Origin of the sequence: Kribbella lupini, from assembly GCF_039529595.1 — a bacterium.
Lineage (GTDB): Bacteria > Actinomycetota > Actinomycetes > Propionibacteriales > Kribbellaceae > Kribbella > Kribbella lupini.
The window spans coordinates 1,336,016-1,391,610 of record NZ_BAAANC010000003.1 but is presented as its reverse complement, the minus strand read 5'-3'; the positions used below and the strand labels follow the sequence as shown (position 1 = coordinate 1,391,610).

Below are 55,595 nucleotides of genomic sequence, written 5' to 3'. Positions count from 1 at the left end.
TGCGGGAGAACCTGCAGGCCCGGATCGACGCCGAGAGCCTGCCGGTCCGGCTGCTCGGGCACCGCAACGACGTGGCCGACCTGCTCGGCGCGGCCGACGTCTTCCTGCTGACCTCGCACTGGGAGGCGCGGGCGCTGGTGCTGCAGGAGGCGCTGCAGGCCGGTGTACCGGCGGTGGCGACCGCGGTCGGCGGCGTACCGGAGTTGGTCGGGGACAGCGCGATCCTGGCTTTTCCCGGCGACACGCGCGGGCTCGCGGACGGCGTACGGAAACTTCTTTCCGAGCCGGAGGAGGCCGCTTCACGGCGGGCGGAGGGCCTCCAGTTGGCCGCCGGATGGCCGGACGAGGACGCCGTGGCGAAGAATCTGCTGGACATCTACGCGGGGCTCGTCGCGACCACTGCTTGACAGCAGGTAGGCTGAAGGCCCGTGGACAGGGCTTCGAATTCCCAGCAGACCAAGCACGTATTCGTCACCGGCGGCGTGGCCTCCAGTCTCGGCAAGGGGCTGACAGCGTCCAGCCTCGGCAGTCTGCTGACGGCTCGGGGCATCCGGGTGACCATGCAGAAGCTGGATCCGTACCTCAACGTGGATCCCGGCACGATGAACCCGTTCCAGCACGGCGAGGTGTTCGTCACCAACGACGGCGCCGAGACCGACCTGGACATCGGGCACTACGAACGCTTCCTCGACCGCGACCTGTCGCAGGTCGCGAACGTGACCACCGGGCAGATCTACAGCTCGGTGATCGCCAAGGAGCGCCGCGGCGAGTACCTGGGCGACACCGTCCAGGTGATCCCGCACATCACCAACGAGATCAAGGACCGGATGCTGGCGATGGCCGGCCCGGACGTCGACGTGGTGCTGCACGAGATCGGCGGCACCGTCGGCGACATCGAGTCGCTGCCGTTCCTCGAGGCGGCCCGCCAGGTCCGGCACGACGTCGGCCGCGACAACGTCTTCTTCCTGCACATCTCGCTGGTGCCGTACATGGCGCCCAGCGGTGAGCTGAAGACCAAGCCGACCCAGCACTCGGTCGCCGCGCTGCGCTCGATCGGTATTCAGCCCGACGCGATCGTCTGCCGCGCCGACCGGCCGATCCCGGAGAACGTCAAGCGCAAGATCTCGCTGATGTGCGACGTGGACGTCGAGGCGGTCGTTGCCGCGGTGGACGCGCCGAGCATCTACGACATCCCGAAGGTCGTGCACGCCGAGGGGCTGGACGCGTACGTCGTACGGCGGCTGAACCTGCCGTTCCGCGACGTCGACTGGACCCGCTGGGACGAGCTGCTGCGGGTCGTGCACCACCCGAAGGACCAGGTCACCGTCGCGCTGGTCGGCAAGTACATCGACCTGCCGGACGCGTACCTGTCGGTCGCCGAGGCACTGCGTGCGGGCGGGTTCGACAACGACGCCAAGGTGAACCTGCGCTGGGTCGCCTCCGACGAGGCCGCCACGCCCGAGGCGGCGGCGAAGCTGCTCGGCGACGTGGACGCGGTCTGCATCCCCGGTGGGTTCGGCGTCCGGGGCATCGAGGGCAAGATCGGCGCGATCCGGTACGCCCGCGAGGCCGGCATCCCGATCCTCGGGCTGTGCCTGGGCCTGCAGTGCATGGTGATCGAGGTCGCCCGCGACCTGGCCGGCCTGGTCGACGCGAACTCCAGCGAGTTCGACCCCGACGCCACGCAGCCGGTGGTGGCGACGATGGAGGAGCAGAAGCACATCGTCTCCGGCTCCGGCGACCTCGGCGGCACGATGCGGCTCGGCCTCTACCCGGCGAACCTGGCCGACGGGTCGATCGTCCGCGACCTGTACGGCGCTCCGTCGGTGCAGGAACGGCACCGGCACCGCTACGAGGTCAACAACGCGTACCGGGACAAGCTGGAGACCGCCGGGCTGGTGTTCTCCGGGCTGTCGCCGGACAACGAGCTGGTCGAGTTCATCGAGCTGGACAAGGCGGTGCACCCGTTCTTCGTCGCCACCCAGGCGCACCCGGAGCTCCGGTCGCGGCCGACCAAGCCGCACCCGCTGTTCTCCGGGCTGATCGCCGCTGCGCTGGTGCGCCAGCGCGAGTCGCGGCTGCCGGTCGAGGAGGTCCCCGCGGCCAAGGCCGCCGAGGCCAAGGAGCCGGTCAAGGCCGGCGCCGCCAAGGCCAAGGCCCGATGACCGAGTCCGGTACGCCGGGCCCGCAGGGGCCCAGCGACGCGAGCCCTGCCTCGGCGGGTGCTCCGGCCGAGAACACCCGCTCCGGGGAGTCGGGCGACGCAGGGTCGGCAACCAGCGGCTCCGCAAGCACCCCGGCCTCGGGGGCCGGCGACGCGGGCTCTGCGAGCGTCCCCTCCACCGGGTCGGGCGCCGGGGCTGATGCTGCTGAGCTGCGGTTCGGGGCGGGGCTGGCTGATGTGCCGACCTCCTGGGAGGTGAGCTCGTCGGAGACCGTGCACGCGACCGGGCGGGTGATCTCCGTACGGCGGGACCAGGTGGTCCCGCCCGCCGGCGGCGAGCCGTTCACGCGGGACGTCGTCGTCCACCCGGGTGCGGTCGGAGTGGTCGCGCTCGACGAGAACCACCGGATGCTGCTGGTCCGCCAGTACCGTCACCCGGTCGGCTACCGCCTGCTCGAGCCCCCGGCCGGCCTGCTCGACGTACAGGGTGAGGCCTACCGGCTCGGCGCCGAGCGGGAACTGTGGGAGGAGGCCGCGACCAAGGCCGCCGACTGGCGGATCCTCGTGGACGCGTTCACCTCACCGGGGCTGACCACCGAGGCGGTGCGGATCTTCCTGGCACGCGACCTGTCGCCGGCCGAGGATGTCTACGACCGGCTGCACGAGGAAGCCGACATGGAGACGGTCTGGGCGCCGCTCGAGGACGTCGTCAAGGCGGCGCTGGCCGGCGACCTGCACAACCCGATCCTGGTGATGGGCTCGCTGGCCGCCTGGGCAGCACTCAACGGCGAAGGCTTCGACGCCCTCCGCCCAGCCGACTCACCTTGGCCCGCCAAGGACCGCTGACCGTGACGAAGAGCAGCAGGCCAGTCCACGACCTGGCCTGCTGACGCGTTCTGAAGTTAGTGGCGGACCCCCGGGAGTCGTCGGCAACGAGCGCAGCACCTCGCCCGTCGGCAGGCTTCCCGGGGGCCCGCTCTCGTGTTCGAGTATATGTTCGAATACTGCGCGAGCGCAAGTCAGCTCGACCGACGGCACGAGTACGCGACCGCGTCCCGCCCGATCCGCGTGATGATCAGCGTCGCCGCCCGCGAGCCCTTCGGTGAGAGCTTCTTCCGCAGTACCGCCGGATCCACGTCGACGCCCCGTTTCTTGATCTCCAGCGTGCCGATGTCGTTGGTCCGCACCCACGATTTCAGCGCTTTCTCCTTGTACGGCAGCGTCTCGACCACCTCGTACGCCGACGCCAGCGCCGTCTCCACCAGGAACGGCCCGGTCACGTAAGCGATCCGCGGGTCCAGCAGCCAGCCGTTCACCTCCGCGACGACCGCCGTGACCAGACCGGCGCGCACCACAGCGCCGTCCGGCTCGTAGATGTACTGGCCGACCGGCCCGACCTCAGCCTCCGGTGCGACAGCAACCGAGGCGCCACTCGGCAGCAGCGTCGCCCGCCGCGCAGCGCCGCCGTACAGCTTGCCGGACCAGAGTGCGGCCTCTTTGACCTCGCCGGCGTCGCTCACCCACTCCGCCTCGACCCCCTCCGGTACGGCGTCGTGCGGGATCCCCGGTGCGACCTTCACGCACGCCGTCCCCTCCAGCAGCGAGCTGATGAACGACCAGGGCGGCGAGTACGCGTTGTGGTCGAACACCCGCCTCCCATCTGCCCGCCGCGCAGGATCCGCGAAGACCACCTCGTACGGCGTCAGGTCCTGCTCCTCCGCATCGCCCAGCAGCACCTCACCGGGTAAGCCCAGCGCGGACAGGTTCGCCGCAGCTGCTGCGGCCGTCGCCGGGTCGCGTTCGACGCCGGTGATGCGCAGACCGGCCCGCGCCGCGCTGATCAGGTCGCCGCCGATTCCGCAGCCCAGGTCGATCACCGAAGCGCCGGGCAGCGCCGCAGCGATCCGGGCGGAGCGGTGTGCGGCGACAGCGGTCCGTGTCGACTGCTCGAGCCCGTCCGGCGTGAAGTACATCCGGGCCGCGTCGTCCGCGCCGAACTTGGCGACCGCCCGGTGCCGCAACGACGCCTGGGTGACAGCCGCGGTGACCACCGCCGCGTCGTACCGGCGGCGGAGCTTCTCGACCAACTGCAGCTCGCCGCCGGGGGTGAAGGACGCACAGGCCTCCGCCAGTACGTCGGACCCCGGTGGGGTGAGCAGTGTGGTGATCGAGTGGGGTGTCACGCGCTCATTCTGCGCTGAGCACTCAGAGAGAGCTGTAGCAGCCGGTGCTCCAGATGCCCTTCGTCGAGTGGTAGAGCCGCCAGTTCATCGCCGAGCGGGTCTGCGGGCCGTAGATGCCGTCCGCGGCGAGCTTGTGGCGCTTCTGGACCTGCTTGACGATCGCACGGGTGTTGCTGCCGTACACGCCGTCGATCGTGAGCTTCGACCCGTAGCAGTAGTTCAGGTTGCGCTGCAGCGTGCGGATGGCGGTGTCCGGGTCGCCGAACCGCTCGTTGCCGCGCTGCGGGTCGTCGCCGTACATCAGGTTGCAGCGGGTGCTGCTGCTCTCCCAGACCGACGGCGCCGGCACGCCCCACCCGTTCCCGACCGGCACGAGTCGGGCGCTCCGGCACTGCTCCAGCGCGGCCGCCGCAGCTGCGGCCCGTACGCCGCGGTCGCCGGCCCGCCCGGCTACCTCACCCGGCGCCGGCTCGGGAGCTGTCGCGGCTGCCGGTGCGCCCGCCGCCTGCGGAGTGTCCGTGTCGGAGTGGCCGCCGGCGACGGCCACTCCCACGACGATCGGACTGACCACCAGTGCGGCGATCGCGACCAACGCCTTGCCCGACGGCTTCTTCAACGCGAGGGAGAGTTTCATCCGGGCTCCTCGAACTGGTGGTCGCTCCAGACAGCACGGTCCCACGTCGGACCGCCCAGGCCCAGTCCTCGGTCGCGGAAAGTGCGGGAGGGACTACAGCGGGCTGTAGCAGAGCTCGCTCGACAGCCGCAGCTTCGGGTTCCAGAGCCGCCAATTCATCGCCGAGCGGGTCGCCGGGCCGTAGACCCCGTCCGCGGTGAGGCCGTGCCGGCGCTGCACCGCGGCAACGGCGGCCTGGGTCTTGCTGCCGTAGCGGCCGTCGACGGTCAGCTTGGAGCCGTAGCAGTAGTTCAGGTTGCGCTGCAGCGTCTTGATCGCCGTCTCCGGGTCGCCGAACGGGTTGCGCGGGTCGCGGTGCGGCAGGTCGCCGTACTTGAGGTTGCAGGTGCTGCTGCTGTCCTCCCAGATCGAGAGCACCGGGACCGTCCAGCCGGCGGTGTTGACCTGCCGGTTGTAGACCTGCTGGCACTGCGACAGCGCCTGCGTTCCGGCCGACGCGCTCGAGGCCGCGACGGTCAGCGGTACGACGGCGACCGCGGCCGTGGTGGCGACGACGGCGATCCTGCGGACCGTGGCCGTGCGCCGGAGGCTGGTGAGAACGGACATGGTGGTCTCCCTCCCGATGGACCCCGGTCGATCGGCGTCCTGTACCGCTGAGACGACCTGGACCCGCTCGCGAGTTGAGTCCCGGACCGGTTCGTGATGTTCGCCGGTGGCGGACTTTCTGGCACTCGAGTTGACCGAGTGCTAATCGCGGCCTAGATTCGGTGTTGGCACTCTCCCTGTGAGGGTGCCAGCGGCCCCGGCCCCTGACCCCCGCGACGGCAGGCGGCGGGACGGCCGTCCTGACGCACTGTGAATCATCAAGAACTCGACCGTGGAGGTCAGCAAGTGTCGGTCACGATCAAGCCGCTCGAGGACCGCGTCCTCGTTGCGCCGCTCGAAGCCGAGCAGACCACGAAGTCCGGCCTGGTGATCCCGGACACCGCCAAGGAGAAGCCGCAGGAGGGCGAGGTCCTCGCCACCGGCCCCGGCCGCATCGACGACAACGGCAACCGCGTCCCGCTGGACGTCGCCGTCGGCGACAAGGTCATCTACTCCAAGTACGGCGGCACCGAGGTCAAGTACGACGGCCAGGACTACCTGATCCTGGGCGCCCGCGACATCCTCGCCGTCGTCAGCAAGTGACGACTGCTCAGAGTTTCTGACTGACACCGCCCCGGTGCCGATCACCGGCGCCGGGGCGGAGTCGGTCCAGAACCGGCTGGGCCATTGAACGCAAGAATTCAGAGAGGGACTGGTTTTTCCATGCCGAAGATCCTCGAGTTCGACGAGAACGCGCGGCGCGCCCTGGAGCGTGGCGTCGACAAGCTCGCGAACACGGTGAAGGTGACGCTGGGGCCCAAGGGCCGCTACGTCGTGCTGGACAAGAAGTGGGGCGCCCCGACCATCACCAACGACGGTGTCACCGTCGCCCGTGAGGTCGAGCTGGACGACCCGTTCGAGAACCTCGGCGCGCAGCTGGCCAAGGAGGTCGCCACCAAGACCAACGACGTCGCCGGCGACGGGACCACCACCGCCACGGTGCTGGCCCAGGCGCTCGTGCACGAGGGCCTGCGGGCCGTCGCGGCCGGGGTCAACCCGATGGGCCTGAAGAAGGGCATCGAGGCCGCCGTCGAGGCCGTCTCCGCCCGGCTGATCGAGACCGCGCGCCCGGTCGACGACAAGGGCGACATGGCCCACGTCGCGACCATCTCCGCCCGGGACGCCGAGATCGGCGGCCTGATCGCGGACGCCTTCGACAAGGTCGGCAAGGACGGTGTGATCACCGTCGAGGAGTCGAACACCTTCGGCACCGAGCTCGAGTTCACCGAGGGCATGCAGTTCGACAAGGGCTTCATCTCGCCGTACTTCATCACCGACGCCGAGGCCGGCGAAGCGGTGCTGGACGACCCGTACATCCTGATCAGCCAGAACAAGATCTCCGCCGTCGCGGACCTCCTGCCGCTGCTGGAGAAGGTCGTGCAGTCGGGCAAGACGCTGCTGATCATCGCCGAGGACGTCGAGGCCGAGGCCCTGTCGACCCTGGTGGTCAACAAGATCCGCGGCAACTTCACCTCCGTGGCCGTCAAGGCCCCGGGCTTCGGTGACCGCCGCAAGGCGATGCTGGAGGACCTGGCCGCGCTGACCGGCGCGCAGGTGATCGCTCCCGAGGTTGGGCTCAAGCTCGACCAGGTCGGCCTCGAGGTGCTCGGCACCGCGCGGCGGATCGTCGTGAGCAAGGACAACACCACCGTCGTCGAGGGCGCCGGCAAGGCCGACGAGATCGAGGCCCGGGTCAACCAGATCAAGGCCGAGATCGAGCGCACCGACTCCGACTGGGACCGCGAGAAGCTGCAGGAGCGGCTGGCCAAGCTGGCCGGTGGCGTCTGCGTGATCAAGGTCGGCGCGGCCACCGAGGTCGAGCTGAAGGAGAAGAAGCACCGCATCGAGGACGCCGTGTCGGCGACCCGTGCGGCGATCGAGGAGGGCATCGTCGCCGGTGGCGGCTCCGCCCTCGTCCACGCCGCCTCGGTGCTCGACGACAACCTGGGCCTGGAGGGCGACGAGCTCGCCGGTGTCCGGATCGTCCGCAAGTCGGTGGTCGAGCCGCTGCGCTGGATCGCCGAGAACGGTGGTTACGAGGGTTACGTCGTGACCGCCAAGGTGGCCGAGCTCGAGGTCGGCAGCGGCTTCAACGCCGCCACCGGTGAGTACGGCGACCTGCTCGCGCAGGGTGTCCTCGACCCGGTCAAGGTGACCCGTTCCGCGCTGGCCAACGCCGGCTCGATCGCGGCCCTGCTCCTCACCACGGAGACCCTGGTCGTCGACAAGCCCGAGGACGAAGAGCCCGCCGCCGCCGGTCACGGCCACGGTCACGGTCACTGATTCCTCCGCACCACACGTAGTACCCGCACTGCCCGGCAGGTCCTCGGACCTGCCGGGCAGTGGGCTTTTCCGGCCCTTCAGGCCGTCCGTCCTGTGGATACCCGGGGGTAGTGACAGGTTGTAATGAAAAATGCTCAGTGATCACGAATTGCCACTAGGCAGCGGCGCATCCGGCCCGTAGCATCTTGCAGGCTGACCGGTCTGATACGAGGGGGCGAGGGGTGACCGAGGTTCGAATGCCGCACACCCACGACCGGGTCGAGCTCAGGGATCTGGCCGCACTGGCGGCGGGTGGGGATCCGGGAGCTCTGAACGATCTGCTCACCAGGGTGCGCGCGGTCGCGCACCGGTACGTGCGCTCCCGCCTGTGGACCTATCCGGGCGGGGCCGACATGGTCGACGACGTCGCGCAGGAGGTCTGCGTGGCGGTGTTCGGCGCGCTCGGCCGGTACCGCGACGAGGGCCGGCCGTTCGAGGCGTTCGTGTACGGGATCGCGGCCCGCAAGGTCGCCGACGCCCAGCGCGCGTTCGCCGTCGCCGACGTGTCGACGCCGGACCTGCCGGACGGGGCCGACGAGTCCCCGACGCCGGAGGAGCACGCGGTCAGGCACTCCGAGGTCCAGCACATCGTGGGCCTGCTGGAGAGATTGCCGGAGAAACTGCGGGAGATCCTGCGGCTCCGGGTGGTAGCGGGGATGTCAGCCGAGGAGACCGGCCGGGCACTGGGGATGACACCGGGGGCGGTGAGGGTCGCACAGCATCGGGCGTTGAACACGCTCAGGGGGTTTGTGGGACATGAGGCACAGCTGGAGCGAGGAGCAGGGGAGGAGCGGAATGGCTGAGCGCTTTGACTTAGACGCGATCGAAGCCGACGACGCGCTGCTCGACCTGCTCGCAGCCGGTGGGGAGTCCGCGTGGGAGGCGGGCGAGCACGACCCGACGCTGAAACTGCTGGCCGATCTACGGCTGGCGGTCGAGGTCGAGGGCGAGCTCCCGGTGGAGACGATCGACGACCCGGAGAGCTTCCTGGCCCGCTGCGCGGCGCTGAACCCGGTCACCGATCCGTTCACCCGCAAGGTCGCCGCCCGCGGCCTGGCCGTCGGGGTCGCCGCGGTGGCGGCGCTGTCGGTGTCGGGAGTCGCGGCCGCCGTCAACGGCGACCCGCTGGCGCCGTACGAGAAGATCGTCGAGAAGGTCGTCGAGCAGCTCCGGCCGCAGACCAGCTTCCCGCAGGAGAAGCTCGACGGCATGCCGATCGTCGACAAGTCGAAGATCGTCAAGGTCGCCAAGGACTACCAGCAGAAGCAGCAGGACGCGCGCGAGGTCGAGGAGCGCAGGGCCGAGCAGCGGCTGACCGACCCGCTCGCGCTCGGTCTGACCGAGCTCGAGACCTTGATGCCGAAGCCGCCGCTGGCGCGCCCCGAGCCGCCCAAGGTCGACATCAAGACGGGCACGCGCGACCCGCTGGTGCCGCCGGCCGAGCCGACCGACGACAAGCCGGTCGCCAAGCCGACCGTTCCGGTGGACGAGCCGACTGGCGAGCCGAGCGGTGAGCCGACGGACAAGCCGAGCGACCCGCCGCCGACCCAGCCGACCCAGGAGCCGACCGACCCGCCGGCCACGCCGACGGACCCGCCGCCGACCCAGCCGAGCGACCCGCCGCCGACCAGCGAGCCGACCGACACCGGTGGTGGCAACAACGGCCAGACCGGCGAGAGCGGCGAAACGCCGGGCTCGGACCCGACCACGGTGCCGAGCGAAGGCACTGGCGAGACCGGTACGCCGGGCGGCCAGACCGAGGTCGGCGACGGGGAGACCCAGCAGCCGGGCGCGGGCGACACCAAGGGTGAGACCCAGCCGGAGGACCAGCCGGCCGGTGACCAGACCGACGGGACGGGCGACTCCAAGCCGGCCGACGAGACCAAGCCGGCCGACGACTCGAAGCCGAGCGACGACTCGAAGCCCGCGGACGACTCGAAGCCGGCCGACGACTCGAAGCCGGCCGACGACTCGAAGCCGGCCGACGACTCGAAGCCCGCGGACGACACCAAGCCGGTCCTGCCGCCCCCTACGCCGGTCGAGCCGACCCGCCTCGAGCAGTACGTGAACCAGCGGCTGCAGGCCGACGCCAAGCACTCCAACGGCAAGTACTCGCTGGGCTGGGCCAAGCAGCAGTACGCCAAGGGCAAGCACTCCAACGGCCGGTACGTCGAGGGCAAGCACGCCGCCTTCGACCGGGCCCACGGCTCGATGAACCCGGTGACCCTGCGCCAGATCCTCTGGGTGCTGAACCACCCCACCGGCCGCTGACCGACCGCCGGGCCCGTCTCCTGCGAGGCGGGTCCGGAACGGCCGGCGGGTTCCCCGGCGGAACCCGCGCTGTCCACAGGTCCGGGGACCGATGCGGGGGCGCGGGCGCGGGCGGCATACCATGGTGTCCCGTTCTCGCCGTGCAAAGGTGCTTGCAACCCTCATGGACATCACCCCCTCCGGAGTTCCCGACAAGTTCGCCGTACTCGGTCTGACCTTCGACGACGTGCTCCTGCAGCCCAACGAGTCCGACGTGATCCCGTCGGAGGCGGTGACCAGATCCCGGGTCAGCCGCAACATCGAGGTGAACATCCCGCTGCTGTCCAGCGCGATGGACACCGTCACCGAGGCCCGGATGGCGATCGCGATGGCCCGCCAGGGTGGCCTGGGCGTGCTGCACCGCAACCTCTCGATCGAGGACCAGGCCCAGCAGGTCGACCTGGTCAAGCGCTCCGAGTCCGGGATGATCGCGCAGCCGATCACGATCGGCCCGGACGCCACCATCGGCGAGGCCGACGCCCTCTGCGGGCAGTACCGGATCTCCGGTGTCCCGGTCGTCGACGACGCCGGCGTCCTGGTCGGCATCGTCACCAACCGGGACATGCGCTTCGAGACCAACCAGGACCGCCCGGTCCGCGAGGTGATGACCAAGCAGCCGCTGATCCTGGGCAAGCAGGGCATCTCCGCGGACGACGCGATGGCGCTGCTGAGCAAGCACAAGGTGGAGAAGCTGCCGCTGGTCGACGACGACGGCAAGCTGACCGGCCTGATCACGCTGAAGGACTTCGTCAAGCGTGACCAGTTCCCGCTGTCCACCAAGGACGAGACCGGCCGGCTGCGCGTCGGTGGCGCGATCGGCTTCTTCGGCGAGGCGTACAAGCGCGCGATGACCCTGGTCGAGGCCGGCGTGGACCTGCTCGTGGTGGACACCGCGCACGGTCACTCCCAGGCCCAGCTGGAGATCATCCGCAAGCTCAAGGCCGACCCGGCCACCCGCGGCGTCGACGTCGTCGGCGGCAACGTCGGCACCCGGGCCGGCGCCCAGGCACTGGTCGACGCGGGCGCGGACGGCGTGAAGGTCGGCGTCGGTCCCGGCTCGATCTGTACGACGCGCGTCGTGTCCGGCGTCGGCGTCCCGCAGGTGACCGCGATCTACGAGGCGTCGCTGGCCTGCAAGCCGGCCGGCGTCCCGGTGATCGGCGACGGCGGCCTGCAGTACTCCGGTGACATCGCCAAGGCGCTGGTCGCCGGTGCGGACACCGTGATGCTGGGCTCGCTGCTGGCCGGCTGCGAGGAGTCGCCGGGCGACCTGGTGTTCATCAACGGCAAGCAGTTCAAGGCCTACCGCGGGATGGGTTCGCTGGGCGCGATGCAGTCCGGCGGCCTGCGCAAGTCGTACTCCAAGGACCGGTACTTCCAGAGCGACGTCGGCAGCGACGAGAAGTTGATCGCCGAGGGCGTCGAGGGCCAGGTCCCGTACCGGGGCCCGCTGGCCGCGGTCGCGCACCAGCTGATCGGCGGCCTGCGCCAGTCGATGTGGTACACCGGCGCCCGCACCGTCGCCGAGCTCCAGGACAAGGGCCGCTTCGTCCGGATCACCTCGGCCGGCCTGCAGGAGTCGCACCCGCACGACATCCAGATGACGGTCGAGGCGCCGAACTACTCCGGCCGCTGACCTCCGCCTGCAACCCGTTAGGAAGACCACCAGATGACCGAGATCGAGATCGGCCGCGCCAAGCGTGGCCGGCAGGCGTACGCGTTCGACGACATCGCGATCGTGCCGTCGCGGCGGACCCGGGACCCCGAGGAGGTCTCGGTGGCCTGGCAGATCGACGCGTACCGGTTCGAGCTGCCGATCCTGGCCGCGCCGATGGACTCGGTGATGTCGCCGGCCACCGCGATCGCGATCGGCAAGGCCGGCGGTCTCGGAGTGCTGAACCTGGAAGGCCTGTGGACGCGGTTCGAGGACCCGACCTCGCTGCTCGAGGAGATCGTCACCCTCGGCCGTGAGCAGGCGACGACCCGGTTGCAGGAGATCTACTCGGCGCCGATCAAGCCCGAGCTGATCTCCCAGCGGGTGCAGGAGATCCGCGACTCCGGCGTCACCGTGGCCGGTGCGCTGTCGCCGCAGCGGACCAAGCAGTTCGCCAAGCACGTGGTGGACGCGGGCGTCGACCTGTTCGTCATCCGCGGTACGACGGTCTCGGCCGAGCACGTCTCCGGTCAGGCCGAGCCGCTGAACCTGAAGCAGTTCATCTACGACCTCGACGTCCCCGTGATCGTCGGCGGCTGCGCGACCCACCAGGCCGCGCTGCACCTGATGCGGACCGGCGCGGCCGGCGTACTGGTCGGCTTCGGCGGCGGCGCCGCGCACACGACCCGCAAGGTGCTCGGGGTCGCGGTGCCGATGGCCTCCGCGGTCGCCGACGTTGCCGCGGCCCGCCGCGACTACATGGACGAGTCCGGCGGCCGGTACGTGCACGTCATCGCCGACGGCTCGGTCGGCCGCTCCGGCGACGTCGCCAAGGCGATCGCCTGCGGCGCCGACGCGGTGATGGTCGGTTCGCCGCTGGCCCGCGCGAGCGACGCCCCCGGCGGCGGTTTCCACTGGGGCGCCGAGGCCTGGCACGCGGACCTGCCCCGCGGCGAGCGCGTCGAGGTCGGCGTCACCGGCACGATGGAGCAGATCCTGTTCGGCCCGTCCTGGGTCCCCGACGGCACGATGAACCTGGTCGGCGCCCTCAAGCGTGCGATGGCCACCACCGGCTACACGGAGCTCAAGGAGTTCCAGCGGGTCGAGGTCGTCGTCGGGTGACTACCGGCGTCCTGCTGCTGCACGGCTCGAGCGGTACGCCGGACGTCGGCAGGGCGCACATCCTGCAAGCGGCGGGGTGCGAGGTGCTCGCACCCCGGTGGTTCGACGAGCGGATCAGTGAGATCCCGCTGGAGTCGTTCCCGGTGGACGAGCTGGCGTCGCGGCACGACCGCATCGTCGTGATGGGCAGCTCGCGTGGTGCCGAGGCCGCGCTGCTGCTCGGGACGCTCGACCTGCGGATCGACGCGGTGATCGGGCAGGCGCCCGCGACCCACGTGTGGCCGTGGATCGAGGACGACGTCCAGACGTCGGCGTGGACGTGGCGGGGGCAGCCGTTGCCGTTCGTGCCGTTCGATCTCGGTTGGGAGCCGGACGACGATCCGCCGTCGTACGTCGACGGCTACCGGCAACGGCTGCGACTGTTCCCGGCCGAGGCGGAGGCCGCGCAAATCCCGGCGGAGAGATTCCGGGGCGAGCTGTTGCTGCTGGCGGGTGGGGACGACAAGGTCTGGCCGTCGACGGAGTTCGCCGAGCAGTTGGCGGCTCGGCGCGGTTCGCTGGTCACCGAGGTGCTCGTGTCGGAGGAGGCCGGGCACCGGTTGATCCTGCCCGGCGAGCAGCCGAAGAACGCCGGCCAGCGGATGGCGCGGGGAGGTAGCGACGACGCCGACCGGGCGTTCGGCGTACGGGTCTGGCCGCGCATTTTGAGGGTTCTCGAGGGCTGAGGTGTGGACTCGCCGGTCGTGAGGTGAGACACCTGTGGCGGGGGCTCGGGGGCTCGGGGGTTGGGGGGTTCTGGAAGGATTGGCTCATGGGACTGTTCAGCCGCCGCACCGAAGCCGACAACGTCGCCCTCGCCGCTGCGCGGGCGCAACTGGCCCCCGAGGACGTCGACCAGGTCAGGTTTCTCCTGACCACGCGGAAGAGCGTCTTCGCCGTGAAGTACGTGATGGAGCGGACCGGCTCCGAGCTCAAGCACGCCAAGGAGCTCGTCGACGACATCCGGCTCGGACGGTTCGTACCGCCGGTCACCGGTACGCCGGTGGTCCGGAGGCCCGGGACGAACCTGGCCGAGCGCACCCGAGCGCTGAAGGCCAATGGTGACCTGCACCAGGCCACCGCGTTGGTGGTCAGTGAGACCGGGATGACCGAAGCCGAGGCCGGTCTGTTCGTGGGAGCCCTGCAGGCCTAGGCGGCCTGTTCACGGAGGTCCTGCGGCTGGCGAAGGTGAAGATCTGGGACGGCAGTACGCCGTAGCTAGGCTTAGGCTCCACGCGCCGTCCACGACGCGTCCCGGCCGAAGGCTCCGAGCAGGCGAGCTGCCGGGTCGGGCCCGTTCGGTACCCGGGCCGCGATCGCGCCGCCGTCCCGGTACATGGTCTCCCGCTGCTCGAACCACGCGGCGACCTCGTCGACGACCTCGGGATGCATGTGGGGTGTCGACCCGATCGCCACCGCGAGGTCCCAGCCGTGGATCAGCAGATCGGCGACCAACTGCCGCAGGTACTCGGTGGTGTCCTCGTCGCCGTACGAGAGGTGGACGACCGGGACCGCTTCGGCCGTGGCGGCTTGTGCCTCGGCCGCGGCGCGAGTGGCGGCAGCGGCCGGGTCGTCGCCGAGCAGGTCGCCGTCCAGCGTGTCGCCGACGTCCGCGATCGTTCGCCCTGCCAGCAACGGCACCACCCAGCGCTCCTCGCCGACCACGTGGTTCACCAGCGCGCGTACGTCCCAGTCCGCGCACGGCGTCGGCGCCGTCCACTGGTCGGGCTTGACTGCTTCCACCTGCCGGACGAATTCCGTACCGGCCTCGCGATGCATCTCGATGACGTCCATGCCCTTGGCCCCCTTTGCGCCAGCGTGCGCCCGGCACGGCACCCGGTCAACGGCTCAAGCCCCAGCCGCAGCCGCGAGCCGGAGCCGTGAGCCCGGCCGTGAGCCGGAGCCGTGAGCCGGAGCCGTCAGCCGCGGCCGTGAGCCGGAGCCTTGGCCGCGGCCGCGGCCGGGAGCCGCGGCCGGGAGCCGCAGCCGTGAGCCGGAGCCCTGCGCCGGGCCGAAGGCAGCCCACGGCTACACCTGAAGCTGGGCCGCCGCCTCGTGGGCGTGCTGGGAGGCCAGGAAGTCGCCCTTGGCGGCCAGCAGGTCGCCGTGGTGGCGATAGCAGGAGCCGGCCAGGTCGGCGACCTCGGTGTTGCTGGCGGTGAAGGGGATCAACGCGGTCGCGACCTCCGCGCTCCAGCCGGCGAGGTCAAGGGCCATCTCGGTCTGGCCGGCCGAGTGGTACGCCTCGGAGATGTCCAGCAGCAGCCGCGCCCAGATCGGCGCGTACGTGCTGGTCTCGTACCGCATCCGCTGCGACTCGCGCTCCGACGAGATCGCGAACAGGTAGTGCGCCTCCAGGCCGAGCGTCAGCGCGGTCTCCGCGTCGTGCGCGAGCAGCGGGCGGACCAGCTCGGCCAACTCGGCGGCACGGATGCAGGCCGACTCCGGGTCGGTCCGGCCGGACACGGTCGCCAGCGTCATGCCCGGCGCGGGCTCGCTCAGCGCCAGCAGCCGGTAGTACTGCTCGAACGGCCCGAGCTTGATCTCGGCCGTCTCGAGCGCGGTCCGCAGCGACGGCGGGATGCCGCGGTCGAGCTCGTCGATGACCCGCTGGGCCGCTTCCTCGTCGGTGGCGAACGCCGTCCGCAGGCAGTTCTCGCCCTCGAGGACCCGGCCGACCTGGTTCAGGTGGCGGCCCTTGCGCGCGAGCGCGGCGACCAGCGTGCGCAGGTCGGTCGCCGATTCGGAGTCGGCCAGCGTGTCCGCCGTACTGAGACCGATCTCGTCGGCCTCCAGCGCCAGGTCGAGCCGGCTCTCCGCGGCGTGGATGTCGGCCGAGACCGCCGTGGCCGAGCACAGGTAGCGCGCGTACGACAGCGACTGCGCGCTCTCGTTGATCTGACCGGCCAGCTGCAGGAACAGCTGCACGGCCGCGTCGGCGGAGGCCACCGCCAGGTCCGGGTCGCCGTACCGGCGCAGGATCAGGGCGTTCATCGCCAGCACCCGCGCGAAGTCCGGCTGGTGGTGCACGCTGTCCGGACCGCCGACCAACTGTCCGTAGGCGATCACCGCGCCGTCCATCTCCAGTACGGCGGTCGCCCCCCAGCCGCGGTGGGCCTGGGTCATCGCGCGCCGTGCGCGGACGTCAGCCAGGAACGAGGTCGCATCCAGTACGCCGGCGTCGCTCAGCTCGGTGTAGCCCAGCTGGGCCTCGTGCAGCGCGGCCAAGGCCTCCTCGTGCCGGCCGGACGCGTTCAGCGACCCCGCCAGCTCGTACTGCGTGGCCGCCATCAGGTGCTTGGCCTCGTAGTGGTCCGGCCGGTCACTGGCCCGCTCCCGGGCCAGCTCGATCACCCGTTGCTGGTAGGGCCCGGCCTCGTCGGCGCGTCCCTCCTCGATCAGCACCTGGGCGGTCTGCAGCGCCTCACCGAGCTCGTCCTCAGGAGGCGTCCAAAGCCCCCCGCTGTCCACCATCTTGACGTTCCACCCCTTCGCTGACTCAACGGATCACCTTAGTGCCAACCGCAGTGATCCACCTCACCTCGACCCCGAGAGTCGGGTGTCATGGCGCACTACTGACACATCTGATTACCCACAGGTAGCCTGGGGAGATGAGCGAGCAGACCTCGATCCCCGCGGACCCCGAGCTGGACCCCACCGCGTCCTGGGCCACCGACCAGTCGGTCGTCCGGCGGCTGACCGGGCTGCTGCGGGCCACGGCAGGCACCCGTACGTCGTACGCGCCGGCCACCGGGCAACCGGTCGCCGAGCTGCCGCTGTCCAGCGCGGACGACGTGGTCGCCGCGATCCGCTCGGCCCGGCGTACGCAGCGCAGCTGGAAGGGCACGTCGCTGGCCGACCGCGCCGCGATCCTGCTGCGATACCACGACCTCGTGCTCGACCACCGCCACGAGCTCGTCGACCTGGTCATCCTGGAGTCCGGCAAGGCCCGCAAGCAGGCGTTCGAGGAGGTCGCGCACGTCGCCCTGACCGCCCGGTACTACGCCCGCAAGGCGAACGAGCTGCTCGGGCCGCAGCGCAAGCTCGGCATGTTCCCGGTGCTGACCCGGGCCGAGCAGCGGTTCGTGCCGAAGGGTGTCGTCGGCATCATCTCGCCGTGGAACTACCCGCTGACGATGGCGATCTCCGACGGCCTGCCCGCCGTACTGGCCGGGAACGCGGTCGTGCTCAAGCCGGACAGCCAGACCCCGCTGACCGCGCTGCGGGCGGTTGAGCTGCTGCACGAGGCCGGTCTGCCGCGCGACGCCTGGCAGGTGGTGAACGGCGACGGCCCGACCGTCGGCGGCGCGCTCATCCAGAACGTCGACTACATCTGTTTCACCGGCTCCACCAAGACCGGCCGCCTGGTGGCCAAGCAGGCCGGTGAGCGGCTGATCGGTGCGAGCCTCGAGCTCGGCGGCAAGAACCCGATGCTCGTACTACGCGACGCCGACGTGCACCGCGCCGCCGAGGGCGCTGTCCGGGCCTGCTTCAACAGCGGCGGCCAGCTCTGCGTCTCGATGGAACGCCTGTACGTCGCCGACCAGATCTACGACGCCTTCGTGACCGCGTTCCTCGACCGGGTCAAGAAGCTGAAGCTCTCGGCCGGCACCGGCTGGGACGTCGACATGGGCTCGCTGATCTCCAAGGCGCAGCTCGAGACGGTCAGCCGGCACGTCGACGACGCCCGCGACAAGGGCGCCGTCGTCCTGGCCGGTGGCAAGGCCCGGCCGGATCTCGGCCCGCTGTTCTACGAGCCGACCGTGCTGTCCGCGGTGACGCCGGAGATGGAGTGCTTCGACCATGAGACCTTCGGGCCGGTCGTCTCGCTGTACCGGTTCTCCGACGAGTCCGAGGCGATCGAGCGCGCCAACGAGGGCGAGTACGGGCTGAACGCGAGCGTCTGGACCCGCGACGGCCGTCGCGGCCGCGCGATCGCCGCCCAGCTGGTGGCCGGCACGGTCAACGTGAACGAGGGCTACGCGGCCACCTTCGGCTCGATCGACACCCCGATGGGCGGCATGCGGTCGTCCGGCCTCGGCCGCCGCCAGGGCGTCGAGGGCATCCGCCGGTACGTCGACCCGCAGGCGATCGCGACCCAGCGGGTGGTGCCGATCGCGCCCTCGCACGGGCTGAGCGACGAGACGTACGCCGAAGTGATGACCGGCGCGCTCCGGGTCCTGAAGAAGCTGGGCCGGGCCTGAGATGAGCTTCGACCACGACGTCGTCATCATCGGTTCCGGCTTCGGCGGCAGCGTCAGCGCGCTCCGGCTGACCGAGAAGGGCTACAACGTCGCGGTGCTGGAGGCGGGCGCGCGGTTCGACGACGCCGGGTTCGCGAAGAACTCCTGGGACAAGAACCGGTTCCTGTTCGCCCCGAAGCTCGGCTGGTACGGGATCCAGCGGATCAGCGCGCTGCGGGACGTGATCATCCTGTCCGGCGCGGGCGTCGGCGGTGGCAGCCTGGTCTACGCCAACACCCTGTACGAACCGCTGCCGGCCTTCTACACCGACCGCCAGTGGGCTCACATCACCGACTGGAAGTCCGAGCTGGCGCCGTACTACGACCAGGCCAAGCGGATGCTCGGCGTCACGACGTACCCGCACTTCACCCCGGCCGACAAGGTGATGAAGCAGGTCGCCGACGACCTGGGCGTGGGGGACACCTTCCACCCGACGCCGGTCGGGGTGTTCTTCGGCGAGCCCGGGGTCGAGGTGGAGGACCCGTACTTCGGTGGCGCCGGGCCGCGGCGGAGCGGCTGCACCGACTGCGGCGAGTGCATGACCGGCTGCCGGCACAACGCGAAGAACACGTTGACCAAGAACTACCTCTACCTGGCCGAGAAGGCCGGCGCGCAGGTCTTTCCGATGACCACGGTGACGTCGGTCGAGCCGCTGCCCGGCGGTGGCTACGCGGTCGAGACCCGCCGTACGTCGAACCGCAAGCTCACCCGCCGGTTCACCGCCGAGCAGGTCGTCTTCGCGGCCTCCGCGCTCGGGACCGCGAAGCTGCTGCACCGGCTGCGTGACGAGGGCAAGCTGCCGAAGGTGTCGGACCGGATCGGCGTCCTGACCCGGACGAACTCCGAGTCGTTGCTGGGAGCAATCGCCGGGGACCGGTCGGTGGACTACAGCCGCGGGGTCGCGATCACGTCGTCGTTCCACCCCGACGAGATCACCCACATCGAGCCGGTCCGGTACGGCAAGGGCAGCAACGCGATGTCGTTGCTGCAGACCGTGCTGACCGACGGCGACGGCGACAAGCCGCGCTGGCGGACCTGGGTGCGCGAGCTGGGCCTGCAGCGGAAGAACATCCGCCGCCTGTACGACCTGAAGCACTGGTCGGAGCGGACCGTGATCGCGCTGGTGATGCAGACCGCGGACAACTCGATCACCACGTTCGGCAAGCGGGACCGGTTCGGCCGCTGGCGGCTGACCTCGAAGCAGGGGCACGGCGCCCCGAACCCGTCCTGGATACCGGTCGCGAACCAGGTGGTCCGGCGGATGGCGACGATCATGCGCGGTACGCCGGGCGGCACGATCGGGGAGCCGTTCAACGTGCCGATGACGGCGCACTTCATCGGCGGTTGCGCGATCGGCGACTCGGCCGAGACCGGGGTGGTGGACGCGTACCACCGGGTCTACGGGTACGACGGGCTGCACATCGTCGACGGTTCGACGATCTCGGCGAACCTGGGCGTGAACCCGTCGCTGACGATCACGGCGCAGGCCGAGCGGGCGCTCGCGTTCTGGCCGAACAAGGGTCAGGCGGATCCGCGGCCGGCGGTCGGTACGCCGTACCAGCGGGTGGCGCCGGTGGTGCCGGCGAATCCGGTGGTGCCCGCCGATGCGCCCGGCGCATTGCACTTGCCGATTGTGGACATCAAGCATCCTGTGACGAAGCCGTAACGCGGCAGGAATGTGAAAAACCCTCAGCTCCGGGTGAATTTCCCTGAGTGCTGAGGGTTTGTCTATTAGTGCCAGAAAAGGGAGCAGGTCCCTCGGGAACGTTTCCGCCCAAATCGTTTCCCGAGGGACCCACTCAAGCCGGGGTGAGGCGCCCGGCGCTTTGGGATCGGGTCACCAACCACAGCTGGCGACCCGAGCTCATGAACCCCACTCTACATCCGATTCGCGGCATTTCGAGCGGCTCCGAGTGAATGTGATCACTCTGCGTGCTGTTCGTAATACTCTGCGATTCGGAGCGGCGGTCTCCTTGCGGTGACCGCCTCTGCACACATCAACGAGCCCGTCCACAAGGGGTTACGAGGTTCCCCCAAAACTTTTCCGGCTTTCTTCTGCTCAGCGTGACGCCCCTCGCATCGCCGCCTGCCACGGCTGGCCTACTGTGACCCGCATGATCCTCGACGTCGCCCGTGAGCAGGTCCTTGGCCGTGGTGTCGGTCTGAACCAGGAGCAGCTGGTGGAGGTGCTGCGGTCGCCGGACGACCAGCTGGCCGACCTGCTGGCGCTGGCGCACGACGTCCGCGTGAAGTGGTGCGGCGAGGAGGTCGAGGTCGAGGGGATCATCTCCCTGAAGACCGGCGGCTGCCCCGAGGACTGCCACTTCTGCTCCCAGTCCGGCCAGTTCACCTCGCCGGTCCGCGCGGTCTGGCTGAACATCCCCGAGCTGGTCGAGGCGGCCAAGGAGACGGCCAAGACCGGCGCGACCGAGTTCTGCATCGTGGCCGCCGTACGGGGTCCTGACGCGCGGCTGATGGCGCAGGTGAAGGCCGGCATCGAGGCGATCAACGCCGAGGTCGACATCAACATCGCCTGCTCGCTCGGCATGCTCAGCCAGGAGCAGGTCGACGAGCTGCGCGCGATGGGCGTGCACCGCTACAACCACAACCTCGAGTCGGCCCGCTCGTACTTCGGCGACGTGGTCACCACGCACTCCTTCGAGGAGCGCTGGGAGACCTGCGTGATGGTCAAGGAGTCCGGCATGGAGCTGTGCTGCGGTGGCCTGGTCGGGATGGGCGAGACGCTGGAGCAGCGGGCCGAGCTGGCCGCCCAGCTGGCCGAGCTGGAGCCGCACGAGGTGCCGCTGAACTTCCTGAACCCGCGGCCGGGCACCCCGTTCGGGGACCTGAAGGTGATGGACGGCAAGGACGCGCTGCGCACGATCGCGGCGTTCCGGCTGGCGATGCCGAAGACGATCCTGCGGTACGCCGGGGGCCGCGAGCTGACCCTGGGCGACCTGGGCACCCGCGAGGGCCTGCTCGGTGGCATCAACGCGGTCATCGTCGGCAACTACCTGACCACGCTGGGCCGCCCGGCGACCGCCGACCTGGACCTGCTGGCCGAGCTGAAGATGCCGGTGAAGGAACTCCAGAAGACGCTATGACGCTTGTGTACTGCGGCCACTGCGGCCAGGAGTTGACCGACGGCGACCACGAGAGCTGCGGTACGGCGCTGTCGCTGGAGCCGCCGCGCTACTGCGACCAGTGCCGGCGCCGGATGGTCGTGCAGGTCCACCCGATGGGCTGGACCGCCCGCTGCTCGGTGCACGGTGAGATCCATGGGTGACCTCCTGCGGCAGGACGCGGCGCTGCTGTGGCACCCGTACGCCTCGCTCACCGAGCCGTCGCCGACGCGGCTGGTCACCGGCGCTTCCGGCGTACGGCTGACGCTCGACGACGGTGCCGGCGGCTCGGTCGAGGCGATCGACGCGATGGCGTCGTGGTGGTGCATGATCCACGGCTACCGGAACCCGGTGCTGGACTCCGCGCTGCGGGAACAGATCGACTCGTTCAGTCACGTGATGTTCGGCGGGCTCACCCACGAGCCGGCCGTCCGGCTCGGGGAGCGGCTGGTCGAGATCACGCCGGAGCCGCTGCGGCACGTGTTCTTCTGCGACTCCGGCTCGGTGTCGGTCGAGGTCGCGCTCAAGCTGGCGCTGCAGTACCAGGTCGCACGCGGCTTCGCGGGCCGGACGAGGATGCTGACGGTCCGCGGTGGCTACCACGGCGACACGTTCGCGCCGATGAGCGTCTGCGACCCGGTCAACGGGATGCACTCGCTGTTCACCGGCGCGCTGAAGGAGCAGGTGTTCGGCCCGCAGCCTCCCGCTGGTTTCGACCGGCCTGCTGACGACCCGGAGTACCTGGCCTGGGCCGAGGTGATGCGCGCGCTGGCGGCGCAGTACCGCGACGAGGTGGCGGCGATCGTCGTCGAGCCGATCCTGCAGGGCGCCGGTGGCATGTACCCGTACAGCCCGGCCTGCCTGCGGCTGCTGCGCGAACTGGCCGACGAGTACGGGTTCCTGCTGATCCTGGACGAGATCGCCACGGGCTTCGGTCGTACCGGCACGCTGTTCGCGTCCGAGCGCGCCGGAGTCGACCCGGACATCCTCTGCGTCGGCAAGGCGCTCACCGGCGGCTACCTGTCGATGGCAGCCACCCTCTGTACGACGGACGTCGCGCGGACCGTGTCAGATGGTCCCGGGGGTGCACTCATGCACGGACCGACCTTCATGGCGAACCCGCTGGCCTGTGCGGTCGCCCTGGCGAGCATCGACCTGCTGCTGGCGTCCGACTGGTCTGCGGAGGTCTCCCGCATTTCTACCGGGCTGTCTGCTGGCCTGGCGCCGGCTGCTTCGCTGCCCGGAGTGAGGGACGTCCGGGTGCTCGGTGCGGTCGGCGTGGTCCAGCTGGGCGGTCCGGTCGACCTGCCGCGGATGACGGACGCCATACTGCGGAGAGGCGTGTGGGTGCGGCCGTTCCGCGATCTGGTGTACACGATGCCGCCGTACGTGTGCACCGACGAGGACATCGCGACGATCACGTCCGCGATCACCGAAGCCATTGCCGAGGGCAACTGATGGCGGACGGTGCTGAAGGGTTGCTGGCGCGGTGGCTGTCGCCACTCGCTGCGGACCGGGACGCCCGCGGGCTGACTCGCCGGCTGCGGCCGCGGGCAGCCGGCGAGGACCTGATCGACCTGGCGGGCAACGACTACCTGGGGTTGAGTCGTGATCCCCGGGTGATCGAGGCGGCCGTCGCCGCTGTCCGCGACTGGGGAGCCGGAGCGACCGCCTCCAGGCTCGTCACCGGCACGACCGCGCTGCACGCGGAGCTGGAGTCGGCGCTGGCTTCGTACACCGGGCACGAGGCAGGGCTGGCCTTCTCCTCGGGCTACTTGGCCAACCTGGGCGTGGTCACCGCGCTGGGTGGCGCCGAGACGCTGGTGGTTTCCGACGCCCATGTCCACGCCTCGCTCGTCGACGCCTGCCGGCTGTCCCGGTCGCGGGTCGAGATCGTGCCGCACAACGACGTCGAGGCAGTCGGTAAAGCCCTTGCCAACCGCAACGAACCACACGCTCTGGTGCTGGCTGAGTCGGTCTACAGCGTGCTCGGTGACGCTGCTCCGCTGACCGCGTTGGCAGCGGTGGCGTTGGAGTACGACGCGGTGCTGCTGGTCGACGAGGCTCATGGGGTCGGGGTGACAGGCAGTGGCCGTGGTGGCGTCGCAGCTGCCGGCCTGGCCGGGCTGGACCACGTGGTGGTCACGGTGACGCTCTCCAAGGCCCTGGCCAGCCAGGGCGGAGTAGTGCTCGGCCCCTCCGTGCTGCGCGAGCACCTGGTCAACCGGGCGCGCTCCTTCATCTTCGACACAGGCCTGAACCCAGCAGCCTGCGCAGCAGCTCTGGCCGCGCTGCGGATCCTCGCCGACGAGCCGACCCGGCCGGACTCCATCCACGCGACCGCTCGGCGGCTGGCCGACGAGTGCGGCGTGACGCCGTCGGCCGGAGCGGTCGTCTCCGTCCCGATGCCTGGCCCACGGGAAGCAGTCCGGGCCGCTGAGCTCTGCCTGGCGAACGGCGTACGGGTGGGCAGTTTCCGGCCGCCTTCGGTACCGGATGGCATCAGCCGTCTCCGTCTGACCGCTCGCGCCGGGCTGTCACCTGCCGAACTCGACCACGCCTGCCACACCATCACCGCTGCTCTCCAGGAGGTCTCGTGACCGTCCTCATCGTCACCGGGACCGACACCGGCGTTGGCAAGACCGTCGTCACCGCCGCACTGGCGGCTGCTGCGCCTGGCAACGTCGCGGTGATCAAGCCGGCACAGACCGGAGTGACAGCTGACGAGCCGGGCGATCTGCAGGACATCCAGCGCCTCACCGGGCTGACCGACCTGCACGAGGGAGTCCGGCTGCTCGACCCGCTGGCTCCCACGACGGCCGGCCGTCGCCAAGGGCTCGCACTGCCCTCCGTCGACACCCACGCGAAGGCGATCGACGACCTGGCCGCCGACCACGACCTCGTACTGGTCGAAGGCGCCGGGGGCCTGCTGGTCGGGCTGGACGAGGACGGCCACGACCTGGCCGACCTGGCCGGCCTGCTGACGGTCCCGTACGCGTTCGTCGTCGTCTGCCGCTCCGGCCTCGGCACGCTGAACCACACCGGCCTCACGGTCGAGGCACTGCGGACCCGCCAACTCCCGATCGCCGGCCTGGTCATCGGCTCCTGGCCCGACGAGCCGGACCTGGCCGAGCAGTGCAACGCCGACGACCTGCCCGCGACCACCGGCGTACCGGTCGTGGGGCGGGTCCCGGCGGGTGCTGGGCAGTTGGACCAGCAGGCGTTCACGTCGGCGGCCGCCGAGTGGTTCACCGGCGCGATTACAGCCCGGCTGACCTGCACCGATACCCTCTAGGCGTGACTGATCATGACCTGGTTCTCGTTGTCGACTTCGGGGCGCAGTACGCGCAGCTGATCGCCCGCCGGGTGCGCGAGGCGAAGGTGTACTCCGAGATCGTGCCGCACTCGATGGCCGTCGAGGAGATGCTGGAGCGCAAGCCGAAGGCGATCATCCTGTCCGGCGGGCCGCAGTCGGTGTACGCCGAGGGCGCGCCGCGGGTCGACTCGTCGCTGTTCGACGCCGGCGTCCCGGCGTTCGGGATCTGCTACGGGTTCCAGGCGATGGCGCAGACGCTGGGCGGCGACGTCCGCAAGACCGGGCTGCGGGAGTTCGGCCGGACGCCGGTCACGGTGAGCGAGTCCGGCACGCTGCTGTCCGGGATCCCCGAGGACCTGAACGTGTGGATGTCGCACGGTGACGCCGTGCATGCGCCGCCGGCCGGGTTCGCCGTACTGGCTGCCTCTGGTGGTGCGCCGGTCGCCGCGTTCGAGGACCTGGACCGCAAGCTGGCCGGTGTCCAGTGGCACCCGGAGGTCCTGCACTCGCAGGCCGGGCAGGCCGTGCTGGAGCACTTCCTGTACGACATCGCCGGCTGCACCGGCGACTGGACGACCAGCAACGTCGTGGACGAGCAGGTCGAGCTGATCCGCCAGCAGGTCGGCGACAAGCAGGTGCTGTGCGCGCTGTCCGGCGGTGTGGACTCCGCGGTCGCCGCCGCGCTGGTTAGCAAGGCGATCGGCGACCAGCTGACCTGTGTGTATGTCGACCACGGTCTGCAGCGCGCCGGTGAGTCCGACCAGATCGAGAAGGACTTCGTCGCCGCGACCGGGACGCGGCTGGAGATGGTCGACGCGGAGGACCAGTTCCTGACCGCGCTGGCCGGCGTCACCGACCCGGAGCAGAAGCGCAAGATCATCGGCCGGGAGTTCATCCGGACGTTCGAGGCGACCGCCCGCAAGCTGGACGCCGAGCGGCACATCGAGTTCCTGGTCCAGGGCACGCTCTACCCGGACGTCGTCGAGTCCGGCGGCGGGACGGGCGCGGCGAACATCAAGTCGCACCACAACGTCGGCGGGCTGCCGGACGACCTGCAGTTCTCGCTGATCGAGCCGCTGCGCACGCTGTTCAAGGACGAGGTCCGCGAGCTCGGCGTCGCCCTCGGCCTGCCCGAGGCGATGGTCTACCGCCACCCCTTCCCGGGCCCGGGCCTCGGCATCCGGATCGTCGGCGAGGTGACCAAGAACCGGCTGGAGATCCTCCGCGCCGCCGACCTGATCGCCCGCACCGAGCTGACCGCCGCCGGCCTGGACCGCGACATCTGGCAGTTCCCGGTCGTGCTGCTCGCCGACGTCCGCTCGGTCGGCGTCCAGGGCGACGGCCGCACGTACGGCCACCCGGTCGTCCTGCGCCCGGTCACCAGCGAGGACGCGATGACCGCCGACTGGGCCCGCCTGCCGTACGACGTACTGGAGAAGATCTCCACCCGCATCACCAACGAGGTCGACGAGATCAACCGAGTCACCCTCGACATCACCAGCAAGCCCCCGGGCACCATCGAGTGGGAGTAGTTCGTCAGGAGGTGACCCGCGCTGCGACGGCGCGGGCGCACTCCGGCGACTCCGTCGTTCCGGTGTCGACCTCCAGGTCGTAGTGCACGCCTTCGTGCACCACCTCAGCCTGGAGCTCGGCCATGCCCGGCGTGCGGTCGCCGCGGGCGAGTTCTCGGGCAGCGGCGATCTCCGGGGCGCAGCGGACGCCGACCCAGAGGACGTTCAGGCCTTCGAGCTGGGTCCGCACCCGCGCCTGCGACCGCGCGCCGCTCAAGAACACGTCGTCGAGCACGACCTGCGCGCCCGCGCGCACCATTGCCGCGATACCTGCCATCCACGCGGTCTCCAGCGCCCGGAAGTCGTCGCCGACCGACACCTCGCCCTGGTCCCCGAACCCGATCCCGTCCCCGCCGTCCACCAACGCCGGCGGCATCGCGTCGACCAGGTCGTCGACGCTCAAGCTCAGCCAGGCCCCCGGCAGCACCTTCTGCAGCTCCCGCGCGAGCCGCGACTTCCCCGAGCTCGACCCGCCGTTCAGCACGATGACCTGGTAGCTCACGCCTCACCCCGCGGCCGGGGCAGTCCCTCGATCGACATCACCCGGCCACGCTAGCCGCGCCCAGGTCCCCTCCGCCGCTGGTTTACCGGTACGCCGCGACCTCGAGCTTCAGGCTGCGGATCTCGTTGGGCTTCATGTCCACCTGTGCGACGGCGTACCGCGGCCACCCCGCCGGTACGACGAAGTCGGCGCTGGAGATTGTGTCCGTGCACGCCACTTGGCGTGCACCGGGGACCGCCCCGCCCGGCGGAGTCGGCGGCGGGTCGAGCTGCTGCTCGGTGAAGGGCCGCAGCGAGACCTCCAGCGTCACCGGGGCGGATCCGCTCGCCGTCGGGCAGACCATCCGGACCCGGACCAGGTCGTCGGGTCGGAGCCCGTCCATGCCCAGGTACAGCCCACCGCCGGCCTCCAGCTCGCGGTGTGGCGCCGGATCGTCCAGCAGCTTCCGGGTGCCGACTTCCAACGGTGTGTCGTCGAGCGCCTGCAAGGGGAACTGAGTGGCGACCGATCCCGCCGGCCCGACCGAGTCCCGCGGCCACAGGTCCACCGCGCTGGCCACACCGGCCACCACCACCGCCGTACAGGCGACGGCCGCGGCAGCCTGGTTGCGGCGGTGCCGCCGGGCGCGGCGCCGGATGACCGGTACCGGGTCGCCGGGGGAGGAGACCGGCCGCCCGGCCTCCTTGAGCAGCGTGCGCAGTTCGTCGGTGTTCATCGCGTCTCCGTGGTCTCTTGGGAGGCGAGGTCGACGCGCAGCTTGGTCAGGGCCCGGTGGGTCTGGCTCTTCACCGTCCCGATCGAGCAGCCCAGTACGTCGGCCGTCTCGGCCTCGGACAGGTCTTCGAAGTACCGCAGGACAACGGCAGCGCACATCCGCTTCGGCAGCCGCCGGAGCGCCTGCATGAGGTCGGAGTGCTCGACCAGACGCACCGAACCCCCGTACGCCGTGGGCGCGACCGCCGTCAGGTCGTCGGTCGGCACCTCCTTGCCGCCCCGCCGCCGGCGCCACCACTCGGTGTGGGTGTTGACCATCACCCGGCGCACGTACGCCGTCGGGTCCTCGGCCTGCACCTTCCGCCAGGCCAGCCAGCACCTGGTCAGCGTCGTCTGCACCAGGTCCTCGGCCAGCCCGCGATCCTGCGTCAGCAGGTAGGCCAACCCCAGCAGCGCGCCGTACCGAGCAGACACGTAGGCCTCGAAATCGGCCCGAGTGCGTCCCTCCGCCACCCGAACCTCCACCACCCCAGCGTCAGCCTGCATACCCGACAAGAGGCAGAACGGCTCCAGAAAGTTGCATCCCCTGGAGCCTCAGTTCAGTACCGTCATCCCGCTTGGTTCAGTTGGGCTTCCAACGCGTCCGCCTCTTGGTGGCGGTCGAGCTGACGGAGACGGTCGGCCAGGAGGTAGCCGGTTCGGTGGTAGTGGGGATGGCTGGTGGGCAGGGTGGTGAAGATCTGCTGCAGCGCGGTCTCGTCGGTGGTGGCGTGCTCGGCCAGCAGGAGCTGGGCGTTGAGGTGCTGGTCCTCGTAGCCGCCTCGTTCGTAGGCCTCCAAGGCCTGGGTGGCTTCAGCGACCAGCGTCCCCACCTCACCCTGCTGCAGAGCGAGGATGGCTCGGTCCCAGTGGATCCCCGCCTGCTGGAAGAGCACGTGCTCGTCAGCTGACGGTAGCGCCTGCAGCACCGGCTCGGCGCGGTCCAGCAGCTCGCGGACCTGGGTGAAGTCTCCGGCGTACCGAGCGGACTGCCCAGCAAGGCGCAGTGCCTGGACGTACTCGAGCGGCTGCTCAGCGGCCTCGAAGTACGCCGCCGCGGCCACGAACACGTCGACGGCCTCCTTGTCGCGGTCGAGGCGTTCTAGCAAGTTCCCCTCGTCCTGCTTGGTCTGCGCAAGCCAGTACGGGTGCGCATCAGCCGGAGCCTCCGCCAGCAGTGTCCGCACCTGCGTCAGCGCGGACTCCATCTCGCCAAGCGCTCGATACGCATCAGCCAGTACGCCGCGTACGTCGCCCAGCAGGCCGGCCAGCTCAGGATCCTGCAGCGACGGCAACGCCTCCTCAGCAGTCTCGGCCGCCTCCAGTGCGCGACCGCTGAACAGGTACGCCTTGGCGAGCTCCAACCGGCAGATCGCCAGGTGCACGTCGCTGTCCGGCTTGCCGGTCGCCAAGGCGATTGCCTCTTCCAGGTCCCCGACCGCCTCGGCAGGGCGCTGCAGTGCGAGCCGGATACACCCCCGCTGGCGGTAGGCGAACGAGCGCGGCATCTCCTCCCGCGTGCTCGTTCCAGCGGTAGCAGCCTCTTCGGCCTCCTCCAGCCGCTCCAGCTGCAGCAACAGGTTGCACTGCAGGATTCCAGCGCCCGACTGCAGGTCCGGGTCAGTGTCCGGCCGGGTGCGGAGTACCGACAGCTCGGCCAGCGCCTCCTCACTGCGACCAGCCTGCGCCAGCATCGTCGCCAACGAGTACTGCCACCCACCACGTCGTCGCGGCTCGTCCTCCTCGATCAGCTGCCGCAGCGGCGCTTCGCCAGTGGCCAGGCCCTCGTCCAGCTGCCCGGCGTCGCACAGGACGCGGCCGATCCGCCCGCGGTCACGCAGTACGCGAACGTCCTCGCCCAGCTCCGCGTAAACGGTCAGCGCCTCACGCCAAGACTCCAGCGCGAGCTCGACATCTTCGTTGTTCGAGGCAACCAATCCACGCCCGTCGAGCACCCGCGCCCGGTCCAGCGGCGTACGGTCGCTCTCCGGCACCTCCTGCTCGAACGCCGCCCACGCAGCGATCGCTTCCGTACGACGGTCCGTCTGCCAAGCCTCCTCGGCCCGGTCAAGCCAAACCCGGCCGGCCCCCTCCGGCAGCGGCGCCTCCGGAACAGCAGGAGCCGCCACCTGCGCCCGCTGGTGAGCCTTGCGAGCAGTCTCCGACAGCGGCAGGTAGTCGACCCATGGCTCGGCAGCCAGCACAGCGCTCACGTTCTCACTCTGCCGCTTCGTCCCGTTCCGCTCGTCGAACTGCGCGGCCAGCGCCAGCGCCTGCTGGGCCAGCTCCTCCGCGAGCTGCGCGGAGTCCACGTCCTCGCTGGACGATCGGCGGATCCGCAGGTCCACCCGGCTCAGCGCGTGCGACGCGGCCGCGGCGAAGTCCATGGTGGCCAGCGGGCTGGGGGAGTCGGCCAGGTCCGGCAGGTGGCGCTCGATCAGCTCGACAGCCCGCGGCAGGTTGCCGGTGCGTGCGCAGAAGCGGATGTGGTCGGCGTACGCGCTCAGCTCGCCGGGCTGGTTGCGCAGGATCCGGTACGCGCGCCGGTGCGCGTCGACGGCCTCGGTGTACATGCCCTCGGCCACGTAAGCAGGCAGCAGCGTGGTCAGCATCTGCTGCGGCTGCTCGTTGCAGGTCAGCTGCCCGTCCAGTACGCCGACCGACAGCGCGACCGCCTCAGCGGTCTGCCCGGTGGTCGTCAGGTGCAGCACCTTGCTCGTCGGGTCGCAGCCGATGCAGTCCGACAGGTCGTCGCGCGGTGAGGTCGACCAGAGCCGGAACTGCTCGGCCGCCGTCTCGTCGTCACCGATGTGCGCGGCCACCTGCCAGCGGTGCTGGTGCACGGCGTGCGGGCTGTGCCCACCGACCCGCCAGCGCCGTTCCATGTCGTCCAGTACGGCGTACGTCCGGTCGAGCGGGACCTCGGGGAACTTGGTCAACGTGTTCGGCGCGTACTTGAAGCACCACAGGAACAGGTGCGAGTGCTCCTGGTACTTGGCCGGGTCGGCGTCCCAGTCCGCCACGCAGCGTGCGAACGGCACCAGCGACTTCCGGGGCTCGCCGCCCATCACGTACGCCGTCACGAGCTCCAGCCGGGCGAAGAAGGCCAGGTCCTCGACCCCGGCGGCGTCGGCCCGCCGGACCACGTCCTCCAGCATCGCGGCCCGGGCCTTGCCGTACGGCGTGAGCCGGGCCTGGTGCAGCCGGTCGACCAGATCGTCTGTCATCGCGTCGGGTCCTCCGCAGTAGGAACGGCCTGGTCGAGCAGACCGAGGAACGACCGGTTCACCAGCGCGGAATCCGCCGGGCCGATCGGGTGGTAGCCGAGCATCAGCGCGTGCCCGTACAGGCCTTCCACGGCCAGCCTGGCGAGCTCCGGGTCGGCCAACGCGGCCATCCGGCGTACGAGCGGGCTGCGGTGGTTCAGCACGAGCTGGGGACGGCTGTCGTCGTTGGTGTCGAGTGCGCCGAGCACCTCCGACCAGAGCGCGTCGGTCCGCTCCCTGGTGGCGCGCAGCTCACTGGCGAACTGTGCTGACCGGTCCACGAGGTAGATGGCCGACAGCGAGGCCGGGTCGAACGCGCGGACGACCACCTCGCAGCCGACCGGGTCCAGCGTCTCCTGGGCCAGCTGGACGAACGGCCGCAGCTCCAGCTCGGTCTGAGGGTCCAGACCGTCGAAGCTGGTGCTCAGCTCGGTCGGGTCGAACCTGCTGGTGACCAGGTCGGGTACGACGTCGGGCAGCCGGTGCAGCAGCTCCGCGTCGTAGGTGTAGCCGGCGTTGACGATGGTCAGGTCCTGCGCCGAGGCGACCGCCGCGAGCTGGCGGAACTCCTCGATCGTCCCGACGTACCGGATCTCGCCCTTGCGCTCCTGCAGCTCGGCGGCGGTCATCCGGCCGTGGTTGGTCTCGAACCGGAGCCAGCGGTGCACCAGCCGAAGCATCTCGTCGTCGTGCAGCGCCAGGGCCTTCACACCGAGCTGGTGGATGCCCAGGAACCGGTCCAGCTTCTGCGGGTCGGTGCTGCCGAGCCGGACCATCCAGCCGCGCAGCTGCTCACCCAGCGCCTCCCTGGTGGTCTCCAGGTGGCCGTCGTCGAACAGGGCCTCGCGGCTCGCGGTCGGGCGCAGCTCGGAGGTGTCGATCACGGCGCGGACGAAGAACGCCCAGTCCGGCAGCAGCCCTTCGACGCCTTCGGCCAGCAGCATCCGCTTCAGGTAGACGCGGTGGGTGGCCCGCTCGGCCGGGTTGGCCGCGAAGGGCAGCACGAAGGCGACGCCGGTCAGTCCGGCCGCCGGGTTGTTCAGCGGGATCACGTCGAACGGCGTGAAGCCGAGGTGGTCCTGCGCGTAGCCGACCAGGTCGGCCCGGCCGTTGCCCTCCCAGGGCGCGACGCCGTCGGTGACCCGCTCGCCGTTGACCGTGATCTCCAACGGCAGCAGGGCTCCGAACAGCTTGACCAGCTCGATCACCGTCGCGGTCTTGAACCACTGCTCGGCGCCGCGGCGGGCCTGCAGCGTCACCGTCGTACCGACCGCGTCGCGATCCGCTGCCTCGCCGATCGTGTAGCGGCCGTCCGCCGTACCGTTCCAGCGCGTGGTCGGACCGTCCGCCGGGCGGGTCACCACCTCGATCTCGTCGGCCACCATGAACGCCGACAGCAGCCCGATCCCGAACTGCCCGAGGAACTCGGTCCGCGCGAACCCGATCTCGTCCCGCTTCGAGCTCCGCCCGATCGTCGCCAGCAGCTCGCGCACCTCGTCCGGCCGCAGCCCGATCCCGCTGTCGCTGATGCTCAGCCGCTGTCCGTCGACGACGATCCCGATCGTGCCCGGCGCCGTCGCGTCCCCGGCCCGCCGCGCCGTCACCGCGTCCACGGCGTTCTGCAGCAGCTCCCGCAGGTAGACCCGCGGACTGCTGTACAGGTGGTGACTCAGCAGGTCGACCACACCCTGCAGATCCACCCGGAAGTTCTCGCTACCCATTGCCCAGCCCCTCCAGCTCAAAGCTTCCCAAACGCTACGGCATGGGTGGTCCGGCTACTTGCTCGCGGCGATGCCGTCGAGGAGGCGGTCGAGGCCGAAGCGGTAGGCCTGGGCGGTGACCTCGCGGGTGCCGTTGCCGTACGACGTACCGCCGCCCTCGCCGTCGTTCCAGACCGCGGTCATCGTGGGGTAGCGGTCGACGTCGAAGTAGTTCTCCCAGAGGTCGCCGCGCTCGTGCCACCAGGCGTCGTGGGTCTGGCCGGTCGAGCGCTCGATCAGGTCGCTCTCGGCCTCGCCGCCGGCGGCCGAGTCGACGTAGGTCGCGATCGCCAGCGCGGCGAGGTTGGCACGCGCTGGTGGCAGGCCGAGCGCGAACATGGTGGACAGCAGGTACTCGCGGGCGGCCAGCATGCCCGGGCCGACGGGCGGGCGGATCGTCGAGACGCCGCTCAGCCAGGGGTGGCGCGAGTAGGTCGCGCGGGTCTCGTCGGAGTACAGCTCGACCTGCGCCCGCCAGTCGGCCGGGCGGTCCTCGCCGGGGCCGGGCAGGCGTCGTTCCAGCAGGACCTGGTCGATCATCAGATCGAGCAGCTCCTCCTTGGACGGCACGTAGGTGTAGAGCGTCATCGTCCCGACGCCGAGAGCCTTGGCGACGTTGCCCATCGAAGCGGCGGCGATCCCGCGCTCGTCGGCGAGCGCGACCGCGGTGTCGACCACGGTGTCCAGCTGCAGCGTGGGCTTGCGGCCGCGGAGCTTCTCCTGGGCCGGCTGGGTCTTCCGCCAGAGCAGGGCGAGCGTGCGGGCGGCCGGGCCGCCGCCGCTGTGCTGCACCGTCATCTCGCACCTCGTTTCCGTCGCCCCATCCTATGATCAGCAATTGTCGTATACCCTACGGGAATTGCTTCCGACAGGTTGGGACTGGGGAATGACGATCTTGGTGACGGGTGCGACCGGCAGCGTTGGGCGGTTGCTGGTGGACGAACTGGTGGCGGCAGGCGTGCGGGACGTCCGGGCGCTGACGAACAATCCGGCGAAGGCGGCGCTGCCGTCCGGCGTCGAGGTGGCGCATGGGTACTTGGGGAAGCCGGCGACGCTGCCCGCGGCGCTCGACGGGGTCGACACGGTCTACCTCGCGCCGCTGCCGGCGTACGTCGACGAGTTCGTGACGGCGGCGCAGAAGGCCGGCGTACGGCGGGTGGTCGTGCTGTCGGGCGAGCCGGCCGAGTACGAGGCGCAAGGGGATCCGGGGAGCTGGCACTACTACAAGGTCGAGCGGGCGATCGAGGACGGCGGCTTCGAGTGGGTGCATCTGCGGCCCGGGCAGTTCATGAACAACACGCTCGACTGGGCGCCCTCGATCAAGGCCGAAGGCGTTGTCCGAGGTCCGTACGCCGATGCGGTGCAGCTGCCGATCGACCTCGGTGACATCGCGGCAGTGGCGAGCGCCGTGCTGCGGGACGAGAGCTACACCGGGCAGAAGCTCGGGATGAGTGGGCCGGAGCAGCTGACGCAGCCGCAGGAGGTCGCGTTGATCGGGGAGGCGCTCGGGCGAGAGCTGCGGTTCGAGGAGCTGACGCACGAGGAAGCCGTGGCGGCGTGGACGCCGTTCATGGGAGCCGAGTCGGCCGAGTGGCTGGTGGACGGCTTCCGGATGATGGCCGAGTACGCCGCCGAGCCGTCGCCGGTGGTGCAGGAGGTGGCCGGGCGACCGGCCAAGTCCTACCGGGAGTGGGCGCGGGACAACGTCGCGGCGTTCCGGGGGTGATTTGAAAGCTGGGCGAACATGTGTTCGACTGTACTTCATGAGGTGGGCAGGGCAGCAGCTCGACGCGGAGGCTCCGGGGACGTTGCCGGGGCTGGGCTCGATCGCGGGCCTGGTCCGGTCGGTGACGACGCCGGAGTTCCAGGGGGTGACGTTCCACGAGGTGCTCGCGCGGTCGGCGCTGAACTCGGTGCCGGGGACGGGGCTGCCGTTCAACTGGACGGTGAACCCCTATCGCGGCTGCACGCACGCCTGCCGGTACTGCTTCGCCCGGCCGACGCACAAGTACCTCGAGCTGGACGAGGGGCTGGACTTCGACCGGCAGATCGTGGTGAAGACGAACGTCGCCGACATCCTGCGCAAGGAGCTGGCCCGGCCGTCCTGGGGTGGTGAACAAGTTGCCCTCGGCACCAATACCGATCCGTACCAGCGGGCCGAGGGGCGGTACCGGCTGCTGCCCGGGATCATCTCGGCGCTGGCCGTCTCCGGGACGCCGCTGTCGATCCTGACCAAGGGCACGCTGCTCCGCCGCGACCTGCCGCTACTGCAGGAAGCGGCCGAGCAGGTGCCGGTCGGGATCGGCGTCTCGCTGGCGCTGGGCGACGAAGAACTGCGTCGTCGACTCGAGCCCGGTGTCCCGTCGGTGCGGGGCCGCCTCGATCTGATCCGCGCTGTGCGCGAGGCGGAGCTTCCGTGCGGGGTGATGGTCGCGCCGGTCCTGCCGTGGTTGACCGACTCCGCCGAACACCTGGACCACCTGTTCGGCCAGTTGGCCGAGGCCGGCGCGACGGGCGTCACCACGCTGGTCCTTCACCTGAGGCCCGGCGTCAAACCGTGGTTCATGAAGTGGCTGGCCGAAGACCACCCCGAGCTGGTCAAACGCTACGAGTCTTTGTATGCCCACGGCCCGAACGCCGCCCCCAGCTACCGCAACGCCTTCGAGTCCAAGGTCCGCCCGCTGCTGGAGAAACACGGCTTCGGCACGTCCTCCCACCGCAACACCCAGAACGTCGTCGAAGCCTCCGGCCAAGGCTCCTTCTCCGGCTGGGGCGAACCCACCGCCCGCTTCCGCAGCCGCCGCAGCAGTTCAGCCCCCTTCAACACCTCCACCACCCGCCGCCACCGCCCTGCTCCCGTCCCAGCCGCAATCCCCGAGCCGGATCAACAGCCGTTGTTCTAGCGGCCGGGCAGCTCCGGCGCACCAGCTGCAGCTACACCACCACCGGCTATTCAGCCACGCCACCCCCGGCTGTTCCAGCCGCACCACCGGCTGCTCCAGCCGTCTCACCCAAGCCGATCCTCGCGGATCCGCCCGCCCCACACCAGCGCCACGCCGCTTCGAGCAGTCACCCCTCGACCGCTGCGGCTCCATCCGTCGCCAACGCCCCATTGCACCGGTGCACGCGCACTCCGCGGCTACCCCGCAGTAATCGCCGTGCGGCCGCCAGCGCCCTTGCCCGCGACTACCGGTGCACTGTGCACCCGTACTCAGGCCGTCCGAAGCAATCGCCGCGCCGCCTGCCCCGCAGCCCTGGCCTGTGCTGGTCCCACCCCGCCCTGAGCCGCGCCGCACCAGCTGGCCTCGTCCCGGCCCGCCCGGCCCACCCGGCCCCGCCTCGGCCGGCCCGGTCCCGCCTCGGCCGGCCCGGTCCCGCACCTCCTCTGCCCGCACTGCCCCAGCCTTGCCCAGCCCCGCCGGCCCCGCCTCGGCCCGCCCGGCCCACCCGGCCCCGCCTCGGCCGGCCCGGTCCCGCACCTCCTCTGCCCGCACTGCCCCAGCCTTGCCCAGCCCCGCCGGCCCCGCCTCGGCCCGCCCGGCCCACCCGGCCCCGCCTCGGCCGGCCCGGTCCCGCCTCTGCCCGCCCTGCCCCAGCCGTGCCCGGCCCCGCCGGTCCCCGCCTCGGCCCGCGCCGCCTGGCCCGCGCCGGCATCAAGCAGCTTCGCGCGGCTCACCCACCCCCGCGGTCCGCTTGAACCCACTTTGTGCACCGGGCAGTCAGATTTTGTGTCGATCTGTGGCTGGCTGGTGCTCAAAGTCGTTTCCTGCAAGGGGGATGGAGTCCGGGGTGATTGGGGTGGCCGGGATTCGGGGCGGTGGATTCGGGGGTGGTGCTCAAGGCGCGGGGGAGTGCTGACCTGAGGCGATCCGCTCGGCTAGCCGCGCAGGGTGAGGATCTGCGGGCTGTCTTCCGTGATGGCGACGGTGTGTTCGGCGTGGGCGCCTCGGGTGCCGTCGGCGGAGCGGAGGGTCCAGCCGTCGGGGTCGATGACGTACGTGGAGCCGGGGCCGTGCCAGAACCAGGGCTCGATGGCGAGGACGTGGCCGGGGCGGAGTTTGAGGCCTCGGCCGGGGCGGCCGCCGTTGGGGATGTGGGGTTCCTCGTGCATCCGGCGGCCGATGCCGTGGCCGCCGAAGTCGAGGTTGGTGCCGACGCCGGCTTCCGTGCCGACGGTGCCGATGGCCGCGCCGATGTCGCCCAGGCGAGCACCCGGTACGGCGGCCGCGATGCCCGCGGCGAGGGCCCGTTCGGTCGTCGCAATCAGCTCGAGATCCTCGGCGCGCGGCGTACCGACGACGAAGCTGGTGGCGGAATCGGCGCACCAGCCGTCGACCGATGCACCGCAGTCGACGTTCAGCAGGTCGCCGTCCGCCAGGCGACGGCCGGTCGGCAGCCCGTGCAGCACGCCGTCGTTGACCGACGTGCAGATGACGCCGCGGAACGGCACCGACGAGAAGCCCGGCTGGTACCCGTCGAAGAGCGAGACCGCGCCGGCTGCCCGCAGGACGTCGCGGGCGATCTGGTCCAGCTCGAGCAGAGAGACGCCGACGGCCGCTGCCTTCTTCACGGTCATGAGTGCCGACGCGACCACCTGACCGGCCGTACGCATCGCGTCGATCTCGGCCGGTGTCTTCAGGTCCACCATCGGCTTGCTCTTCCTCCACGGCATCGGAAACCCCACGGGATAGTTATACCGGCCGGCAGGCTTCGTCGCCGGACCGTGACCCGGCTGGCCGGGAAGGGATTCAACCTTTTCGTCCGTCATGTCGTCTGTCAGGTGTCCACCTTTCCGGGTGGAGACCTGGGGGCTGGGACATGCGTGCGTTGCGTCGTTTGCTGGCGGTGGGAGTCCTGTTGGCCGTGGCCGGCGGCTGTGCGGACATCCCGGGCGCCCAAGGCCCGGACAGTACGCCGACGAACGGCACCGGATCAGGTCCTGGTGCTCAACCACCGGCCGGTGCGCAGGAGATCAGCCTGGTCGCGACCGGTGACGTGCTGCTGCACGAACGCCTCTGGACCACCGCCCGCCAGGACGGCCGCAACGGCCAGTGGGACTTCGCGCCCCTGCTCAGCGGCGTCGAACCACTCGTCCAGAGCGCGGACCTCGCCGTCTGTCACCTCGAGACACCGATCGGTACGCCGTACTCCGGTTACCCGCTCTTCCAGGGCCCGCCGCAGATCGTCCCGGCGCTGAAGAAGACCGGGTACGACGCGTGCTCGACCGCCAGCAACCACAGCTTCGACAAAGGTGCCGCCGGCATCGACCGGACGCTGCGCACCCTGGACCAGGCCGGCCTGAAGCACACCGGCACGGCCCGGACGCCGCAGGAGGCAGAGACACCGACGATCGTGGACGTGAAGGGCGTCAAGGTCGCGCTGCTCAGCTACACCTACGGCTTCAACGGCGTGCCCTACCCGAACGGCGAGACCTGGCGGGCCGGCAAGCTCGATCCGGCCAGGATCAAGGCGATGGCCCGCACGGCGCGCGACGCCGGCGTGCAGATCGTCGTGGTCAGCTGCCACTGGGGCGACGAGTACTCGACCGCGGTGAACCAGGACCAGCGCACGCTCGCCGCCGATTTGCTTGCCGACAGCAACATCGACCTGATCCTCGGCCACCACGCGCACGTCGTCCAGCCGATCCAGCAGCTGCACGGCAAGTGGGTCGTCTACGGCCTCGGCAACCTGGTCGCCGCGCACCGGACCCCGAACGCGCCGAAGGCCGAGGGCCTGCTGGTCAAGTTCACCTTCAAGCGCGACGGGGACCGCTGGACCGCCGAGGCGCCGGAGTACGCGCCGCTGCTGGTGACCGACACGCTCCCGGTCCGCGTGCTCGACGTACGCCGCGAGCTCGCCAAGACCGACTTGTCCGACAGCAAGCGCCGGCGGTTGGAGCTGGCCGAGCGCCGGACGACCGAGACGGTCGAGCGGCTGACCTCCGCACCGAAGGCGTTGTAGAGCGCCCGAAAACCCTTTGAGCACAGGGCGCTCAGCGCTCTAGGCTCGCCGCCATGATTACGTACTTCGTGATGGTCCGTCGTGCCCGCCTCCGGGCAGGCGAGGGGTGCCTGGGGATGGCATCCGCTCGATAGTCGTTGGGCTCAACGCGTCGTCGACGCCGCCGGGGTTCGTCCCGGTGAACTCGTCCTCGACGTAGGGGCCGGGCTCGGCGCGCTCACCGGTCCGTTGGTCAGGGCCGGCGCCGAGGTGATCGCGGTCGAGCTTCATCCCGGCCGGGCCGACAAGCTGCGGCAACGGTTCGCCGAGGTGAAGGTGATCCGGGTCGACGCCGCTGATCTGCGGTTGCCGACCCGGCCGTTCCGCGTGGTCTCGAGTCCGCCGTACGGGGTTTCCACCGCGTTGCTGAGGAGGTTGCTGGCACCGGGTTCGCGCCTGGTGTCCGCCGATCTCGTGCTGCAACGACAGGTGGTGAACCGGTGGATCGAAGGCCGCGCCCCCGCAGCCGCGCGCTGGAGCCGGTACTACGACGCATCGATCGGGATTCGCCTTCCCCGCAAGGCTTTCACCCCACCACCCCATGTCGATTCCGCCGTCCTGCGGATCAGCAGGACCCGACGCTAGGAAGAACGAACGGCCCGCTTCTCGAGGGAGAAGCGGGCCGTTCGCGCGACGGCTCAGCCGTGCCAGGACTTCCACAGCGCCGCGTACGAACCGTCCCGAGCGACCAGCTCGTCGTGGCTGCCCAGCTCACTGATCCTGCCGTCCTCGACGACGGCGACCCGGTCGGCATCGTGCGCCGTGTAGAGCCGGTGGGCGATCGCGATCACCGTCCGCCCTTCCAGTACGGCGGCCAGCGAGCGCTCCATGTGCCGGGCGGCCCGCGGGTCGATCAGCGAGGTCGCCTCGTCCAGCACCAGTGTGTGCGGGTCCGCCAGCACCAGTCGCGCCAGCGCCAGCTGCTGCGCCTGCGCCGGAGTCAACGCGAACTGCCCCGAGCCGACCCTGGTGTCCAGCCCGTCCGGCAGCGCCTCGGTCCACTCGCGCGCGTCCACGGCGTCCAGCGCGTCCAGGAGGGTCTCGTCGGAGGCGTCGGGTGACGCCATCGACAGGTTGTCCCGCAGGGTGCCGACGAACACGTGGTGCTCCTGGGTGACCAGCGCGACCTGCCGGCGCAGCTCGTCCAGCGGCAGGTCGGTCATCCCGACCCCACCGACGCTGACCGAACCGGTCCGCGGCGGGTGGATGCCCGCGATCAGCCGGCCGAGCGTCGACTTGCCCGCGCCGGACGGGCCGACCATCGCGATCCGCTCGCCCGGCTGGACCGTCAGGTCGACGCCGTGCAGCACGTCGCGCCCGTCGACGTACGAGAACCGCACATCGCGAGCCTCGACCAGCTCACCGGCCGGCTCCTCGCCGGTCGGCGCGCGGTCGTCCGGTACGTCGGTGATGCCGAGCAGGCGGGCCAGCGCCGCGCCACCGGACTGCAGCTCGTCCAGCCAGGAGATCAGCCGGTCGACCGGGTCGATCAGCTGGCTGGCGTAGAGGACCGCGGCGGTCACCGCACCCAGGGAGACGTGGCCGTTGATGTGCAGCCAGCCACCGAACAGCAGCGTGCCGACGATGGGCACCAGGTACCCGACCTCGACCACCGGGAAGTAGACCGTGCGCAGGAACAACGTGTACCGCTCGGCGTCGTACGAGCCGCGGATGTCCCGATCGCCGTACCGCACGCGCGCCTCGTACCGGCGCAGCGCCTCGACCGTGCGGGCGCCCTCGACGGTCTCGGCCAGCGAGCTGGTCATCTGCGCGTACGCCGCGTTCTCGCGCAGGTACCCGTCCTTGGCGCGGCGCAGGTACCACTTGGTGCTGATCCACAGCACCGGCACCATCGCGAGCAGCGGCACCAGCACCCAGACCCCGACCAGCATCGCGGCCGCGACCGTGAACAGCACGGTGACGAACGCGATGATCGTCTCCGGTACGGCGAACCGCACGGTCCTCGACAGCGTGTCCACGTCGCGCGAGGTGCGCGACAGCAGGTCGCCGGTGCCGGCCCGCTCGACCGTGCCGATCGGCAGCGCCAGCGCGTCGTCGACGAAGTCCTCCCGCAGCTCGGCCAGCACCTGCTCGCCGAGCGCGAACGACCGGTACCTGGCCCAGCGGGTGAGCAGCGACTGCACCACCACGAACACGGCGATCACGGCGATCACCTGGTTGACGGCGGCCGCCGTCGTACCGCGCTGGACGTCCTCGACCAGCTCACCGATCAGCCGGGGCGTGGCCAGGCCGGTAACTGCCGCCAGGCCGTGCAGGCCGAGCGCGATCAGCAGGGCGCGCGGGTGCCGCCGGGCCAGCCGACGGGCGTGCCGGCGGACCTGTGCGGAGTCTGCGACGGGCAGGATCCGCTTCATGCGAGCACCTCCTCTTCCTCGGTCTGGCGGGTGACGGTCCGGCGGTAGCGCGGTTCGGTCTCCAGCAGCTGCCGGTGCCGGCCGCTGGCGACGACTCGGCCGTCGGCGACGAAGATGACCTCGTCGACCCGGTCGAGCAGCAGCGGGCTGGACGTCAGTACGACGGTGCTGCGGCCCTGCCGGTACTCTCGGAGCCGGTCGGCGATCCGGGCCTCGGTGTGCGCGTCCACTGCGGACGTGGGCTCCACGAGCACCAGCACCGACGGGTCGGCGAGCAGTGCGCGGACCAGGACCAGCCGCTGGCGCTGGCCGCCCGAGAACGACCGGCCCTTCTCCTCCACCTCGGCGTCGAGTCCGTCGGCCAGGGCGACCAGCACGTCCTCCGCCGAAGCGGTCCGGATCGCTGCCATCAGCTCGTCGTCGGTACGCCGGCCGGACGGGTCCAGCTCCTCCCGCAGTACGCCGGTGAACAGCTGGGACCCGGTGTCGCTGACCAGGATGCGCTGCCGGACGTCGGCCCGGGTGGCGCTGGCCAGCGTGACTCCGCCGTACCGGACTTCGCTGGCGTCGTCGTACCGGCCGAGGACGTCGGCGATGACCGCCGCGCGGTCGGACTCGGCGGAGACGATCGCGGTGAGGCGTCCGTCGCGCACGCGGATGCCGGAGACCGGGTCGACCAGGTCGCCGCGGTCGGGCAGGCGGACCGGCTCGGCCGGGTCGGCGACGTCGGGCGTCAGCTCGAGCACGCGGACGATCCGGCGGCCGGCGACCAGCGCACGCATCAGGGCGTTGGCCATCTCGGTCGCCGTCCGCAGCGGCAGCACCAGGAACGTCGCGTACCCGTAGAAGGCGACCAGGCTGCCCGCGCTCAGGTCGCCGCGGACGGCGAAGTGCGCGCCGAGCCCCACCACGCTGACCACGAAGATGCCCGGCAGGAACACCTGCGCGGCGTCCAGCACGGACTGGATGCCGGCCACCTTCACGCCGGCGCCACGGACCCGCTGCGACTCGGCGCGGTACCGCTTGGAGAAGGACTCCTCGCCGCCGATGCCGCGCAGCACGCGCAGGCCGGAGACGATGTCGGAGCCCAGCGAGTTCAGCTCGCCGACCGCCTCGCGCTGGGCGAACTGGCGTCGGTGCAGCGGGCGCAGCAGCGGGCCGAGCGCGAACAGCATCAGCGGTACGCCGATCAGCACGACCAGGCCGAGCGTCGTCGACGTGCTCAGCAGGATGAACGCGACCACGACGAACGCGACGACCGCGCCGGCGAACCGGGCCGAGATCTCCAGCAGGTTGCCGATGTAGGCCAGGTCGCCGGCGCCGATGCTGACCACCTCGCCGGTGGCCAGGTTCTTCGGCAGGGTGGCGCCCAGGTCGGCGGACTGGCGGGTGACCACCTGGACGGTCCGGTAGGCGCCGCTCAGCCAGTTGGTCACCGCGAACCGGTGCCGCATGATGCCGGCCAGCGCCTGCACGACGCCGACCGCGAACAGCAGCGCCGTCCAGCCGAGCAGCCGGTCGACGTCGCCGCCGGCGATGCCCTCGTCGATGGCCTGGCCCAGGATCGCCGGGACGAACGCCTGCGCGCCCATCCAGAGCATGCCGAAGGTCATCCCGCCCAGGAGCGTGGCCTTCTGGCCGCGGGCCACCCAGAGCAGGTAGCGCGCGGCGGAACGGTGATCCGGAGTGCCGGGATCGGCGAGAGGAAGTTGTTTCATAACCGTTTCAGGCTAGGCCTGGCCACCGACAAATTGCATGTGGTTTAACCGGCCCCCGGAGGCTCGGCAGAGCTTCATCTTGCGTTGGGCAACGAGTTCCCCGGCCGCCACCTCGGCCGCCTGTCCTGGATCACATGCTGGTCATCGCGCATCGGGGAGCGAGCGGGTACCGCCCGGAACACACGCCGGCGGCGTACCGCCTGGCCGCGGCGCTCGGCGCCGACTACCTGGAGCCGGACCTGGTCGCCACGCTGGACGGCGTCCTGGTGGCCCGGCACGAGAACGAGATCTCCGGGACGACCGACGTCGCCGACCATGCGGTGTTCGCCGATCGCCGGATCACCAAGATCGTCGACGGCGAGGCGGTCACCGGCTGGTTCGTCGAGGACTTCACCTACGCCGAGCTGCGCACGCTGCGCGCCCGGGAGCGGATGCCCGCCCTGCGCGCGGCCAACACCGCGTACGACGGCCGCGAGACGATCGCGACCTTCGACGACGTGGTCGCGCTGGCCCGGCAGGAGTCGGCCCGGCTCGGCCGGCCGATCGGAGTGATCCCGGAGATCAAGCACCCGGCGTACTTCCGTCGGCTCGGGCTGCCGCTGGAGGAGCTGCTGGCCGAGCGGCTGACCGCGCTCGGTGTCCGCCGGGGCGAGGCGATGGTGCAGTCGTTCGAGCCGACCAGCCTGCGCCGGCTGGCGGTGATGACCGACGTGCCGCTGGTCCAGCTGGTCGACTCCGAGGGCACGCCGAACGACTTCCTGCGCTTCGGCGACGACCGGACCTTCACCGACCTGACCGGACCGGCCGGGCTGCGCGAGATCTCGACGTACGCCGAAGTGCTGGCGCCGCACAAGGACCTGGTCATCCCGCGCCGTTCCGACGGTGCTCTGGGCGAGCCGACCCGGCTGGTCGAGCAGGCGCACCGCGCCGGCCTGAAGGTCCAGGTCTGGACGTTCCGCGCCGAGCGCCGCTTCCTGCCGACCGGTCTGGACCTTGCCGCCGAGCTGAGGGCCTTCGCCGCCACCGGCATCGACGGTGTCTTCGCCGACCACCCGGACATCGCCGTGGCCACCATGGCCCGCCGGGCCACGCTGAAGGTCTAGAGAGCGGCCCGCAGTTGCTTCAGCACCCGTTCGGCGGCAGGCGCCAGCTCGCGGTCGATCGTGCGGCTGTCGTCCAGGCCCAGTACGACGCGGGCGCTGGTGGCCGCTCGGGTGCGGATCAGCTTGGTCCGCAGGTACGTCGGCGGGTGGCTGGAGTCGGTCCGTGTCTCCCGCAGCCGGCTGAGCCGCAGCCGCCGCTCGATCTCCCGCTTCGGTGTCTCGGTCACCGCACGCCGTACGGCCTCCAGCGGTGGCAGGTCCTTCTCGAAGCGCAGTGCTCGCTCCAGCGCCCGGTGCGACGAGTCGGCCAGTAGCGTCCGCTCCAGCGCCCAGGCCGCGGCGTCCGAGCCGGCCACCTCACCGGCCGTGCGGTCCGCTAGGTACTCCGCGCGCTGGTTGGCCCGCAGATTCATCCTGTCGAGCAGCCAGGCGTAGCCGCGAACGATCGGCCCGACGACGGCGTTGATCAGGCGGGTGAGGTGACCGACCGAGGTGTCGGTCCCCAGGTCGTGCGCCGCGTCCAGCTTGTACTCGTCGTACGGCTGCTCGGTGAACGCCTCTTCCAGCTGCTCCAGCACCGACTCGGCCGCACCGACCACCCAGCCGTGCCGGGCGTCGCCGTTCTTGCCGTGGCCGAGCTCGTGAGCCAGCAGCGCCACCCGCTCCTGCGGGCGCAGCCCGGTCCAGAGCGGCAGGCCGAGGCCGATGACCGGGCGGAAGCGCCAGCCGACCCGGGTGAAGTAGAGGTTCGGCTCGGCGTCCAGGGCGACCGCGGCGACCCGTGGAGTGCCGATGCTCGCGGCGATCTGGTCCAGCAGCCTGAACAGCACCGGGGCGTCCTCGCGGTGGACCAGCTCTGCGTCGGGGTCGAGGCGGGCGGCGCGAGGCCGCAGCATCAGGCCGATCCCGAGGGCAACCGCCGCCATCGGAATGCTGAGCCAGAGCGGTCGGTAGAACACCAGGAGAGCGACTCCACCGATCAGGGCGACCAGGGGGAGGACCAGCAGGACAGCTGACAACAGGTACGCCGTGACGCGGGCCAAGTCCCAGCCAGGTCGATTGACCCGTCCGGTCTCAAGCTCGCGGTAGAGGGTGTCGGCCAGCTGGTGCTCCAGCTTGAGGCGCCAGGCCGGGTGCTTGTGGTCCGGCCCGGTCGGGTCGACGTTCCAGTCGCACTGGTCGCACCAGGTCACGTAGCCGGGGTCGACGCGGATCTGCTGGGCGCACTGCGGACAGCGGGTGACGCCGGCATCGGTCTGCACTGCAGCAGTGTGGCAGTGCGGTCGGAGATCTTCGGTGAGGCGGCGCGATTCAGCTGCCGCCCCAGGTCTGCACGGCAGCAGTGTGGCCCTTGGAGGGCCCGGTGCTCACTGCTGCCGTGGCAGCTGGGTCACGCGGCCGGCGGCTTGTCGTCGTAGATGCGGGCGGCGATGTCGCCCTCCGGCGTGGTCTGCGGCTGCGGCTGCTGGTGGTTCTGCTGGACGCTCTGCCAGACGGCCTTGCCGTCGGACTCCGGCATCACGATCCAGGCGATCACGTAGCCGATCAGCGCGGTGCCACCGGTGAGCAGGGTCAGCCCGACGATGCCCAGGCGGACCAGGGTCGCGTCGATGTTCAGGTACTCCGCGATGCCGCCGGAGACACCGGACAGCATCCGCTGGTCACGCGAACGGCGGAGGGTCTTGCCGGACAGGTTCTGGAAGGGTGCGCTGTTGTTCGTCATGTCCTCCACTGTGCCGCCCGGGGACCCTCCCGCACATCAGGATCGGTACCGACCGGCCCCTGACCCGACCCCTGGATCCCTGGTCGCGCACCCCTGACGACTTACGGACCGGAACTGTCGGCGGGCGGGGTTAGCGTGAGCGGATGGACGCGGAAGCGGTGCAGAAGCTGGTGCTGCGGTTGCCAGGGGCGGAGGAGCACGAGGGCTGGGCGGGACAGCCGGCCTTCAAGGTGCGCAAGAAGGGTTTCGCGTACCTGTCGGAGGACGAGTCGAAGCTGTTCGTGAAGGCCTTCCGCGAGGAGCAGCAGGCGATGATCGCCGAGAACCCGGAGGTCTACGCGTCCTGGTGGGAGTCCGGCCGCTTCGGCTGGCTCGAGATCACCCTGGAGCTCGCCGACGACGAGGAGGTCGAGGAACTGCTCACCGAGGCCTGGCGACTGAACGCCCCGAAGTACCTGATCGCCCAGTGGGAGGACTGAGTACGGCGCGCAGCCACGCGGCGGTCGTCGCCAGGTGCGCAGGGCTGTCGAACGCGGGGTCCTCGTGCCCGGCGCCGCCGAGCAGCTCGAACCGGCTGGAGTGCCCGGCGCGGACCAGCGCGTCGTGCAGGGCCAGCCCTTCGGCCGGGGGAACGATCCGGTCGCGGTCGCCGTGGGCGATCAGGAACGGCGGCAGACCCGTCGGCCCGGCGTCGCGCCGTTCCTCGTCTCGCACGATCGCGGTTCGCGCCGGGATGTGGTCGAGCAGGCTGAGGGCTTCGGCCGGCGTCCGCGGCTCGGGGCCGAGCAGGTCCTGCTCGAAGTGGAAGGGGAGCAGGCGGGCTTCCAGGGCGGTGCGTCCTGCGGTGGCGGCCAGGTCGGCCTGACCGAACCAGTGGACGACGGCCTGCACGAGCTCGGGACTGCTCAGGGCGAGGAGTGACACCAGGTACGCGCCGGCTGAAGCGCCCCACACGCCGATGCGGTCGGTCCGCAGGCCGAGCTCCGGCCCGGTTGCGCGGAGCCAGCGGACGGCGGCCTCGACATCGTGGAGCTGCGCGGGGAACACCGCGTCCGGCGCGAGCCGGTAGTCGATCGACGCGACCGTCACCCCCTGCGCGGCCATCGGCGCCAGCCGCGTCTCGGCTTCGGCGGTCCGGTCCCCGTGCGTCCACCCACCGCCGTGGACGTAGACGACGACCGGCGAGCCGCCGTCTGCCGTCGTACTGGCTGGTGGTCCGGCGCGGTAGAGGTCGAGCCGCAGGTCGACGCCGTCGACGGTCGCGTACGTCAGGTCGCGGTCGACGGTTCCATTACGTCCCATGCCTGTAACTGTATTGCTAGGCTCCGGCCCCATGAACGAGTCGCGCCCCGGCGGGCGGCCGCGGGACGCCGCGCTGGACGAGGCGATCATCCTGGCGACCCGCAACCGCCTGGTGTCCGACGGATACTCGCGGATGACGATCGGCGACATCGCCGCCGACGCCGGGGTCAGCCGGCCGACGCTCTACCGGCGCTGGAACTCCAAGTTCGCGCTGGTGGTCGACGCGCTCGACTACGGTTTCCGCCGGCAGAAGGACTCGTACGCCGTCGACCTCGCCGGTCTGGAGCCCCGCGAGGCGCTGACCGAGGCGGTCCGGCGGCTCGATCCGGCGTACTTCACCCCGGACGCGATGGTCCTGATGGGCAACTTCGCCGGCGAGGCCGCCCGCACGCCGGAGCTGCTCGAGATCCTCCGCCGGCACGCCGTCGAGCCGCGGATCGGCCTGGTCGAGACCGTCCTCACCGAGCTCCAGGAACGCGGTGCCGTCCGCGCCGGGATCGACCGCCACACGATCGCGACGCTCTGCTTCGGCGCGTACTTCGCCGCCTTCTACCGCGGCGACCCCGCCGACGGCATCCCGGCCAAGGTCGTCGAGGTCCTCTGGCCCGCGGTCGCCGCCTGACGGCCCGGGACCTGATCGCCGGCGTCCCTTGCCCCGCGACCCACGGCTGCCTCCCGCCGGTAGGCGCTCGGGGTCGTCCCGACCTCACGCCGGAAGACCGCGCGGAAGTTCGCCGCGCTGCCGAAACCGGTCGCGCCGGCGATCCGCTCGACCGGCCAATCCGTTGCCTCCAGCAACCTTCGCGCGCTGAGCAGCCGCTGTGTGGTGACCCAGCGCATCGGCGACTGCCCAGTCTCGGCCTCGAAGTGCCGGATGAACGTACGCCGCGGCAGGTGGCTGCGATCGGCCAACTGCTGCACGGTGATCGGCTCGCCGAGGTTCTCCAGCACCCACCCGCGAGTGGGGGACAGATCGGACCGCGGCGGAGCCGGTACGCCGAGCTGCTGCCGCTGGTCGCCGCTCCGGACCGGCGCCGCGACCACCCCTTGTCCAGCCGCGTGCGCCGCCTCCGCACCGAAGTCGGACCGGACCAGGTGCAGGCAGGCGTCGATCGCCGCGCCACCTCCCGCGGAGGTGAGGAGTCGGCCGTCCTCGACGAACAGCTGGTCGCCCAGCACGTTCACCATCGGGTAGAGCGCCCGCAGTGACTCGACGTACTGCCAATGCGTGGTGGCGTCGCGCCGGTCGAGCACGCCGCTGGCAGCCAGGGCGAACGTGCCGGTGCAGATGCCGACCAGCCGGGCGCCGCGCTCGGCGGTGGTCCGCAGCAACTCCAGGTACTCCGCCGGCAGCGGGACCTCCGGGTCGTCGTACCCGGGCACCACGACGATGTCGGCCGCCGCGGCCGCGGCCAGGGGAGCGGCGGGCCGGAGGGCGGACCCCGGGACGTCTGCGTCGCCGCAGAGCAGTACGTCGTACCCGCCCTGCTTGCCGAGGATGTACGCCGGGATGGTGACGTCGAGGTCGATCACCCGCGGCACGACCAGGATCGCGACGCTCAGCACGGGTCCTCCTCGGCGACGGTACGGCGGGTGGCACGAACGATGCCGTCTTTGGCACGGCCGCGGCTGGTGGCCGGCGGCCCGGCTTCCTAGGTTGATTGAACCTTAATCTTCCAGACAAGGAGCGATCGCCGATGACGGTTCGGGTGGAGAACCACGGGGTCCCGTGGGAGCACGACTACGGCTACGTCCAGGCCGTCCAGCGCGGGGACACCATCTACGTGTCGGGTCAGCTCGCGCACGACGGCGCCGACCTGGTCGCGCCCGCGCCGGTCGACGAGAACGGCGCGGTGACCGACTTCTCCGCGATGGGCGACCAGCTGCGCCGGACCTACGCGAACGCCGAGGAACTGCTGCGGCGCTTCGGCGCCTCGCTCGACGATGTGGTCGAGGAGGTCGTCTACGTGCTGGACGTCGACGCCGCGATGGCGGTCGCCGGCGAGGTCCGCAAGGCGGCGTACCGGCGCGACGACCCGCAGGTCGCCAGCACGATCCTCGGCGTCACCCGCCTGGCCTTCCCGCAGCAACTGGTCGAGGTCAAGTTCGTCGCGAAGGTTTAGGGCGTGTCTGGCAATTCTCCCCTAGTGCGACGGCGGGTGCAGGTCGTAGCGCTGGATGATCTCGTCGTACCAGGTGGGGGTCTCGTAGGTGAGTCCGTACCTGGTGGCGAGGTCCGCGAACTCGGGGGTCTCGCGAAGCGGGCCGAGGCCGGTGGCGGCCGAGCCGGCCAGGAGTTCGCCGAGGTCGCGGAAGTAGTTCTCGAAGCCGCCAGGCGTGATCACCTCGATGATCCGGCCGGGAGTGCTGCCGGCGTTCCACATCGCGTGCAGCTGGCCGCGCGGCTTGGTGATGTAGCCGCCGGGGCCGAGCACCACCTCGCTGTCGTCGGACCGGAAGCCGATCTCGCCGGCCACCACGATCGAGTGCTCGTCCTCGCGGGTGTGCCGGTGCGGGGCGGTGATCGTGCCGACCGCGAACGGGTGCTCGACGATCGCGACCTCGCCGCCGTTGGCTGTGGCCGACAGTTTCAGGACGGCGCCGAAGCCGGGCAGGGCGATCTGCTCGCCCTCGCCGGGCTGGACGACGGTGACGCCGGTGCGCTCCACGGATCCTCCTCGGGCGTAGTTTCGTTACAAGCATTGACTGTAACTCGCGAGGGTCTCCGGGACCAGGTCCGGCTTGCACTCGCTGGGGTCGAGTGCTAATACTTGGTTAGCACTCAGTGGGCGAGAGTGATAACGCTCGTGCCTGCTGGGAGCTGTCAGAAGACGGCCTCGATGAGGTGCCGGAGTCAGGCGGGACGTGACCGCGACGACCTCGGTGCCGTCCGTCGCGGGCATCCCGGCCGGCTGAACCACCAGAAACTCGACGCGGGAGGACTCGCGGAGAATGCCCAAGCTGATTTCGTTCAACGAAGAGGCGCGCCGCGGCCTCGAGCGGGGAATGAACACCCTCGCCGACGCCGTCAAGGTGACGCTTGGCCCGAAGGGCCGCAACGTCGTCCTGGAGAAGAAGTGGGGCGCCCCCACGATCACCAACGACGGCGTCTCGATCGCCAAGGAGATCGAGCTCGAGGACCCGTACGAGAAGATCGGGGCCGAGCTCGTCAAGGAAGTTGCCAAGAAGACCGACGACGTCGCGGGTGACGGCACCACCACCGCGACCGTGCTGGCCCAGGCGCTCGTGCGCGAGGGTCTGCGCAACGTCGCCGCCGGCGCCAACCCGATGGGCCTGAAGAAGGGCATCGAGAAGGCTGTCGAGGCCGTCAGCGAGCAGCTGCTCGCGCTGGCCAAGCCGGTCGAGACCCGCGAGCAGATCGCGGCCACCGCCTCGATCTCGGCGGCGGACACCCAGGTCGGCCAGATCATCGCCGAGGCGATGGACAAGGTCGGCAAGGAAGGTGTCATCACCGTCGAGGAGAGCAACACCTTCGGTCTGGAGCTCGAGCTCACCGAGGGCATGCGCTTCGACAAGGGTTACATCTCGCCGTACTTCGTGACCGACACCGAGCGGATGGAAGCGGTCCTCGACGACCCGTACATCCTCGTGGTGAACAGCAAGATCTCCAGCATCAAGGACCTGGTCCCGGTGCTCGAGAAGGTCATGCAGACCGGCAAGCCGCTGGCGATCATCGCCGAGGACCTCGAGGGCGAGGCGCTGGCCACCCTGGTCGTCAACAAGATCAAGGGCACCTTCAAGACCGTCGCCGTCAAGGCGCCGGGCTTCGGTGACCGCCGCAAGGCCATGCTCGGTGACATCGCCATCCTCACCGGTGGTCAGGTCATCTCCGAGGAGGTCGGCCTCAAGCTCGACACCGTGGACCTGGAGCTGCTCGGCCAGGCCCGCAAGGTCGTCGTCACCAAGGACGAGACCACCATCGTCGAGGGCGTCGGCGACGCCGACTCGATCCAGGGCCGGGTCAACCAGATCCGCGCCGAGATCGAGAAGTCGGACTCCGACTACGACCGTGAGAAGCTGCAGGAGCGGCTGGCCAAGCTGGCCGGCGGCGTCGCGGTGATCAAGGTCGGCGCGGCCACCGAGGTCGAGCTGAAGGAGCGCAAGCACCGCATCGAGGACGCCGTTCGCAACGCGAAGGCGGCCGTCGAGGAGGGCATCGTCGCCGGTGGTGGCGTCGCGCTGCTGCAGGCGTCGGTGATCGCGTTCGAGAAGCTGGAGCTCGAGGGTGACGAGGCGACCGGTGCCGCGATCGTGCGGTCGGCCGTCGAGGCTCCGCTCAAGCAGATCGCCGTCAACGCCGGCCTCGAGGGTGGCGTCGTGGTGGAGAAGGTCCGCAACCTCGAGCCGGGTCACGGCCTGAACGCCGCGACCGGTGAGTACGTCGACCTGATCAAGACCGGGATCATCGACCCGGCCAAGGTCACCCGGTCGGCGCTGCAGAACGCGGCCTCGATCGCGGCCCTGTTCCTCACCACCGAGGCAGTCATCGCCGACAAGCCGGAGAAGGCCTCGGCCGCTCCGGGCGGCGCGCCCGACATGGGCGGCATGGACTTCTGATCCCGAGAAGTTCCTCGCAGTACCAGTAGCAAAACGAAGCGGTCCCGGGTCCCAGCCCGGGACCGCTTCGCTGTGTTCAGGAAGCAGTGGACAACTCGGCCGCGCGCAGCAATCGCAGCTGCCCGATCTCCGCGGCGTTCTTCATCAGCTCGGCGTTCACCCACCCGTACAGGTCGGCCACGGTCCGGCCGGCTTCCGGCGGCCAGGGGAACGCCACCGGAAGCGTGAGCCGCGACGAGTCCTCCAGTACGACGGACCACTCGTCCCGCAGGTGGTGCATCCAGTCGCGGGTGCCGAGCAACGTGCCCGGCCACGGTACGTCGGTGCGGTGCGGCGGCACGGTCTGGCGGGCGTGGGCCAGCGCGGTGGTCCACCACCAGCCGATGTGCCAGGTCAGCCAGCCGACGGTCGGCACCGGGATCGGGTCGAGCTCCTCGTCGGCCCAGTCCGGCCGCCAGATCCCGGCCGCGTCCGGCCGTACGGTCCAGGTCGGCCCGGCCGGCTCCCAGAGCAGGTCCTCCGGGACCAGCCGGTCCAGGTGGTACTCGAACAGGGACCAGGTCAGCTCGAACTGCCCTCGCAAGACACCCGTGATCGTCACCGGGAGATTCTCTCAAAGACGACGGACAACCCCTCAGGCGTTTTCGTCCACGACGCAGAACGACGCGTAGTGGTCGGCGGTGTAGTAGACGAAGGCCGGGTCGGTGGTCGCGCCGCCGCCGATCAGCCGGCGCGCGCCGCGGTCGGGAGAGCCGGGCGTCTCCACGGTGTACTCGTGGTAGTACCCACTCGACTCGTCCGGCAGGATGCCCTCCCGGTTCTGGAAGACGGTGCCGTTCTGGTCGTACGGGAACGGCCCGCCGGAGTGGATCAGGTCGAGCGTCTCCGAAGCCTCTCCCGTACATCCCACCTGTGGTTAATCGGTGGACTATGACCTCGCCGGGCCCTAGTGTTCTGGCAGCGAGAACGACTCGAGCGAAAGGAGCGACCGATGACCACTCTCACGTGTTCGACGGCGCGTCCGGTCCGCTCGTCCAGCTCGCACTGAGCGGAGCCCCGCGCCTCTTTTCCGGAGGTACCGTGACCATCCGCACCATCGTCGAGTCCGATCTCGACACCATCCACACCCTGATCGCCGACCAGTCGATCAACACCGTCACCCGCGAGCGCTACGACGAGTACGTCGGCATCGGCTACTACCGCGACGACTGGACCTGGGTCGTCGAGCAGGACGGCCGGGTCGTCGCCCTCGCCGTCTGGTGGGGCATGCCGCAGTTCGACCACCCGTTCAGCATCGACGGCCTGTACTACGCGGGCGACGGCGATCCCGTCCCGGTCTGGGCCGAGCTGATCCGGCACGGCCTGGAGTCGATGCCCGCCGGCGGCGAGCAGCCGGAGTACCACCTCTTCGTGCCGAACGGCTGGCGTGAGCAGCCCGAGATCGTCGCCGCCCTGGAGCCCCGGCTCGCGGCGGCCGCGCAGGCGGGGTTGTCCGAGGTGACCGAACGCCTGCGCTACGAGTGGCTCCCGGAGTACGGGCTGCCGACCCGGTCGACGCGGCTGCGCTTCGAGCCGGCCGACAACGACGCGTTTCTCGACGTGTTCGTCCGGGTGATCGAGGGCAGCCTCGACGCCGCGACCGCCCGGGCGGTCGCGAAGAGCAGCGCCGAGGCGGCGGCCAAGGAGGACCTGGCGATCTACCAGGAGATGCCCGGTGAGCGGGACTGGTGGCGTCTGGCGTACGACGACGCCGGCGCGCTGGTCGGCTTCGTCCTCCCGTCGGCCAACAACGGCGGCCCGGTGATCGGGTACATCGGCGTCGTGCCCGAGCAGCGCGGGCACGGCTACAGCGACGACCTGCTGGCGGAGGGGACGCACATCCTCGCCGCGACCGGCGCCGAGCGGATCCGGGCCGACACCGACCTGACCAACCGCCCGATGGCCGCGAGCTTCGAGCGGCAGGGCTACCGCAACCACGCGGTCCGGATGGTCGCCAGCTACCCGATCGGCTGACCGCGGCTGCCCCTCGGGAAAAGTCGTCCCGAGGGGCAGACGGCCGGGCGGACGCGCCCTATGCTCCCTGACATGTCAGAGACCTTCGGGTCGGTGGTGACGGGCGATGCGTGACGTCGCGCTGATTCTGCACGTTGCGGCAGGGGCGCTGGCGGTCGTCACCGGGCCGTTCGCGATCGTCGTGACGCTGCGGCGCAAGGGACTCAACTGGGTCGGCGAGGTCTACCACTGGCTGGTCGCCCTGGTCTGCCTGTCGGCGCTGGTGATGGTGCCGTACGACTGGGCCGGGCTGTGGATGTTCTGGCCGATCTCGCTGGCCTCGTACCTGTTCGTGTACCTCGGGCAGCGAGCGGCGGAGTCACCCGGCGGCCTCTGGTACCGCGGCGTCCTGCGCGGGTACGGCGGCGGCTGGATCGCTTTGTGGACAGCGATCCTGGTGGTCAGCGTGGCCGACCACCCCTGGACCTGGGCGGTACCGATCGTGCTCGGCACCGCCCTGATCGAGTGGCTCTGCTACCGCCCAGCCGAAGCCTGGACCCAGGCCCCGGCCTAGGCCTGCCCGGCCTGCTCTTCCGGTGTGGCCTTGCGGACGACCAGCCGGGTCCAGGCGCCGACGTAGACGCGATCGTCGGCGTTGAGCTCGCGGCGCTGGCCCGGCGGGACCGGGTCCTCGGGCAGCGGGCCCGACGCCGGGCCGACGAAGGTGCCGTTGGAGGACTGCAGGTCCTCGACCCACCAGCGCTGGCCGTCGGTGGTCAGCTGGGCCTGGCGGCGGCTGACGCCGGTGTCGTCACCGCAGTCGACCTCCGGGCTGATGCCGCGGCTGCGCGACGGCCTGCCGACCAGCACGCTCTTCGCGGTCAGCGGTACGACGACCGGCAGGCCGGGGGACGGGCACGGGTCGTCGCTCTGCTGGACGGCGTACCAGTCCGGGTCGACCCAGCGCTCCACGACCCACTCGGCGACCTCCTGCGGAGCAGGCGGCAACGGCGGCTGCGTCGTACTGGGCCCGAGGTCCAGCGAGGAGGCCGGCCGCGGCATCGTGCCCGTGGTGAAGTCGTAGCCGCAGGACTCGCAGAACAGCGCGTCCACGGCAGCGGACTCACCACAGTTCGGGCAGGCCTGGGTCGTCGGGGCCGGAGCCGGCGCGGCGACAGCAGGAGCCGGTACGGCGGCCGCAGCCGGGGTGGCCGCGGCTCCGATCGGCAGCCCGCAGACGTCGCAGTAGTCGGTCGAGGTGGACGGGTGCCCGCTCGGGCACGTCACTGCGCTCATTTCTTCACCCGGGTCGTCTTGGTGGAGGCCGTGTCGAGGGCCATCTCGTCCACCTTCTCGACCGTGCGCTTGAGCCGCACGGTGCCGGTGTCCTGGTCCTCGATGTCGACCACCTTGCGCAGCCGCGAGGTCGCCTCCTCGTTGCCGGTCTGGGCGGCCAGCTGAACGGCCCGGCCGAGCTTGGTGGTCGCGGTCGCGGTGTCGCCGGCCGCCTTCGCCGCCAGGCCCTCCTGGATCGCGTCGGCCAGCTCGGTCTGCCCGGTGTAGTGGGCGACCTCCGGGCTGATCCGGGTGGTCAGCGCCTCGTCGGCCGACCACAGCGCCTTCACCAGCCCCTGGGCGAGCACCTGGTCGCCGACGGCCAGCTGGACCCGGGCGGCGAGCTGCTCCTGCCCGATCCCCTTGGCAGCAAGGCGTACGGCGACGTGGTAGTCGCGGGACTCGTCACCCCAGGAGCCGGTCGGGTAGGCGCTGGTCAGCGCGTTCACCTCGGTACGCCGGGCGGTCAGGTCGTCCACGGTCGGTGCGACCTGGCGGACGAACAGCACCTGCGCACCCTGCGGCGCCCAGACCCGCAGGTCGGCGGAGGCGACACCCTTGCTCATCGACTGCTGGATCAGCTTCTGGAACTCGGCGGCCAGCTGCTCCGGTGCCGGGATGATGTCGACCGTGCCGAGCAGGGCGGTGGCGATCCGGCGGACCTCGTCGACCTGCCAGGCCACGCCGACGCCGCGGCAGTCGCACTGGAACTGGCCGGTGACCGCCTCGATGGTCGCGGTCAGCGCCTGCGGCGTCTCGTGCTGGTTCTCGCCGTCGGTGAGCAGGATCGCGTGCTTCTGCGACAGCGACGGCACGGTCGCGAAGACCCGCGAGGCCAGCCGCAGCCAGGTGCCCATCGCGGT

At 70.7% G+C, this 55,595-nt stretch carries 53 protein-coding genes (2 of these 53 running past the window's edge); 30 read left to right on the top strand and 23 right to left on the bottom strand.

Annotation, left to right across the window (positions count from 1 at the left end):
- The 3 genes in view from ABD235_RS32875 to ABD235_RS32865 are tightly spaced (at most 21 nt apart) and all read left to right on the top strand, a layout consistent with a single transcriptional unit that may run on beyond the window.
- Positions 1-407 carry the final stretch of a glycosyltransferase family 4 protein gene (locus tag ABD235_RS32875; protein WP_344181284.1) on the top strand. 619 nt of this gene lie to the left of the window's left edge, so only the last 407 of its 1,026 coding nucleotides appear in the window; the start codon falls outside the window, past its left edge; it ends in the stop codon at positions 405-407.
- Positions 408-428: 21 nt separating this feature from the next.
- Positions 429-2,165, top strand: coding sequence for a CTP synthase (pyrG, locus tag ABD235_RS32870; protein WP_344181282.1), 1,737 nt, complete (start codon positions 429-431; stop codon positions 2,163-2,165).
- Complete coding sequence (locus ABD235_RS32865) at positions 2,162-3,010, top strand: NUDIX domain-containing protein (protein ID WP_344181280.1); 849 nt, start codon at positions 2,162-2,164, stop codon at positions 3,008-3,010. The genes pyrG and ABD235_RS32865 overlap by 4 nt, the downstream gene beginning before the upstream one ends.
- Positions 3,011-3,183: 173 nt before the next feature.
- On the opposite strand, the gene ABD235_RS32860 is transcribed toward ABD235_RS32865, so the two are convergent.
- The 3 genes from ABD235_RS32860 to ABD235_RS32850 form a co-directional block, all read right to left on the bottom strand.
- Entirely contained in the window at positions 3,184-4,347 is a 1,164-nt protein-coding gene (locus tag ABD235_RS32860) for a class I SAM-dependent methyltransferase (RefSeq protein WP_344181278.1), read from the bottom strand.
- Between the two features lie 22 nt (positions 4,348-4,369).
- Complete coding sequence (locus ABD235_RS32855) at positions 4,370-4,981, bottom strand: peptidoglycan-binding domain-containing protein (RefSeq protein ID WP_344181276.1); 612 nt, start codon at positions 4,979-4,981, stop codon at positions 4,370-4,372.
- Positions 4,982-5,074: 93 nt separating this feature from the next.
- A complete protein-coding gene (locus ABD235_RS32850) occupies positions 5,075-5,587 on the bottom strand; it encodes a peptidoglycan-binding domain-containing protein (protein WP_344181274.1) in 513 nt (170 codons plus the stop codon).
- 285 nt (positions 5,588-5,872) lie between these two features.
- Between ABD235_RS32850 and groES the strand changes: the two genes are divergently transcribed.
- The 8 genes from groES to ABD235_RS32810 all read left to right on the top strand — a co-directional run bounded on the left by groES (position 5,873) and on the right by ABD235_RS32810 (position 14,226).
- On the top strand, positions 5,873-6,169 hold the full coding sequence (groES, locus tag ABD235_RS32845; RefSeq protein ID WP_184798551.1) for a co-chaperone GroES: 297 nt from the start codon (positions 5,873-5,875) through the stop codon (positions 6,167-6,169).
- A 120-nt stretch (positions 6,170-6,289) separates the two neighbouring features.
- Positions 6,290-7,909: a chaperonin GroEL gene (gene groL, locus ABD235_RS32840; protein ID WP_344181270.1), complete on the top strand. Its 1,620-nt coding sequence runs from the start codon at positions 6,290-6,292 to the stop codon at positions 7,907-7,909.
- A 221-nt stretch (positions 7,910-8,130) separates the two neighbouring features.
- Positions 8,131-8,751 (top strand): RNA polymerase sigma factor ShbA, encoded by a 621-nt coding sequence (shbA, locus tag ABD235_RS32835; RefSeq protein ID WP_344181268.1) that lies wholly within the window; start codon positions 8,131-8,133, stop codon positions 8,749-8,751.
- The gene (locus ABD235_RS32830) at positions 8,744-10,219 is read left to right on the top strand and encodes a hypothetical protein (RefSeq protein ID WP_344181266.1); all 1,476 of its coding nucleotides are present in this window, start codon (positions 8,744-8,746) and stop codon (positions 10,217-10,219) included. The genes shbA and ABD235_RS32830 overlap by 8 nt, the downstream gene beginning before the upstream one ends.
- A gap of 163 nt (positions 10,220-10,382) precedes the next feature.
- Positions 10,383-11,894 carry an IMP dehydrogenase gene (guaB, locus tag ABD235_RS32825; protein ID WP_344181264.1) on the top strand — a complete coding sequence of 504 codons (1,512 nt, stop codon included), beginning with the start codon at positions 10,383-10,385 and terminating at the stop codon, positions 11,892-11,894.
- A 33-nt stretch (positions 11,895-11,927) separates the two neighbouring features.
- The gene (locus ABD235_RS32820; RefSeq protein WP_344181263.1) at positions 11,928-13,034 is read left to right on the top strand and encodes a GuaB3 family IMP dehydrogenase-related protein; all 1,107 of its coding nucleotides are present in this window, start codon (positions 11,928-11,930) and stop codon (positions 13,032-13,034) included.
- A complete protein-coding gene (locus ABD235_RS32815; RefSeq protein ID WP_344181261.1) occupies positions 13,031-13,759 on the top strand; it encodes an acyl-CoA thioester hydrolase/BAAT C-terminal domain-containing protein in 729 nt (242 codons plus the stop codon). The genes ABD235_RS32820 and ABD235_RS32815 overlap by 4 nt, the downstream gene beginning before the upstream one ends.
- A gap of 86 nt (positions 13,760-13,845) precedes the next feature.
- Positions 13,846-14,226, top strand: coding sequence for a hypothetical protein (locus ABD235_RS32810; protein ID WP_344181260.1), 381 nt, complete (start codon positions 13,846-13,848; stop codon positions 14,224-14,226).
- A gap of 71 nt (positions 14,227-14,297) precedes the next feature.
- Here the strand turns inward: ABD235_RS32810 and ABD235_RS32805 are convergent, their stop codons facing one another.
- Both ABD235_RS32805 and ABD235_RS32800 read right to left on the bottom strand, forming a co-directional pair.
- Positions 14,298-14,867: a TIGR03086 family metal-binding protein gene (locus tag ABD235_RS32805; protein WP_344181259.1), complete on the bottom strand. Its 570-nt coding sequence runs from the start codon at positions 14,865-14,867 to the stop codon at positions 14,298-14,300.
- Between the two features lie 234 nt (positions 14,868-15,101).
- Positions 15,102-16,547 carry a hypothetical protein gene (locus ABD235_RS32800; RefSeq protein WP_344181257.1) on the bottom strand — a complete coding sequence of 482 codons (1,446 nt, stop codon included), beginning with the start codon at positions 16,545-16,547 and terminating at the stop codon, positions 15,102-15,104.
- A gap of 137 nt (positions 16,548-16,684) precedes the next feature.
- Between ABD235_RS32800 and ABD235_RS32795 the strand changes: the two genes are divergently transcribed.
- From ABD235_RS32795 to guaA, 8 genes are all read left to right on the top strand, one after another.
- Complete coding sequence (locus tag ABD235_RS32795; protein ID WP_344181256.1) at positions 16,685-18,277, top strand: succinic semialdehyde dehydrogenase; 1,593 nt, start codon at positions 16,685-16,687, stop codon at positions 18,275-18,277.
- Position 18,278: 1 nt separating this feature from the next.
- A complete protein-coding gene (locus ABD235_RS32790) occupies positions 18,279-19,982 on the top strand; it encodes a GMC oxidoreductase (protein WP_344181254.1) in 1,704 nt (567 codons plus the stop codon).
- Positions 19,983-20,430: 448 nt separating this feature from the next.
- The gene (gene bioB, locus ABD235_RS32785) at positions 20,431-21,420 is read left to right on the top strand and encodes a biotin synthase BioB (RefSeq protein ID WP_344181253.1); all 990 of its coding nucleotides are present in this window, start codon (positions 20,431-20,433) and stop codon (positions 21,418-21,420) included.
- On the top strand, positions 21,417-21,602 hold the full coding sequence (bsaP, locus tag ABD235_RS32780; RefSeq protein ID WP_344181252.1) for a biotin synthase auxiliary protein BsaP: 186 nt from the start codon (positions 21,417-21,419) through the stop codon (positions 21,600-21,602). Before bioB ends, bsaP begins: the two co-directional genes overlap by 4 nt.
- A complete protein-coding gene (gene bioA, locus ABD235_RS32775) occupies positions 21,595-22,896 on the top strand; it encodes an adenosylmethionine--8-amino-7-oxononanoate transaminase (protein WP_344181251.1) in 1,302 nt (433 codons plus the stop codon). The genes bsaP and bioA overlap by 8 nt, the downstream gene beginning before the upstream one ends.
- Positions 22,896-24,038, top strand: a complete 1,143-nt coding sequence (locus tag ABD235_RS32770; RefSeq protein WP_344181249.1) for an 8-amino-7-oxononanoate synthase — start codon at positions 22,896-22,898, stop codon at positions 24,036-24,038. Before bioA ends, ABD235_RS32770 begins: the two co-directional genes overlap by 1 nt.
- Entirely contained in the window at positions 24,035-24,733 is a 699-nt protein-coding gene (gene bioD, locus ABD235_RS32765; protein WP_344181247.1) for a dethiobiotin synthase, read from the top strand. Before ABD235_RS32770 ends, bioD begins: the two co-directional genes overlap by 4 nt.
- Positions 24,734-24,735: 2 nt before the next feature.
- The gene (guaA, locus tag ABD235_RS32760) at positions 24,736-26,286 is read left to right on the top strand and encodes a glutamine-hydrolyzing GMP synthase (RefSeq protein ID WP_344181245.1); all 1,551 of its coding nucleotides are present in this window, start codon (positions 24,736-24,738) and stop codon (positions 26,284-26,286) included.
- Between the two features lie 4 nt (positions 26,287-26,290).
- Here the strand turns inward: guaA and cpt are convergent, their stop codons facing one another.
- From cpt to ABD235_RS32730, 6 genes are all read right to left on the bottom strand, one after another.
- Entirely contained in the window at positions 26,291-26,827 is a 537-nt protein-coding gene (gene cpt, locus ABD235_RS32755) for a chloramphenicol phosphotransferase CPT (RefSeq protein WP_344181243.1), read from the bottom strand.
- A gap of 82 nt (positions 26,828-26,909) precedes the next feature.
- Positions 26,910-27,542 (bottom strand): hypothetical protein, encoded by a 633-nt coding sequence (locus ABD235_RS32750; protein WP_344181242.1) that lies wholly within the window; start codon positions 27,540-27,542, stop codon positions 26,910-26,912.
- On the bottom strand, positions 27,539-28,054 hold the full coding sequence (locus ABD235_RS32745; protein ID WP_344181240.1) for a SigE family RNA polymerase sigma factor: 516 nt from the start codon (positions 28,052-28,054) through the stop codon (positions 27,539-27,541). The genes ABD235_RS32750 and ABD235_RS32745 overlap by 4 nt, the downstream gene beginning before the upstream one ends.
- 95 nt (positions 28,055-28,149) lie before the next feature.
- On the bottom strand, positions 28,150-30,807 hold the full coding sequence (locus ABD235_RS32740; RefSeq protein WP_344181238.1) for a tetratricopeptide repeat protein: 2,658 nt from the start codon (positions 30,805-30,807) through the stop codon (positions 28,150-28,152).
- On the bottom strand, positions 30,804-32,567 hold the full coding sequence (locus ABD235_RS32735; protein ID WP_344181237.1) for an HSP90 family protein: 1,764 nt from the start codon (positions 32,565-32,567) through the stop codon (positions 30,804-30,806). Before ABD235_RS32735 ends, ABD235_RS32740 begins: the two co-directional genes overlap by 4 nt.
- A gap of 54 nt (positions 32,568-32,621) precedes the next feature.
- The gene (locus ABD235_RS32730) at positions 32,622-33,404 is read right to left on the bottom strand and encodes a TetR/AcrR family transcriptional regulator (RefSeq protein WP_344181235.1); all 783 of its coding nucleotides are present in this window, start codon (positions 33,402-33,404) and stop codon (positions 32,622-32,624) included.
- Positions 33,405-33,492: 88 nt separating this feature from the next.
- On the opposite strand from ABD235_RS32730, the gene ABD235_RS32725 reads away from it, so the two are divergent.
- Positions 33,493-34,332, top strand: coding sequence for an NmrA family NAD(P)-binding protein (locus ABD235_RS32725; protein WP_344181233.1), 840 nt, complete (start codon positions 33,493-33,495; stop codon positions 34,330-34,332).
- A gap of 37 nt (positions 34,333-34,369) precedes the next feature.
- Positions 34,370-35,509, top strand: coding sequence for an Rv2578c family radical SAM protein (locus tag ABD235_RS32720; RefSeq protein WP_344181231.1), 1,140 nt, complete (start codon positions 34,370-34,372; stop codon positions 35,507-35,509).
- 974 nt (positions 35,510-36,483) lie between these two features.
- Here the strand turns inward: ABD235_RS32720 and map are convergent.
- Positions 36,484-37,254: a type I methionyl aminopeptidase gene (map, locus tag ABD235_RS32715; RefSeq protein WP_344181360.1), complete on the bottom strand. Its 771-nt coding sequence runs from the start codon at positions 37,252-37,254 to the stop codon at positions 36,484-36,486.
- Positions 37,255-37,451: 197 nt separating this feature from the next.
- Here map and ABD235_RS32710 point away from each other — a divergent pair, with 197 nt between their 5' ends.
- Positions 37,452-38,567 (top strand): CapA family protein, encoded by a 1,116-nt coding sequence (locus tag ABD235_RS32710; RefSeq protein ID WP_344181229.1) that lies wholly within the window; start codon positions 37,452-37,454, stop codon positions 38,565-38,567.
- An 81-nt stretch (positions 38,568-38,648) separates the two neighbouring features.
- Positions 38,649-39,191: a 23S rRNA (adenine(2058)-N(6))-methyltransferase Erm(C) gene (locus ABD235_RS32705; protein ID WP_344181228.1), complete on the top strand. Its 543-nt coding sequence runs from the start codon at positions 38,649-38,651 to the stop codon at positions 39,189-39,191.
- A gap of 53 nt (positions 39,192-39,244) precedes the next feature.
- Here the strand turns inward: ABD235_RS32705 and ABD235_RS32700 are convergent, their stop codons facing one another.
- Both ABD235_RS32700 and ABD235_RS32695 read right to left on the bottom strand, forming a co-directional pair.
- The gene (locus tag ABD235_RS32700) at positions 39,245-40,981 is read right to left on the bottom strand and encodes an ABC transporter ATP-binding protein (RefSeq protein WP_344181226.1); all 1,737 of its coding nucleotides are present in this window, start codon (positions 40,979-40,981) and stop codon (positions 39,245-39,247) included.
- Complete coding sequence (locus ABD235_RS32695; protein ID WP_344181225.1) at positions 40,978-42,699, bottom strand: ABC transporter ATP-binding protein; 1,722 nt, start codon at positions 42,697-42,699, stop codon at positions 40,978-40,980. Before ABD235_RS32695 ends, ABD235_RS32700 begins: the two co-directional genes overlap by 4 nt.
- Positions 42,700-42,833: 134 nt before the next feature.
- Between ABD235_RS32695 and ABD235_RS32690 the strand changes: the two genes are divergently transcribed.
- The gene (locus tag ABD235_RS32690) at positions 42,834-43,802 is read left to right on the top strand and encodes a glycerophosphodiester phosphodiesterase (protein ID WP_344181224.1); all 969 of its coding nucleotides are present in this window, start codon (positions 42,834-42,836) and stop codon (positions 43,800-43,802) included.
- Here the strand turns inward: ABD235_RS32690 and ABD235_RS32685 are convergent.
- Positions 43,799-45,064: a M48 family metalloprotease gene (locus ABD235_RS32685; RefSeq protein WP_344181222.1), complete on the bottom strand. Its 1,266-nt coding sequence runs from the start codon at positions 45,062-45,064 to the stop codon at positions 43,799-43,801. The genes ABD235_RS32690 and ABD235_RS32685 overlap by 4 nt on opposite strands.
- Before the next feature lie 128 nt (positions 45,065-45,192).
- Positions 45,193-45,525 (bottom strand): PspC domain-containing protein, encoded by a 333-nt coding sequence (locus ABD235_RS32680; protein ID WP_344181220.1) that lies wholly within the window; start codon positions 45,523-45,525, stop codon positions 45,193-45,195.
- A gap of 143 nt (positions 45,526-45,668) precedes the next feature.
- On the opposite strand from ABD235_RS32680, the gene ABD235_RS32675 reads away from it, so the two are divergent.
- The gene (locus ABD235_RS32675; protein ID WP_344181218.1) at positions 45,669-46,004 is read left to right on the top strand and encodes an MmcQ/YjbR family DNA-binding protein; all 336 of its coding nucleotides are present in this window, start codon (positions 45,669-45,671) and stop codon (positions 46,002-46,004) included.
- Here the strand turns inward: ABD235_RS32675 and ABD235_RS32670 are convergent.
- On the bottom strand, positions 45,946-46,827 hold the full coding sequence (locus ABD235_RS32670) for an alpha/beta hydrolase fold domain-containing protein (RefSeq protein WP_344181216.1): 882 nt from the start codon (positions 46,825-46,827) through the stop codon (positions 45,946-45,948). The genes ABD235_RS32675 and ABD235_RS32670 overlap by 59 nt on opposite strands.
- A 31-nt stretch (positions 46,828-46,858) precedes the next feature.
- Between ABD235_RS32670 and ABD235_RS32665 the strand changes: the two genes are divergently transcribed.
- Positions 46,859-47,449 (top strand): TetR/AcrR family transcriptional regulator, encoded by a 591-nt coding sequence (locus tag ABD235_RS32665; RefSeq protein ID WP_344181215.1) that lies wholly within the window; start codon positions 46,859-46,861, stop codon positions 47,447-47,449.
- Here the strand turns inward: ABD235_RS32665 and ABD235_RS32660 are convergent.
- Entirely contained in the window at positions 47,377-48,393 is a 1,017-nt protein-coding gene (locus tag ABD235_RS32660) for a GlxA family transcriptional regulator (protein WP_344181213.1), read from the bottom strand. The genes ABD235_RS32665 and ABD235_RS32660 overlap by 73 nt on opposite strands.
- A 131-nt stretch (positions 48,394-48,524) precedes the next feature.
- Between ABD235_RS32660 and ABD235_RS32655 the strand changes: the two genes are divergently transcribed.
- Positions 48,525-48,950 carry a Rid family hydrolase gene (locus ABD235_RS32655; protein WP_344181211.1) on the top strand — a complete coding sequence of 142 codons (426 nt, stop codon included), beginning with the start codon at positions 48,525-48,527 and terminating at the stop codon, positions 48,948-48,950.
- A gap of 21 nt (positions 48,951-48,971) precedes the next feature.
- Here ABD235_RS32655 and ABD235_RS32650 read toward each other — a convergent pair whose 3' ends face one another.
- A complete protein-coding gene (locus tag ABD235_RS32650) occupies positions 48,972-49,496 on the bottom strand; it encodes a cupin domain-containing protein (RefSeq protein WP_344181209.1) in 525 nt (174 codons plus the stop codon).
- A 283-nt stretch (positions 49,497-49,779) separates the two neighbouring features.
- On the opposite strand from ABD235_RS32650, the gene groL (ABD235_RS32645) reads away from it, so the two are divergent.
- Positions 49,780-51,405 carry a chaperonin GroEL gene (gene groL / locus ABD235_RS32645; RefSeq protein WP_344181207.1) on the top strand — a complete coding sequence of 542 codons (1,626 nt, stop codon included), beginning with the start codon at positions 49,780-49,782 and terminating at the stop codon, positions 51,403-51,405.
- 76 nt (positions 51,406-51,481) lie between these two features.
- On the opposite strand, the gene ABD235_RS32640 is transcribed toward groL (ABD235_RS32645), so the two are convergent.
- Together ABD235_RS32640 and ABD235_RS32635 are read right to left on the bottom strand one after the other, a co-directional pair.
- Entirely contained in the window at positions 51,482-52,006 is a 525-nt protein-coding gene (locus ABD235_RS32640) for a DinB family protein (protein WP_344181205.1), read from the bottom strand.
- A 33-nt stretch (positions 52,007-52,039) separates the two neighbouring features.
- Positions 52,040-52,315, bottom strand: a complete 276-nt coding sequence (locus ABD235_RS32635) for a guanyl-specific ribonuclease (protein WP_344181203.1) — start codon at positions 52,313-52,315, stop codon at positions 52,040-52,042.
- A gap of 170 nt (positions 52,316-52,485) precedes the next feature.
- Between ABD235_RS32635 and ABD235_RS32630 the strand changes: the two genes are divergently transcribed.
- Positions 52,486-53,418, top strand: coding sequence for a GNAT family N-acetyltransferase (locus ABD235_RS32630; RefSeq protein ID WP_344181202.1), 933 nt, complete (start codon positions 52,486-52,488; stop codon positions 53,416-53,418).
- Positions 53,419-53,524: 106 nt separating this feature from the next.
- A complete protein-coding gene (locus ABD235_RS32625) occupies positions 53,525-53,971 on the top strand; it encodes a hypothetical protein (RefSeq protein ID WP_344181200.1) in 447 nt (148 codons plus the stop codon).
- On the opposite strand, the gene ABD235_RS32620 is transcribed toward ABD235_RS32625, so the two are convergent.
- Both ABD235_RS32620 and ABD235_RS32615 read right to left on the bottom strand, forming a co-directional pair.
- Positions 53,968-54,693, bottom strand: coding sequence for an FHA domain-containing protein (locus tag ABD235_RS32620; protein WP_344181198.1), 726 nt, complete (start codon positions 54,691-54,693; stop codon positions 53,968-53,970). The genes ABD235_RS32625 and ABD235_RS32620 overlap by 4 nt on opposite strands.
- Positions 54,690-55,595, bottom strand: the 3' portion of a protein-coding gene (locus tag ABD235_RS32615) for a vWA domain-containing protein (RefSeq protein ID WP_344181196.1). Its footprint extends 372 nt past the window's final position; 906 of the gene's 1,278 nt are visible here — the last part of the coding sequence; its start codon lies off the right edge, out of view — the gene reads right to left on this strand; the stop codon is at positions 54,690-54,692. Before ABD235_RS32615 ends, ABD235_RS32620 begins: the two co-directional genes overlap by 4 nt.

What these genes read in the sequence shown, in the direction of transcription:
- guaB (WP_344181264.1), top strand. Translation starts at nt 10,383, where the DNA reads ATGGACATCACCCCCTCCGGAGTTCCCGACAAGTTCGCCGTACTCGGT.
- ABD235_RS32720 (WP_344181231.1), top strand. Translation starts at nt 34,370, where the DNA reads ATGAGGTGGGCAGGGCAGCAGCTCGACGCGGAGGCTCCGGGGACGTTG.
- ABD235_RS32805 (WP_344181259.1), bottom strand. Translation starts at nt 14,867, where the DNA reads ATGGACGTCATCGAGATGCATCGCGAGGCCGGTACGGAATTCGTCCGG.
- ABD235_RS32865 (WP_344181280.1), top strand. Translation starts at nt 2,162, where the DNA reads ATGACCGAGTCCGGTACGCCGGGCCCGCAGGGGCCCAGCGACGCGAGC.
- ABD235_RS32770 (WP_344181249.1), top strand. Translation starts at nt 22,896, where the DNA reads ATGGCGGACGGTGCTGAAGGGTTGCTGGCGCGGTGGCTGTCGCCACTC.
- ABD235_RS32665 (WP_344181215.1), top strand. Translation starts at nt 46,859, where the DNA reads ATGAACGAGTCGCGCCCCGGCGGGCGGCCGCGGGACGCCGCGCTGGAC.
- ABD235_RS32790 (WP_344181254.1), top strand. Translation starts at nt 18,279, where the DNA reads ATGAGCTTCGACCACGACGTCGTCATCATCGGTTCCGGCTTCGGCGGC.
- ABD235_RS32735 (WP_344181237.1), bottom strand. Translation starts at nt 32,567, where the DNA reads ATGGGTAGCGAGAACTTCCGGGTGGATCTGCAGGGTGTGGTCGACCTG.
- ABD235_RS32625 (WP_344181200.1), top strand. Translation starts at nt 53,525, where the DNA reads ATGCGTGACGTCGCGCTGATTCTGCACGTTGCGGCAGGGGCGCTGGCG.
- ABD235_RS32850 (WP_344181274.1), bottom strand. Translation starts at nt 5,587, where the DNA reads ATGTCCGTTCTCACCAGCCTCCGGCGCACGGCCACGGTCCGCAGGATC.
- ABD235_RS32620 (WP_344181198.1), bottom strand. Translation starts at nt 54,693, where the DNA reads ATGAGCGCAGTGACGTGCCCGAGCGGGCACCCGTCCACCTCGACCGAC.
- ABD235_RS32740 (WP_344181238.1), bottom strand. Translation starts at nt 30,807, where the DNA reads ATGACAGACGATCTGGTCGACCGGCTGCACCAGGCCCGGCTCACGCCG.
- groL (WP_344181270.1), top strand. Translation starts at nt 6,290, where the DNA reads ATGCCGAAGATCCTCGAGTTCGACGAGAACGCGCGGCGCGCCCTGGAG.
- ABD235_RS32855 (WP_344181276.1), bottom strand. Translation starts at nt 4,981, where the DNA reads ATGAAACTCTCCCTCGCGTTGAAGAAGCCGTCGGGCAAGGCGTTGGTC.
- ABD235_RS32695 (WP_344181225.1), bottom strand. Translation starts at nt 42,699, where the DNA reads ATGAAACAACTTCCTCTCGCCGATCCCGGCACTCCGGATCACCGTTCC.
- ABD235_RS32675 (WP_344181218.1), top strand. Translation starts at nt 45,669, where the DNA reads ATGGACGCGGAAGCGGTGCAGAAGCTGGTGCTGCGGTTGCCAGGGGCG.
- map (WP_344181360.1), bottom strand. Translation starts at nt 37,254, where the DNA reads ATGGTGGACCTGAAGACACCGGCCGAGATCGACGCGATGCGTACGGCC.
- bioB (WP_344181253.1), top strand. Translation starts at nt 20,431, where the DNA reads ATGATCCTCGACGTCGCCCGTGAGCAGGTCCTTGGCCGTGGTGTCGGT.
- ABD235_RS32680 (WP_344181220.1), bottom strand. Translation starts at nt 45,525, where the DNA reads ATGACGAACAACAGCGCACCCTTCCAGAACCTGTCCGGCAAGACCCTC.
- ABD235_RS32730 (WP_344181235.1), bottom strand. Translation starts at nt 33,404, where the DNA reads ATGACGGTGCAGCACAGCGGCGGCGGCCCGGCCGCCCGCACGCTCGCC.
- ABD235_RS32725 (WP_344181233.1), top strand. Translation starts at nt 33,493, where the DNA reads ATGACGATCTTGGTGACGGGTGCGACCGGCAGCGTTGGGCGGTTGCTG.
- ABD235_RS32830 (WP_344181266.1), top strand. Translation starts at nt 8,744, where the DNA reads ATGGCTGAGCGCTTTGACTTAGACGCGATCGAAGCCGACGACGCGCTG.
- bioA (WP_344181251.1), top strand. Translation starts at nt 21,595, where the DNA reads ATGGGTGACCTCCTGCGGCAGGACGCGGCGCTGCTGTGGCACCCGTAC.
- ABD235_RS32795 (WP_344181256.1), top strand. Translation starts at nt 16,685, where the DNA reads ATGAGCGAGCAGACCTCGATCCCCGCGGACCCCGAGCTGGACCCCACC.
- ABD235_RS32670 (WP_344181216.1), bottom strand. Translation starts at nt 46,827, where the DNA reads ATGGGACGTAATGGAACCGTCGACCGCGACCTGACGTACGCGACCGTC.
- ABD235_RS32690 (WP_344181224.1), top strand. Translation starts at nt 42,834, where the DNA reads ATGCTGGTCATCGCGCATCGGGGAGCGAGCGGGTACCGCCCGGAACAC.
- bsaP (WP_344181252.1), top strand. Translation starts at nt 21,417, where the DNA reads ATGACGCTTGTGTACTGCGGCCACTGCGGCCAGGAGTTGACCGACGGC.
- ABD235_RS32700 (WP_344181226.1), bottom strand. Translation starts at nt 40,981, where the DNA reads ATGAAGCGGATCCTGCCCGTCGCAGACTCCGCACAGGTCCGCCGGCAC.
- ABD235_RS32655 (WP_344181211.1), top strand. Translation starts at nt 48,525, where the DNA reads ATGACGGTTCGGGTGGAGAACCACGGGGTCCCGTGGGAGCACGACTAC.
- ABD235_RS32800 (WP_344181257.1), bottom strand. Translation starts at nt 16,547, where the DNA reads ATGGTGGACAGCGGGGGGCTTTGGACGCCTCCTGAGGACGAGCTCGGT.
- ABD235_RS32750 (WP_344181242.1), bottom strand. Translation starts at nt 27,542, where the DNA reads ATGAACACCGACGAACTGCGCACGCTGCTCAAGGAGGCCGGGCGGCCG.
- ABD235_RS32810 (WP_344181260.1), top strand. Translation starts at nt 13,846, where the DNA reads ATGGGACTGTTCAGCCGCCGCACCGAAGCCGACAACGTCGCCCTCGCC.
- groL (WP_344181207.1), top strand. Translation starts at nt 49,780, where the DNA reads ATGCCCAAGCTGATTTCGTTCAACGAAGAGGCGCGCCGCGGCCTCGAG.
- ABD235_RS32820 (WP_344181263.1), top strand. Translation starts at nt 11,928, where the DNA reads ATGACCGAGATCGAGATCGGCCGCGCCAAGCGTGGCCGGCAGGCGTAC.